Annotated in this window: 58 protein-coding genes and 1 riboswitch (1 of these 59 running past the window's edge); of the genes, 22 read left to right on the top strand and 36 right to left on the bottom strand. The window is 45.9% G+C overall.

What is annotated here, in order from left to right:
* Nucleotides 1–10 precede the first annotated feature (10 nt).
* Nucleotides 11–1,225, top strand: coding sequence for a phospholipase D-like domain-containing protein (locus tag ABWW58_RS07635; RefSeq protein ID WP_353868554.1), 1,215 nt, complete (start codon nt 11–13; stop codon nt 1,223–1,225).
* Nucleotides 1,226–1,307: 82 nt separating this feature from the next.
* Here the strand turns inward: ABWW58_RS07635 and argS are convergent, their stop codons facing one another.
* Both argS and ABWW58_RS07625 read right to left on the bottom strand, forming a co-directional pair.
* Nucleotides 1,308–2,978 carry an arginine--tRNA ligase gene (gene argS, locus ABWW58_RS07630; protein ID WP_353868553.1) on the bottom strand — a complete coding sequence of 557 codons (1,671 nt, stop codon included), beginning with the start codon at nt 2,976–2,978 and terminating at the stop codon, nt 1,308–1,310.
* Between the two features lie 91 nt (nt 2,979–3,069).
* Nucleotides 3,070–3,498, bottom strand: coding sequence for a YwiB family protein (locus tag ABWW58_RS07625; protein ID WP_353868552.1), 429 nt, complete (start codon nt 3,496–3,498; stop codon nt 3,070–3,072).
* Nucleotides 3,499–3,749: 251 nt separating this feature from the next.
* On the opposite strand from ABWW58_RS07625, the gene ABWW58_RS07620 reads away from it, so the two are divergent.
* The 3 genes from ABWW58_RS07620 (at nt 3,750) to ABWW58_RS07610 (ending at nt 6,925) form a co-directional block, all read left to right on the top strand.
* Nucleotides 3,750–5,792, top strand: a complete 2,043-nt coding sequence (locus tag ABWW58_RS07620) for a transglycosylase domain-containing protein (protein ID WP_353868551.1) — start codon at nt 3,750–3,752, stop codon at nt 5,790–5,792.
* 194 nt (nt 5,793–5,986) lie between these two features.
* On the top strand, nt 5,987–6,433 hold the full coding sequence (locus ABWW58_RS07615) for a DMT family transporter (RefSeq protein ID WP_353868685.1): 447 nt from the start codon (nt 5,987–5,989) through the stop codon (nt 6,431–6,433).
* Nucleotides 6,434–6,457: 24 nt separating this feature from the next.
* Nucleotides 6,458–6,925 (top strand): DMT family transporter, encoded by a 468-nt coding sequence (locus ABWW58_RS07610; protein ID WP_353868550.1) that lies wholly within the window; start codon nt 6,458–6,460, stop codon nt 6,923–6,925.
* A 16-nt stretch (nt 6,926–6,941) separates the two neighbouring features.
* Here the strand turns inward: ABWW58_RS07610 and ABWW58_RS07605 are convergent, their stop codons facing one another.
* Complete coding sequence (locus ABWW58_RS07605; protein ID WP_353868684.1) at nt 6,942–7,472, bottom strand: YwhD family protein; 531 nt, start codon at nt 7,470–7,472, stop codon at nt 6,942–6,944.
* 294 nt (nt 7,473–7,766) lie between these two features.
* Here ABWW58_RS07605 and ABWW58_RS07600 point away from each other — a divergent pair, with 294 nt between their 5' ends.
* From ABWW58_RS07600 to ABWW58_RS07590, 3 genes are all read left to right on the top strand, one after another.
* Nucleotides 7,767–8,966 carry a glutathione synthase gene (locus ABWW58_RS07600; protein ID WP_353868549.1) on the top strand — a complete coding sequence of 400 codons (1,200 nt, stop codon included), beginning with the start codon at nt 7,767–7,769 and terminating at the stop codon, nt 8,964–8,966.
* A gap of 221 nt (nt 8,967–9,187) precedes the next feature.
* Nucleotides 9,188–9,418 carry a hypothetical protein gene (locus tag ABWW58_RS07595; protein ID WP_093670819.1) on the top strand — a complete coding sequence of 77 codons (231 nt, stop codon included), beginning with the start codon at nt 9,188–9,190 and terminating at the stop codon, nt 9,416–9,418.
* Between the two features lie 50 nt (nt 9,419–9,468).
* Nucleotides 9,469–9,696: a YdbC family protein gene (locus ABWW58_RS07590; protein ID WP_093670821.1), complete on the top strand. Its 228-nt coding sequence runs from the start codon at nt 9,469–9,471 to the stop codon at nt 9,694–9,696.
* A 65-nt stretch (nt 9,697–9,761) separates the two neighbouring features.
* Here ABWW58_RS07590 and ABWW58_RS07585 read toward each other — a convergent pair whose 3' ends face one another.
* From ABWW58_RS07585 to ABWW58_RS07570, 4 genes are all read right to left on the bottom strand, one after another.
* The gene (locus tag ABWW58_RS07585; protein WP_353868548.1) at nt 9,762–10,283 is read right to left on the bottom strand and encodes a YwgA family protein; all 522 of its coding nucleotides are present in this window, start codon (nt 10,281–10,283) and stop codon (nt 9,762–9,764) included.
* 66 nt (nt 10,284–10,349) lie between these two features.
* Entirely contained in the window at nt 10,350–11,642 is a 1,293-nt protein-coding gene (locus ABWW58_RS07580) for an HD domain-containing protein (protein WP_353868683.1), read from the bottom strand.
* Nucleotides 11,643–11,757: 115 nt separating this feature from the next.
* Complete coding sequence (locus ABWW58_RS07575) at nt 11,758–12,549, bottom strand: PHP domain-containing protein (protein ID WP_353868547.1); 792 nt, start codon at nt 12,547–12,549, stop codon at nt 11,758–11,760.
* Nucleotides 12,539–13,213, bottom strand: coding sequence for a YczE/YyaS/YitT family protein (locus ABWW58_RS07570; RefSeq protein ID WP_510770842.1), 675 nt, complete (start codon nt 13,211–13,213; stop codon nt 12,539–12,541). The genes ABWW58_RS07575 and ABWW58_RS07570 overlap by 11 nt, the downstream gene beginning before the upstream one ends.
* A gap of 426 nt (nt 13,214–13,639) precedes the next feature.
* On the opposite strand from ABWW58_RS07570, the gene ilvD reads away from it, so the two are divergent.
* The 3 genes from ilvD to ABWW58_RS07555 all read left to right on the top strand — a co-directional run bounded on the left by ilvD (nt 13,640) and on the right by ABWW58_RS07555 (nt 17,820).
* Nucleotides 13,640–15,364 carry a dihydroxy-acid dehydratase gene (gene ilvD / locus ABWW58_RS07565; protein ID WP_353868545.1) on the top strand — a complete coding sequence of 575 codons (1,725 nt, stop codon included), beginning with the start codon at nt 13,640–13,642 and terminating at the stop codon, nt 15,362–15,364.
* A gap of 93 nt (nt 15,365–15,457) precedes the next feature.
* Nucleotides 15,458–16,435, top strand: a complete 978-nt coding sequence (locus tag ABWW58_RS07560) for a bile acid:sodium symporter family protein (RefSeq protein ID WP_353868544.1) — start codon at nt 15,458–15,460, stop codon at nt 16,433–16,435.
* A gap of 413 nt (nt 16,436–16,848) precedes the next feature.
* Nucleotides 16,849–17,820, top strand: a complete 972-nt coding sequence (locus ABWW58_RS07555) for a bile acid:sodium symporter family protein (protein WP_353868543.1) — start codon at nt 16,849–16,851, stop codon at nt 17,818–17,820.
* Nucleotides 17,821–17,892: 72 nt separating this feature from the next.
* Here ABWW58_RS07555 and ABWW58_RS07550 read toward each other — a convergent pair whose 3' ends face one another.
* The 9 genes from ABWW58_RS07550 to ABWW58_RS07510 form a co-directional block, all read right to left on the bottom strand.
* The gene (locus ABWW58_RS07550) at nt 17,893–19,884 is read right to left on the bottom strand and encodes a beta-glucoside-specific PTS transporter subunit IIABC (protein WP_353868542.1); all 1,992 of its coding nucleotides are present in this window, start codon (nt 19,882–19,884) and stop codon (nt 17,893–17,895) included.
* A 307-nt stretch (nt 19,885–20,191) separates the two neighbouring features.
* Entirely contained in the window at nt 20,192–20,440 is a 249-nt protein-coding gene (locus ABWW58_RS07545; protein WP_353868541.1) for a hypothetical protein, read from the bottom strand.
* Between the two features lie 236 nt (nt 20,441–20,676).
* Nucleotides 20,677–21,057: a GNAT family N-acetyltransferase gene (locus ABWW58_RS07540; RefSeq protein WP_353868540.1), complete on the bottom strand. Its 381-nt coding sequence runs from the start codon at nt 21,055–21,057 to the stop codon at nt 20,677–20,679.
* A 78-nt stretch (nt 21,058–21,135) separates the two neighbouring features.
* Nucleotides 21,136–21,468 carry a hypothetical protein gene (locus ABWW58_RS07535; protein WP_353868539.1) on the bottom strand — a complete coding sequence of 111 codons (333 nt, stop codon included), beginning with the start codon at nt 21,466–21,468 and terminating at the stop codon, nt 21,136–21,138.
* A gap of 266 nt (nt 21,469–21,734) precedes the next feature.
* A complete protein-coding gene (gene queC, locus ABWW58_RS07530) occupies nt 21,735–22,424 on the bottom strand; it encodes a 7-cyano-7-deazaguanine synthase QueC (RefSeq protein WP_353868538.1) in 690 nt (229 codons plus the stop codon).
* A 30-nt stretch (nt 22,425–22,454) separates the two neighbouring features.
* Entirely contained in the window at nt 22,455–22,943 is a 489-nt protein-coding gene (queF, locus tag ABWW58_RS07525; protein ID WP_353868537.1) for a preQ(1) synthase, read from the bottom strand.
* Between the two features lie 12 nt (nt 22,944–22,955).
* A complete protein-coding gene (locus ABWW58_RS07520) occupies nt 22,956–23,627 on the bottom strand; it encodes a queuosine precursor transporter (RefSeq protein WP_353868536.1) in 672 nt (223 codons plus the stop codon).
* A gap of 144 nt (nt 23,628–23,771) precedes the next feature.
* The gene (locus ABWW58_RS07515) at nt 23,772–24,395 is read right to left on the bottom strand and encodes an NUDIX hydrolase (RefSeq protein WP_353868535.1); all 624 of its coding nucleotides are present in this window, start codon (nt 24,393–24,395) and stop codon (nt 23,772–23,774) included.
* Entirely contained in the window at nt 24,388–25,098 is a 711-nt protein-coding gene (locus tag ABWW58_RS07510; RefSeq protein ID WP_353868534.1) for an HD domain-containing protein, read from the bottom strand. Before ABWW58_RS07510 ends, ABWW58_RS07515 begins: the two co-directional genes overlap by 8 nt.
* 173 nt (nt 25,099–25,271) lie before the next feature.
* On the opposite strand from ABWW58_RS07510, the gene ABWW58_RS07505 reads away from it, so the two are divergent.
* Both ABWW58_RS07505 and ABWW58_RS07500 read left to right on the top strand, forming a co-directional pair.
* On the top strand, nt 25,272–26,102 hold the full coding sequence (locus ABWW58_RS07505) for a lipoate--protein ligase family protein (protein ID WP_353868533.1): 831 nt from the start codon (nt 25,272–25,274) through the stop codon (nt 26,100–26,102).
* Between the two features lie 71 nt (nt 26,103–26,173).
* Nucleotides 26,174–26,791: a L,D-transpeptidase gene (locus ABWW58_RS07500; RefSeq protein WP_353868532.1), complete on the top strand. Its 618-nt coding sequence runs from the start codon at nt 26,174–26,176 to the stop codon at nt 26,789–26,791.
* Nucleotides 26,792–27,681: 890 nt separating this feature from the next.
* Here the strand turns inward: ABWW58_RS07500 and ABWW58_RS07495 are convergent.
* The 7 genes from ABWW58_RS07495 to ABWW58_RS07465 all read right to left on the bottom strand — a co-directional run bounded on the left by ABWW58_RS07495 (nt 27,682) and on the right by ABWW58_RS07465 (nt 32,941).
* Nucleotides 27,682–27,933, bottom strand: a complete 252-nt coding sequence (locus ABWW58_RS07495) for a hypothetical protein (RefSeq protein ID WP_093670853.1) — start codon at nt 27,931–27,933, stop codon at nt 27,682–27,684.
* Nucleotides 27,934–28,115: 182 nt separating this feature from the next.
* Nucleotides 28,116–29,072 carry an ABC transporter permease gene (locus tag ABWW58_RS07490; protein WP_353868531.1) on the bottom strand — a complete coding sequence of 319 codons (957 nt, stop codon included), beginning with the start codon at nt 29,070–29,072 and terminating at the stop codon, nt 28,116–28,118.
* On the bottom strand, nt 29,065–30,003 hold the full coding sequence (locus tag ABWW58_RS07485) for an ABC transporter ATP-binding protein (protein ID WP_093670857.1): 939 nt from the start codon (nt 30,001–30,003) through the stop codon (nt 29,065–29,067). The genes ABWW58_RS07490 and ABWW58_RS07485 overlap by 8 nt, the downstream gene beginning before the upstream one ends.
* A complete protein-coding gene (locus ABWW58_RS07480; protein WP_093670859.1) occupies nt 29,993–30,685 on the bottom strand; it encodes an ABC transporter ATP-binding protein in 693 nt (230 codons plus the stop codon). Before ABWW58_RS07480 ends, ABWW58_RS07485 begins: the two co-directional genes overlap by 11 nt.
* A complete protein-coding gene (locus ABWW58_RS07475; protein WP_353868530.1) occupies nt 30,682–31,059 on the bottom strand; it encodes a GntR family transcriptional regulator in 378 nt (125 codons plus the stop codon). Before ABWW58_RS07475 ends, ABWW58_RS07480 begins: the two co-directional genes overlap by 4 nt.
* A 43-nt stretch (nt 31,060–31,102) precedes the next feature.
* Nucleotides 31,103–31,894, bottom strand: a complete 792-nt coding sequence (locus ABWW58_RS07470; RefSeq protein ID WP_353868529.1) for a hypothetical protein — start codon at nt 31,892–31,894, stop codon at nt 31,103–31,105.
* 87 nt (nt 31,895–31,981) lie between these two features.
* Nucleotides 31,982–32,941 carry a CPBP family intramembrane glutamic endopeptidase gene (locus ABWW58_RS07465; protein WP_353868528.1) on the bottom strand — a complete coding sequence of 320 codons (960 nt, stop codon included), beginning with the start codon at nt 32,939–32,941 and terminating at the stop codon, nt 31,982–31,984.
* 163 nt (nt 32,942–33,104) lie between these two features.
* Here ABWW58_RS07465 and ABWW58_RS07460 point away from each other — a divergent pair, with 163 nt between their 5' ends.
* From ABWW58_RS07460 to ABWW58_RS07435, 6 genes are all read left to right on the top strand, one after another.
* Entirely contained in the window at nt 33,105–33,581 is a 477-nt protein-coding gene (locus ABWW58_RS07460; RefSeq protein ID WP_445783420.1) for a hypothetical protein, read from the top strand.
* A gap of 311 nt (nt 33,582–33,892) precedes the next feature.
* Nucleotides 33,893–35,359 carry an FTR1 family iron permease gene (locus ABWW58_RS07455; RefSeq protein ID WP_353868527.1) on the top strand — a complete coding sequence of 489 codons (1,467 nt, stop codon included), beginning with the start codon at nt 33,893–33,895 and terminating at the stop codon, nt 35,357–35,359.
* A gap of 8 nt (nt 35,360–35,367) precedes the next feature.
* Nucleotides 35,368–36,525, top strand: coding sequence for an iron uptake system protein EfeO (efeO, locus tag ABWW58_RS07450; RefSeq protein ID WP_353868526.1), 1,158 nt, complete (start codon nt 35,368–35,370; stop codon nt 36,523–36,525).
* Between the two features lie 23 nt (nt 36,526–36,548).
* Nucleotides 36,549–37,790, top strand: coding sequence for an iron uptake transporter deferrochelatase/peroxidase subunit (gene efeB, locus ABWW58_RS07445; RefSeq protein WP_353868525.1), 1,242 nt, complete (start codon nt 36,549–36,551; stop codon nt 37,788–37,790).
* Between the two features lie 253 nt (nt 37,791–38,043).
* Nucleotides 38,044–38,952: a DMT family transporter gene (locus ABWW58_RS07440; RefSeq protein ID WP_353868524.1), complete on the top strand. Its 909-nt coding sequence runs from the start codon at nt 38,044–38,046 to the stop codon at nt 38,950–38,952.
* Nucleotides 38,953–39,550: 598 nt separating this feature from the next.
* On the top strand, nt 39,551–40,432 hold the full coding sequence (locus tag ABWW58_RS07435) for an aminoglycoside 6-adenylyltransferase (protein ID WP_353868523.1): 882 nt from the start codon (nt 39,551–39,553) through the stop codon (nt 40,430–40,432).
* 93 nt (nt 40,433–40,525) lie between these two features.
* Here the strand turns inward: ABWW58_RS07435 and ABWW58_RS07430 are convergent, their stop codons facing one another.
* Together ABWW58_RS07430 and pta are read right to left on the bottom strand one after the other, a co-directional pair.
* Complete coding sequence (locus ABWW58_RS07430; protein WP_353868522.1) at nt 40,526–41,800, bottom strand: MFS transporter; 1,275 nt, start codon at nt 41,798–41,800, stop codon at nt 40,526–40,528.
* Nucleotides 41,801–42,488: 688 nt separating this feature from the next.
* Nucleotides 42,489–43,481, bottom strand: coding sequence for a phosphate acetyltransferase (gene pta / locus ABWW58_RS07425; protein WP_353868521.1), 993 nt, complete (start codon nt 43,479–43,481; stop codon nt 42,489–42,491).
* A gap of 249 nt (nt 43,482–43,730) precedes the next feature.
* On the opposite strand from pta, the gene hemQ reads away from it, so the two are divergent.
* From hemQ to gerQ, 3 genes are all read left to right on the top strand, one after another.
* Entirely contained in the window at nt 43,731–44,477 is a 747-nt protein-coding gene (gene hemQ, locus ABWW58_RS07420) for a hydrogen peroxide-dependent heme synthase (protein WP_353868520.1), read from the top strand.
* 185 nt (nt 44,478–44,662) lie between these two features.
* Nucleotides 44,663–45,085 carry a cell wall hydrolase gene (locus tag ABWW58_RS07415; RefSeq protein WP_353868519.1) on the top strand — a complete coding sequence of 141 codons (423 nt, stop codon included), beginning with the start codon at nt 44,663–44,665 and terminating at the stop codon, nt 45,083–45,085.
* Nucleotides 45,086–45,115: 30 nt separating this feature from the next.
* Complete coding sequence (gene gerQ, locus ABWW58_RS07410; RefSeq protein ID WP_353868518.1) at nt 45,116–45,658, top strand: spore coat protein GerQ; 543 nt, start codon at nt 45,116–45,118, stop codon at nt 45,656–45,658.
* A 78-nt stretch (nt 45,659–45,736) separates the two neighbouring features.
* On the opposite strand, the gene ABWW58_RS07405 is transcribed toward gerQ, so the two are convergent.
* From ABWW58_RS07405 to ABWW58_RS07390, 4 genes are all read right to left on the bottom strand, one after another.
* Entirely contained in the window at nt 45,737–46,192 is a 456-nt protein-coding gene (locus ABWW58_RS07405; RefSeq protein WP_353868517.1) for an HIT family protein, read from the bottom strand.
* A gap of 86 nt (nt 46,193–46,278) precedes the next feature.
* On the bottom strand, nt 46,279–46,653 hold the full coding sequence (locus ABWW58_RS07400; RefSeq protein WP_353868516.1) for a DUF423 domain-containing protein: 375 nt from the start codon (nt 46,651–46,653) through the stop codon (nt 46,279–46,281).
* A gap of 692 nt (nt 46,654–47,345) precedes the next feature.
* Nucleotides 47,346–48,215: an NAD(P)-dependent oxidoreductase gene (locus ABWW58_RS07395; protein WP_353868515.1), complete on the bottom strand. Its 870-nt coding sequence runs from the start codon at nt 48,213–48,215 to the stop codon at nt 47,346–47,348.
* 79 nt (nt 48,216–48,294) lie between these two features.
* Nucleotides 48,295–49,554: a glycosyl hydrolase family 18 protein gene (locus ABWW58_RS07390; RefSeq protein ID WP_353868514.1), complete on the bottom strand. Its 1,260-nt coding sequence runs from the start codon at nt 49,552–49,554 to the stop codon at nt 48,295–48,297.
* A 255-nt stretch (nt 49,555–49,809) separates the two neighbouring features.
* Between ABWW58_RS07390 and ABWW58_RS07385 the strand changes: the two genes are divergently transcribed.
* Nucleotides 49,810–51,003: an aminotransferase class I/II-fold pyridoxal phosphate-dependent enzyme gene (locus ABWW58_RS07385; protein ID WP_353868513.1), complete on the top strand. Its 1,194-nt coding sequence runs from the start codon at nt 49,810–49,812 to the stop codon at nt 51,001–51,003.
* Between the two features lie 52 nt (nt 51,004–51,055).
* Here ABWW58_RS07385 and ABWW58_RS07380 read toward each other — a convergent pair whose 3' ends face one another.
* The 7 genes from ABWW58_RS07380 to recQ form a co-directional block, all read right to left on the bottom strand.
* Nucleotides 51,056–51,382 (bottom strand): DUF1516 family protein, encoded by a 327-nt coding sequence (locus ABWW58_RS07380; RefSeq protein ID WP_353868512.1) that lies wholly within the window; start codon nt 51,380–51,382, stop codon nt 51,056–51,058.
* Nucleotides 51,383–51,524: 142 nt separating this feature from the next.
* The gene (locus tag ABWW58_RS07375; RefSeq protein WP_353868511.1) at nt 51,525–52,970 is read right to left on the bottom strand and encodes an amino acid permease; all 1,446 of its coding nucleotides are present in this window, start codon (nt 52,968–52,970) and stop codon (nt 51,525–51,527) included.
* A gap of 174 nt (nt 52,971–53,144) precedes the next feature.
* Nucleotides 53,145–53,326: riboswitch (Lysine riboswitch) on the bottom strand.
* 91 nt (nt 53,327–53,417) lie between these two features.
* Nucleotides 53,418–54,644: an MFS transporter gene (locus ABWW58_RS07370; RefSeq protein ID WP_353868510.1), complete on the bottom strand. Its 1,227-nt coding sequence runs from the start codon at nt 54,642–54,644 to the stop codon at nt 53,418–53,420.
* An 87-nt stretch (nt 54,645–54,731) separates the two neighbouring features.
* The gene (locus ABWW58_RS07365) at nt 54,732–55,778 is read right to left on the bottom strand and encodes an ArsR/SmtB family transcription factor (RefSeq protein WP_353868509.1); all 1,047 of its coding nucleotides are present in this window, start codon (nt 55,776–55,778) and stop codon (nt 54,732–54,734) included.
* Nucleotides 55,779–55,985: 207 nt separating this feature from the next.
* Nucleotides 55,986–56,219 carry a DUF1653 domain-containing protein gene (locus tag ABWW58_RS07360; protein WP_353868508.1) on the bottom strand — a complete coding sequence of 78 codons (234 nt, stop codon included), beginning with the start codon at nt 56,217–56,219 and terminating at the stop codon, nt 55,986–55,988.
* Between the two features lie 34 nt (nt 56,220–56,253).
* Entirely contained in the window at nt 56,254–56,829 is a 576-nt protein-coding gene (locus tag ABWW58_RS07355) for a histidine phosphatase family protein (protein ID WP_353868507.1), read from the bottom strand.
* A 95-nt stretch (nt 56,830–56,924) separates the two neighbouring features.
* Nucleotides 56,925–57,671 carry the 3' end of a DNA helicase RecQ gene (gene recQ, locus ABWW58_RS07350; protein ID WP_353868506.1) on the bottom strand. It continues 1,041 nt past the right edge of the window, so only the last 747 of its 1,788 coding nucleotides appear in the window; the start codon falls outside the window, past its right edge — the gene reads right to left on this strand; the stop codon is at nt 56,925–56,927.

Here is a 57,671-nt window from a genome sequence, read left to right as displayed (position 1 = left end):
AGGAACGATGATGCACCCATTCGTCCAACTACTCATCATTTTTTTTGCACTCACCATTCTCTTTTTTGCCTTGGTCCTGTTCGACATTCACGCGGGATTAAAATCGAAACGGCCCTTAATTGCCGAGCGCAATCCAATAACCGGACTTAACAATTTCCGCTATTACACAAATGGTCATGCGCTCTTCGAAGAAATGAAGCGAACCATCAGCAATGCCAAGTATCATATTCATCTTTCCTTTTTTATCTTTATCGCAGACGATGTAGGGGAAGAATGGATCAACCTCTTAAAAAGAAAAGCGGCAGACGGCGTCGAAGTCCGATTGCTTGTCGACGCCCTTAGCAGTTTCGCACTAAGAAAAAAAAGAGCAGAACTCGTTAAAGCAGGCGTTCAGCTTGCTTTCTCAGGAAAACCAACTTTTCCATTCACCTTTTATTACCTAAACCATCGCAACCATAGAAAGATGATGATTATCGATGGAAAAATCGGCTATTTCGGAGGCTACAATGTCAGTCGCGACTATATCGGCCGCAACCCGAAAATGGGACCATGGCATGACAACCATTTAAAAATCGAAGGCGAGAGCGTTCCCGAACTTCAGCGTTTGTTCCTTGAAGACTGGAAAAAAGCAACCCACGCAGATCTTCTCAAGAACAGTACCTATTTCCCAGCGGTTGCTAAAGGACCATCACCTCTGACACTGATTGGAACGGACGGCAAACAGCTTGAAACCTGCTTTGTTGATAAATTGAGCAGTGCCCAAACATCCATCGTGATCGGATCTCCTTATTTTGTACCAAGCAAGCGGCTCATGGACGTGCTCGTCAACCGCGTGGAGCACGGAGTTAAGTTGAGCATTCTCTTACCAATGAAAAAGGACCACGCGCTTGTTCAACCGGCTTCATATCAATACCTTGAACCGCTCTTGAAAAAAGGTGCCGAGCTTTTCCATTTTTACCAAGGATTTTATCATTCGAAGGTTTTCATTATTGACCGCAGACTATGTTATCTTGGTACGGCAAATTTTGATCAGCGCAGTCTGTTTTGGAACGATGAGCTATCAGGATTCACTGAGGATCCTGAACTCGTCCACCAAGCACTGGTACAATTGAAAAAGGAAATGAAAGACAAATCCGTCTCCATTCCTTACGACCAATTGGCCCGTCGCTCACCTTGGGCTAAATTAAAAACCAAAGTGTGCGCGTGGTTCAGCTACTTTCTTTAAACAAACGCTCTGCCTCGCTCTGCATACAAAACAGCCTCCTGATAAGGATTGGAGGCTGTTTTTACTTAATCCATTCTTTTGTTCACATTTTTTCCGGTGCGTTAACACCGATCAGTTCCATTCCGTTTTTAAGCGTAATACGAACAGCTTTCATTAGAGCGACTCTCGCCTTGCTAAGCAGCACATTATTTTCGTCAAGCACTTTTTCAGCGTTGTAGAAACTGTGCAGGCAAGCTGCCAGGTCATACAAATAGTTCGGAATATGCTGGATCGCCAACTTCTCCGCGCTGTCCGCGACAACTGCAGGAAAATCACCCAGCTTCTTCAGCAAATCAATTTCCTTATCTCCTGTGAGCAGGTTCAGGTCAAGCTCCGCGGCGTTATCATGTTCAAAAGCCTCCGCCCGTTTCAGCATGCTGGTGATTCGTGCATATGCATATTGAACGTAGTATACCGGGTTTTCATTCGAATGCGAAATCGCCAGGTCCAAGTCAAAATCAAGATGGCTGTCCGAGCTGCGCATGGCGAAGAAATAACGTGCGGCGTCAACACCCACATCCTCCATCAACTCGCGCATCGTGACCGCTTTACCTGTACGCTTGCTCATCTTGACCTTCTCGCCATCCTTGAATAGGTTAACCAGCTGAATGATCTGTACCGTTAATTGGTCAGGATTGTAACCAAGCGATTGAATCGCCGCTTTCAGTCTCGGCACATAACCGTGGTGATCTGCGCCAAGCACGTCAATCAACTGTTCGAACCCGCGATCAAGCTTGTTTTTGTGGTACGCGATATCCGGCGTGAAATAGGTGTAGCTGCCGTCCGATTTAACAAGCACTCGATCCTTGTCGTCGCCATATTCAGATGTCTTCAGCCACAACGCTCCGTCTTTTTCGTAAACCTCGTCTTTATTTTTAAGATACTCAAGAACAGGCTCAATCTTATTATCCTCATAAAGAGAACGTTCGGAGAACCAGTTGTCAAAATGGACACGAAAGTCTCCAAGATCTTTTTTGATTCCGCGCATGAGGTGCTCAACACCAAAATTCCGGAAGAAGCGGCTTCGTTCTTCAGCAGGTTTCGCTGACAGAGCATCACCATAGTTATCAACCAGCTGCTTCGCCAGTTCAATGATATCCTTGCCGTGATAGCCATTTTCCGGAATCTCCGCGCTCCTTCCTAATTGCTGAAGATAACGGGCTTCCAGTGAAACCGCCAAATTGGCAATCTGATTTCCGCCATCGTTGATGTAATATTCCGGTACGGCATCGTAGCCGGCCTTGTTCAGCAGCTTGCACAACGCATCGCCGACCGCCGCACCTCGACCGTGGCCAAGGTGAAGACTGCCGGTTGGATTTGCAGAAACAAATTCGACGAGGACCTTCTTCCCGGCGCCACTGTTTGAAGCACCGTAAGAATCGCCTGCCTCGATAATTGTCGGAATCAAATTCGTTAAATAGTGATTATCTAGGAAGAAGTTGATGAATCCGGGTCCCGCAATCTCGATCTTGCGAATATGACCTTTCTCCTTGTCAAAGCTCGCAATCAATTCTTCGGCGATTTTCCTCGGCGCCTTTTTTGCAATTCTTGCGAGCTGCATCGCCATATTGGCTGCAAAATCGCCGTGCGACTTGTCTTTCGGCGCTTCAAGTACTACATCCGGCACTTGCTCCGGGGTGGCAAGACCCGCCTTGATCACCGCCTCTACAATCTCTTCCTTTAATTGATGCTTGACTTGCTCAACGATCGTCATCTTATATAACCTCCAAAATTGCGTCTGGCGCATATCTCGCATTGTATTCTATGTGGTATCATTTCCGGAAACCGCTGTTCTCAGCTTGGCTTTAACCGATCTTATAGCGGTAATCAAGCAACACTTTGCCCACCGATTGATCCGCAACGCTTAAGTCGTAGACAAGTCGCACCGCCCCTGAATCGCCTGAGGTATCGCTATCAATAATCTCGGCGCTCGCCTTCGTTTCCATATGACCGATTTGCGTGCCGTAAGTGCCGGTCATTGTCTGTCCGATCATGAGCGGCTGCCTCATCGGAGAAGCGCCCTTGCGTATAATAAGTGCTTCTTTGTCGCCGACTCGAATCGTGTAATCGGCAGGCCCGACATCTGCGATTTCAGCGCTAAAAACTAGATACAGACTTGATCCGCTTCTACCGACCCTCCCCTGAAGAACAGCAGTCGTCTTCTGCTGCTTCCTAGACTGTCCGGGATCACAGATTCGGCTTATAAAAACGATTTCAGCATCACGCGTCTTCATTCAGCAGCCTTCTTTCGTAACCGCATGTGTTCATACTTATACTACTATAAAAGATTGACTATCTCTGGGCAAGGTTAACCCGGCTATTTTTCCAAGGATTCTATTTTTTTCTCGTATTTATACCTTAATTCGTCTTTTTCGATTCGCAAGGTTTAGAAAACGGCGGTTTCATCCATAATGAATGGTAAAAACAAAGACACACACGGCGCTGTCATGGCTGCCTGCTTTTCGGATTGAGGGGGTGCTGATCCATGCGTTTCGACATGAGGATCCGAAAAAGGAAGAACGTAATCACGCGATGGGGCGTCCGCATCGCCGCATTTTTTCCTATACTTCTGCTGCTCTGCGTTGCTATACTTCTCTTGTCGGCAAAGATTGCCGGACCGATGGATATTCCGGCATCGCGTCCTGCCGTTATCTATGACAACAGCGGCAAGTTCATTGGAAAATGGGATACGACCAACAGACAATGGGTAAGCAGTGACAACATGGCGCCTTCGATCAAACTGGCAACGCTTGCCATCGAAGATCGCCGCTTCTTCCACCACCATGGGTTTGATTTTCAGCGAATCGCTCAGTCCGCCTTTGTCGATATGCGCAGCTTAAGTAAAGCTCAGGGCGCAAGCACAATCACGATGCAGTATGCGAAAAACCTGTTTTTATCCAACGACAAAACATGGTTGCGCAAATTCTCCGAAATGTTCTACACTGTTCGTCTTGAAATGAATGAATCGAAAAAAGAGATTCTTGAAGGCTACTTAAATACAATCTATTACGGGCATGGTGCATACGGAGTTGAAGCCGCCGCACATGTATATTTCAACAAGCGTGCAGAAGATCTTAGCCTTGCTCAATCCAGCATGCTGGCCGGAATCCCAAACGGCCCCAGCCTTTATTCGCCTTTTCTGAACTACGATTTGGCTAAAAAGCGGCAAAAGGTTGTTTTGAACACGATGGTAAAAAGCGGCTATCTCACAAAAAAGCGTGCTGAAATCGCATACCATTCGCCGCTTCAGCTGGTACGCACGGACAAAAAAGAAGCAGAGAAAGCACCTTATTTTCAAGACGCAGTTAGGCACGAACTGACGGAGCATCTGCACATCAGCCAAAAAGAATTGGCCTCCGGCGGGCTCAAGGTCTACACAACGCTCGATAACGAAACACAAGAAACGGCAGAATTTTGGATCAAGCATACCATACCGGATTCATCAAAAATTCAAACAGCGCTGGTTGCTTTGGATCCGAAAACCGGTGGTGTCGTAGCGATGGTCGGAGGTCGTGACTATCAAAGCAGTTCCTATAACCGGGCAGTAAGCGCAAAGCGCGCGCCGGGTTCTGCGTTTAAACCGTTTCTTTATTATGCGGCTCTACGGAATGGCTTCACACCGGCGACTCGTTTAAAGAGCGCGCCAACGGCATTCACCTTTGACAATGGCCATTCCGACTACGCGCCGAACAATTTCGGCGGCTATTATGCGGACAAACCGATTACCATGGCGCAAGCGCTTGCCCTGTCCGATAATATTTTTGCCGTAAAGACACATTTAGCAATTGGCATGCAGCACTTAGTCCAAGCTGCCCGCCAAGCCGGAATCTCGAGCGCGCTTGCGCCAATTCCCTCTCTGGCTTTAGGTTCAAAGCCGGTAAGCGTTCTTGAGCTCACCCGCGGCTACGCGACCTTCGCCAATGAGGGCGCGCGTGTTCACCCGGCGCTTATTACACGCGTGACTGATCATGCAGGACGAACGCTTTATGAATGGGCGCCAAAGAAAAAGCAAGTGCTGAATCGTCAAACATCCTACGTTCTCTCTCAGATGATGACCGGTATCTTTGATAAACGGCTGAATGGATACACGCGGGTGACGGGTAGCCCGGTAGCAGGATTGCTGACGCACAAAATCGCCGCAAAAACCGGATCGACATCAGCAGACAGTTGGATGGCAGGATTCACACCCGATTTAGTCGCCTCGGTCTGGGTCGGCTATGACAAAGGCGAAACCATCAGTACATATCCGGACACCGGCTATGCGAAAACAATTTGGAGTCATTTTATGGAATCAGCGCTCGAAGGAACACCAAAGAATGCATTCAAACCGCCTAAAGGCGTCGTTAGCGTCAGTATTGACCCGAAGAGCGGCCTTCGCGCTGGCAAAGGATGCACCGGACGACCCACTTATTTTGTAAAAGGAACTGAACCGACCGCGTACTGCGGTCAATCGAAAGCCGAAAAAGCCATCAAAAAGAAAAAGAAGCCACGCAGCATGCTTGACCGCCTGTTCCATTGGTGGAAATAGCAATGATGTGAACGAAGACAACGCCCGCTTTTGAGCTCACTAAAAAGCAACAGGAACTTCCGATATAAAGTTCGGACAAGTTCTGTTGCTTTTTTGAATGCAGATTAAAAGTTCTAGTTGAGGTCATTTTATTTCTCAATCACGATGTTCTTCTCTTATACTTAGATCACCGAGCAAAAAAGAGGTGATCTATGATGATTATTTTATTTTTAATTGGCGGATTGATTGCCGGCGGTATTATTCCTGTACAGACCTCTATTAATTCCAGACTAGGCGTTGAAGTCGGGTCGCCCTTCATGGCTTCGTTTCTGTCATTTTTTACCGGAACACTGACTCTGGTTATCCTATCTCTGGTTATTGATCATAAACTCACCTTCGCTCCGGATAGTTTCCACAATAACCCGTGGTGGATCTGGACCGGTGGCGCGCTCGGGGTTTTCTACCTGACCTCGAACATTCTGCTGCTTCCTCAACTAGGTGCGGCGCTGACCGTTGTAATCACACTTATCGGTCAAATGATCATGGCCATTGCAATTGATCAGTTCGGCTGGTTCAACGTGCCCATTCATGAACTGAACATTCCGCGCCTGATCGGGATTGTCTGCATGCTCGGCGGCGTTTTTTTGATCAAGAACTATTAAGGAGAACTATTAAGGAGAACCATTATGAAGCGTAAAAAATTCACAGTAACAGTACTATTTCTCATCTGGGGGCTCGCCGCAGGAATGGTATCACCGGTTCAGACATCGATAAACACCCAACTGCGCTATGCCGTCCAGTCGCCTTTTCTTGCGTCACTCATCTCATTCATGACCGGCACATGCATCCTTGTGCTTGTCACGCTGATCATCGACCGCAAAATGACGATGGATCTAAAACTAATTCCGCGCGCGCCAAAGTGGATTTGGATCGGCGGAATGCTCGGCGTCATTTTTGTCACGTCTAACATTTTGCTGCTGCCTGTGCTTGGATCGGCGCTAACTGTTGTTTCGGTACTCTGCGGTCAGATGATCGTCGCCATAGCCGTCGATCACTTCGGTTGGTTTGGCGTCGCGAAGCATAAAATGAATTGGCCACGCGCGGCGGGTCTTGTATTAATGATCGCCGGTATTTTGCTGATTCAACAGTACTAATGCGCCTGTGACCCGTTCATTCAGCCGTGAGCGATGCCTTCAAATCCGGATTAGCTCGTTCCCATTGCTCAGGCGCAACGCTGATCAAAAATTCACGAAGTACCTTTTTTGATTTGGCATCCATATCATCCAGCATCACTTTTCCTTTGAGCGCTTTGTCCATTTTATTAACGTGATCCGCCAGTACCTTATAACCGCGTTTGATCTCCCGATGGATAATCATTTCGGCGGCGCCGGCTCCTGAGTAACGCGGTCCTTCTTTGGTCACTTCCGTATTTACCCAGACAAGCCAATATTTTTTCCCCCCGCCTTGCAGATCGTCCTTATTTGCCGAAAAACGGATTCTGCGTTCAATAGCGCTGCGCGCGTGGAGCGCACCTATGTCAACTTCCGCTTTGCCTTCTTCCACGTCAATGATGACTGGAGATATAGTGTCCAAATTGATCAACCCGGCGCCAAAACCGCCATGGCCTTTTGTCGAATCGCCTTTAATTATATTAAAGCCTGATTTTTTTCCATCCTGATGAAAAATATCCAAATTAGTCACCCTTTCAGACGTGATTAATCTCACTGTTGTTAGTTTATCACATGCGCTCCGGCAACGCCCAATTGACGAGCAGATCATCCCTGCACCATCTGCTCAAATCAAGCATCCTATGCGTCAGATGCCATAAAAACCGTTGTAAATTAGGTTGTGACAAACGCCCTGATCTAATTAATTGATTCAAAGCGCCGCATCCTATAGACTCAATATTAGTGAACGATCTGATCGTCTGTCGTTGCTCACCTCCTATGAGCAACGATGAAGTCAAGTTTTCTAAAAGAATGTGAGGGGAACACCATGCGCAATAAAAAGCCATTCACGATCACTCAAGTATCCGCAGATGGACGCTTTGGTTTGGAACGTGAGAACTTAAGAATCGATCCACGCGGTACGCTGGCGCTGACACCGCACCCCCTTGCGTTCGGTGACAAGCTGACTAATTCTGAAATTACAACTGATTTTTCTGAGAGTCAGATTGAGTTGATCACTCCCGTTGCGCATTCCGTGCAGGAACTGTTTGCGCATGAAAAACGGTTGACCAAGACAATTTATACGGGGATTAACGATGAATTACTATGGCCGCTGAGTACCCCTCCTTCGTTATTACCGGCAGAAGACCAGATTCCGATCGCGGATTTTGGTCGCAAAGGGCAAGATAAAACGGACTACCGCGTCTACCTCTCGAAGAAATACGGGCGCATTAAACAACTCTACTGTGGTATTCATTTTAATTTTTCTTTTCCTGACCATCTATTTCCAAATCAGGATGCATGCAACCGCTTTTATCTGAATCTAGTCGCAAATGCTCTGCGGCATCGCTATTTTCTTGTTCATCTGCTCTCGGCAAGTCCGGAACGAATCGAGTCGATCTCTTATCGTTCCGTACGACTAAGCACGCATGGATACAAAAATCTTGAACCCGTGTATCCAGACTACTCAAGCCCTCAGCATTACATTGACTCGCTTCGCGACGCCGTAGAAAGAGGCGTGATTGAAAGTCCACGCGAACTCTATCAGCTCGTCCGAATTAAAGGAACAGGCTTTGAAGATCTTGTGAACGCACCGAAAGCGGGTAGGATCGAACTGAGGATTGCCGATCTCAATCCACTTTTTCGTGCGGGAATCAATCCAAACGATCTGTATTTGATGCATCTCTACCTGCTCTGGTGTGCACAAAGTGACGCTAGTGAGTTTACAAGAGAAGACCAAAAAGAAGCGAATGCGCGATCAGATGAAGCAGCGTTATGCACGGTCACCGACTCGTTTAGCGTTAAAATGAATGCACTGTTCGATGCTTTAGTTACGTTCACACGCAGCCAAAGCCTCCCTGCCGCTTATGAATCGGCACTAAACGACGCACGAGCACGCTGGATTGATCGTTCAAAAAGTTATGCCGCACGCGTTCATTCCGAGCTCAAGCGCGATCCGTCGGCAGCGATGCATTGGGCAAGACAAATGAAAAATGCGTACCTTTCCCCCTGTCGCTCAGCTCATTAACAAGCATTTAACCGTTTGCCACAATGAGACGAACGCATAGTCAAGATGATTTCCTATATCTCTCCTTTATTCCAGCCATTGCCAAAAATGGAGACAGCCTTTATTCTTAAAGTAGAAATGTCCCAAACGCGCAGAAATTGTTTCTCGTGATGAAATGGCTTCAAGCCTTTACTTACGAAAATTGGACATGGTACTTTTGTTTTGTGGAGGATTCGTAACGTATGGTCCTGATCAGATGCATCAAAAATGTATATGGAGAGACAGTCGAAATCCCTACAGATTTCATGGAATCACGGCTGCTTTTCAAAGTGAACAATTTTTACATGGCTGAACAAGATAATGAAGGGCATTTAGTCACGCAGGATGAAGAAGGCGAGCCGCACATTATCGCCGACAGCAATGAGATCCTAAGTGGCGGCTCTTGGTTCCATGAACATTTTGTGCTCTTGTGAATGCGGTATCATCTGTTTAAATGAATGATCTTTGGGCAGGGGGACAGTAAATGAGCAGTATTCAATTTGAACTCGTGAAGAAGATCGGGACGGTGAATGAGTCACCCAACGGATGGTCGAAGCAGCTGAATATGATCAGTTGGAACGGACGCGCCCCGAAATATGATCTAAGAGATTGGGCGCCTGACGGGGAGAAAATGGGCAAGGGCATTACGCTCAGTGTGGATGAGATGAAAGCTCTGAAACTTTTACTTAATCAGCTTGAAGAATTAAACTGAATCAGGCAGCAAAAGGCGGATGGCAAGTGGCCATCCGCCTTTCCCAATTTTGATGTTTCAGATCTTCAGCGCAGCGCAGGACACTCAGCCGACTGAAGGGAACGAAGCTCGTCAATGAATGCTAACGCATGATCAAAATCCTCGTTCATCGTCCGTTTTTCAAGTGCTTTCACCTTTTCTACTGCTTCAACGCGCGGCAAATAGTCAAAATAAAGGAGTGTAGCGACACATTCAAGAAACCAAGTTTCTTGAGCTACGACGTGTTGTGTAAGACCGTGCATATTGGGCAGAACGTTTTTGTAATGAGACAAGAAATCCAGACCCGCCTCTGAAATGCGATAAGAGCATGTCTCATCTTTATTTTGAGTCTCTTCCCGATCTTCAATCAAAAAGCCAAAATCGCATAATTCCTCAAGTTGTACCGATAATTCTTCAGAATAAGGACCGTTGAAATGAAAATGAAAAATCTGGTGAAATGGAAAGCCGAGTCTCTGAAAAATATAAATGGATTTCTGCAGTTTCTTGCGTCCGGAGTTTCTACCTGACTGTTGAATTAATGCGGCAATTATTGCGTGGTCTTCCAACATGTTTCATTTCCCCCATGTAACATGATCTCAAATACTCGATTAAAAATGCTCCTTTTATGCTGTTTCTTAGATGCCTAAAATGTCTTGAATTGTTTTTCGATACGGTGAATGCTCCGGCAAATCAAGAATTCTGTCCTTCGGGTAGTACAGCTTGCAATCTGTTCGACGCATTCCGGTAATCGAACCCACAACATCAGATTCCTGCGAGAGTTCATGCAGTGTTCCATCCGGCATCAGAAGTTGAATCGGCTGCCGCTCCCCTTCCTCGCCCGGCCGATACAGATCATACGGAGAATTTGACGACGAATCCACTTCCAAATAGTAATCCGGATCAATGCCTGCGTCCCTGAACGCTTCCACCAGCCGATCCTTAAAGCCGATCAGTGAAGGTGTGAATTCAACATACTTAAAAAGACGGCGATTCATGAACCGAAAGCATAGATCGCTAAGAATAGCGTCCTCTTCTTCTTGCCAAGCTTGGAAAAAATAAAGGATAACCGATTCGTCTAATTTTAAATAATCTTGAAGCGTCATCTTCCCTTTAAAAATTTTAATCAGCGGATGCGGCGCATATTTGAAGTGGAAGCCTTGTTTATAGAGCACTTTCGCTCTGTGAAGAATTTGCGTAAGAATGACCTCCGCACTCCGCGTGACCGGATGGAAATACACTTGCCAGTACATCTGATAGCGGCTCATGATATAGTCTTCCACCGCATGCATCCCCGATAGTTTAAAAATAATTTGGTCATCCTGAGTGCGCATTACTCGCCAAATACGCTCCATATCAAAATGGCCATAGCTGACGCCGGTAAAATAAGCATCACGAAGAAGATAATCCATACGGTCGGCATCAATTTGACTTGAAATCAGGCTGACAACGAGGCGGTTTGGATACGTTTTACCAATGACATCAGCCACTTTTTCCGCAAACCCCTGACCTTGCTGTTCAAGCAGCCGATGAATTTCCGTATTGCCGAGTATAATCTTTTGCGTATACTCTTCATGATTGGTACCGAACACCTTCTCAAAGGAATGCGAAAACGGTCCATGCCCCACATCGTGGAGCAGCGCGGCGCAGAGTGCGATCATCGTCTCCGAATCATCCCAATGATTTCTATATTTGAAAATATCAATGACTCGTCTGGCAATTTCATAGACACCCAGTGAATGGCCAAAACGACTGTGTTCCGCGCCATGAAAGGTCAGAAAAGTCGTACCGAGCTGCCGAATCCGCCTTAAGCGTTGAAATTCAGGTGTCCCGATCAAGTCCCAGATTAGTCGATCACGGACATGAATATAGCGATGTACCGGATCTTTAAACACCTTTTCTTCATTCAATTTTTGATATGATCGGGTCAATGCCACCACGTCCTATTTGCTCCTTGCTCAGGTCCGTTCCCAGCTCCACAAGTCGCGAGGTTCTGTACTCATTATACCGTTACCGGATTAGATTGAAAGCGGGACATATACCGATTCAATTCATCGGTTCGTCCACAATCCGTTTCCTGTTCTTAAAATAGACCGGTGTCAACTTATATTCTTTTGCCATCGCCGCACCCAGAGGATACTTGACACCAATAGTTTCGGGCCCGTGGTTGTCCCCGCCAATCGTTACATATTGCCCGCCTAATTCGCGATACCGACGCACAATACTTTCAAGGCCTTCCCTAAACCCGTCCTGATCGATCAAGCGCAAATTAATTTCCAGGCAGATATCATTTTCGATCAGTGTGCTGAGAAAATTATCGATCAGCAGCGGGAAATCTTCATACCGAAGCACGTTGTCCGAATAGCTTAGATAACGGCATGGATAGTCAATGTGACCAAATGTATCGATGTACGGATTGCGATGAATCGTGTGCTCCGCATAGATTAAATACTGTGTAAAAAAATCCTGTTTGGTGAGAAAATTTTTCCCGCGATCCGTGTACATGTCATAATCCTGCAAATTATGTACCGAGCCAATAACCATATCAAACGGATGAGCGGCAACAATTTCACGATTGCGTGCGACATAGTCTTGCCTATTATCCAACCCAAGTTCAATACCTAATAAAAGATGCTCGCCACGATAGGCGGAATAGGTCTCAAAATAGTTACTAATCTCAAAGTCAACGGGAGCACCGTCGTCCTGGCGCTCATTTAAATCATAGTGCTCTGTAAGAACCAAATTTAAATGATAGCGCGCCGCTTCCTGAAGCGCTTCTTGAATGTCCATTTCCGCATCGAATGAGAAATGGGTGTGATTATGCGTATCAAAGGCCATGTTGATCCGTTCCTCCAATTACCGATTTACTTTTATTCAAAATTCTGTTGACCATTTGCCGATCCAGATAGACATGACGAACATTCTTCGCGTCAAAGCGGCAAATTTTGAAAACTCCTTGAACAAAAATGCCGATCAGCGATACCATGATCACTGTTCCAATCCCAACAGAGCCTCCTAAAAGCCAGCCAAACACTAGAGCCGCACCTTCGTTCACTGTACGAACCACGCGAACCGACTGTCCGGTCTTACGCGCGAGCACCACCATAAGCCCGTCCCTTGGGCCGGCGCCAAACCCCGCACTCATATACAGATAGGTTCCGAAGCTGATAATGATCAATCCTGCGAAAATCATAAGCAGTTGCGCATAGAAATGGTGCGCAATCGGAACAAGATGATTGAGGAGCAGCAAATCCATAAACAGCCCGATAAAAAGCATATTCGCCAACGTGCCGAATCCAATCTTCTCACCAAAAATTCTGTTCAGGATGACAATACATAAGGCTACCAGAATATTGGCCAAACCAATGGTAATTGGGAATGTTCTTGAGAGGCCTTGATGCAGTACATCCCATGGCTGCAAGCCCAGATTCGCGTTGATGGTGCAGACGGCGCCAAGCGCGAACAAAAAAAGTCCGATAAACAGTTTAGCCAAGTTAACCATGAGTTTCAAAAATGTTCCCCCTGTATCTGCGATAAATCATTCCAACCAATCATGTCATTTAGTGCACCTGTTTTACTTAATATCCTTTCAGTATAAGTTTAATTAGTCATTGAAACAACGCATACAGAAAATTAAATCTCACTTAGATCAGCGACCTACTTTTTCCCATGTTGGGTTGACGGATATCGATACTAGTGTTATATTTTGTCATACCAAATTTTTTATTTATTTGAAAAGGTTGATTATTATGTCTTTCCTATCCTACCTACGAGTCTTGATTATTATCTAGGGCCTTGGCAATCGCTGAAAATTAAACGATTGTCCGGGTCCTCCTTGGCGTAGGTGGGAGTCGGACAGAACTCCCATTCTTTTATGAATGGGAGTTTTTTCGTTCCACAGATTTAAAAACAGAAAGGATGAGAGAATTTGAGAAGTGATGAAATCAAGAAAGGCGTGGATCGCGCACCCGCACGCAGCCTGCTCAGAGCAACAGGCATGATAAAAAATGAGGAGGACATGCATAAGCCGTTTATCGCGGTGTGCAACTCTTATGTAGACATTGTTCCTGGACATGTGCATCTTCGCGAACTTGCCGATGTCGCAAAGAAAGCGATTCGAGAGGCCGGCGGAATTCCGTTTGAATTTAATACAATCGGCGTTGATGACGGCATCGCGATGGGCCACATCGGCATGCGCTATTCGCTCCCAAGTCGTGAGTTGATCGCAGACGCAGCTGAGACGATGATTAACGCCCACTGGTTCGACGGTGTTTTCTATATTCCGAACTGCGACAAAATCACACCGGGCATGATGCTCGCTGCTGTACGAACCAATGTACCCGCAATATTCTGTTCAGGCGGGCCAATGGAGGCGGGATTATCGGCACAAGGCAAGGCATTGACACTATCCTCCGTTTTCGAAGGCGTCGGTGCTTTTAAAGAAGGCCAAATGACCAAAGAGCAATTCCTCGATCTAGAAAAAACAGCTTGCCCGACTTGCGGATCCTGCGCCGGTATGTTCACGGCCAATTCCATGAACTGTCTGATGGAAATGATCGGCGTCGCCCTGCCTGGAAACGGAACGGCTTTAGCAACTTCCGATGAACGCCGCGATCTCATCAGGGAATCCGCTGTTCGATTAATGGATCTTGTAAAAAACAATGTTCGTCCACGCGACATTATCACCTCGGAAGCAATTGATGACGCGTTTGCTCTTGATATGGCTATGGGCGGATCAACCAATACCGTTCTTCACATGCTGGCCATCGCATCAGAAGCCGGTATCGACTATGACCTGAATCGAATCAATAAGGTTGCTGAAAAAGTTCCTTATCTTGCAAAAATCGCACCAAGCTCCTCTTATTCAATGAAAGATGTCCACGATGCAGGCGGTATGTCGGCAATTATCAAAACACTTGTTGATATGGGCAATGTTGTACACCCTGAACGAATCACGGTGACCGGCAAAACGATTCACGAAAATGTTGCAAATGCGAAGATTAAGAATCCGAACGTTATTCATCCGCTAGATCATGCCTACAGCAAAACAGGCGGTCTCTCCATTCTCTTTGGAAACATCGCGCCAAAAGGCTCTGCCATTAAAGCAGGCGGTGTGGATCCTTCCGTCAAGACGTTTACCGGTGAAGCCATCTGCTTTAATTCTCACGATGAAGCCGTTGAAGCCATTGACAATCATACCGTCCGTAAAGGCCATGTTGTTGTCATTCGTTACGAAGGTCCGAAAGGCGGCCCTGGAATGCCGGAGATGCTTGCACCTACTTCATCGATTGTCGGCCGCGGACTCGGCAAAGATGTCGCTCTGCTCACCGATGGACGTTTTTCCGGCGCGACGCGCGGCATCTCAGTCGGCCATGTCTCGCCTGAAGCCGCAGCCGGCGGGCCTATTGCGCTCGTTCAAGACGGAGACACCATCACCATTGATTTGGTCAATCGAACCGTTCATCTCGCCGTATCCGACGCAGAGCTTGCTGAGCGGCGTAAAGAACTAAAGCCATTTGTTCCAAAGGTTCGTTCCGGTTACCTTGCCCGTTACGCGGCACTCGTTACCTCCGCGCACACCGGCGGCGTCATGCGTTTGCCTGAAGCATGGTCAGAGGCTGATACAAAAGAAAAAGAGTCTGTCAGCGACTAAAATTCGGGGTCATTTTTAAAGACAGAGATCATCGCCCCTTATTAATTAAAAAAATAACAAGGATGCACGAAAACAGAAAGGATGTCTTTATTCATGAAAGCGATTGTTGCTACTGGACAGTTTCTAGGAAAATATTTCTCATTATTCGTTTTGGCAGCAGCTGCTGTCGGTTATTTTCAACCAAGCTTCATCACATGGGTCCTTCCCTACATCAACTATTTACTCGGAATTATCATGTTCGGCATGGGAATGACATTGAAAAAAACTGATTTCGCCGATGTGTTCAAACGACCGAAGGATGTCATTGTCGGCGTCTGCGCGCACTATTTGATCATGCCGCTCGTCGCCTTTGTCCTCTGCTATGCATTTAGACTGCCTCCGGCTGTCGCCGTCGGTGTTATTCTCGTCGGCTGCTGCCCGAGCGGTACCGCTTCAAACGTTATGTGTTTTCTCGCAAAAGGAGATGTCGCACTTGGCGTTTCCGTTGGTGCCGTGTCGACTTTAATCGCTCCGGTTATGCTGCCACTGATGCTTTGGCTGCTCGCCGGACACTGGGTGAAGATTCCGACTGCCTCTCTTTTTGTCAGTGTTGTCGAAATTGTTATTGTACCGATTGTTCTTGGCGTTCTTGTGAACACTTTCTTCGGTAAGAAAGTGCACAAGGTCACCCAAGCCCTGCCGCTCGTATCCACCGTTGCAATTATCCTCATCGCCGGCGGTGTAGTTGCCGCTTCAAACAAGAATGGCGATTTGTTAACGGCAAGCACACTGATCATCATACCGGTCGTTATGCTGCATAATCTGCTCGGCTATGCACTCGGATTCCTTTTCAGCCGCCTGCTCGGCATGAATCATCCGAAAAGCCGTGCCATAACTTTCGAAGTCGGCATGCAGAATTCAGCACTTGGTGTCGCGCTCGCCATGGCATTTTTCTCGCCCATGGCTGCGATACCTGCGACGCTGTTCAGCATCTGGCACAACATGTCCGGGTCACTGCTTGCCTCGTTTTGGGCAAGCAAGCAAAAATCCGAAACAAAAGCACCGAATGCCGAAGCAGTTACAACACAGTAAACAGTTGCTTCTCAACAATTAAATCAGCAACTTCGGATCGTCTTTGTCCGGCTGAAAATCATGCATTCAGAAGATGCAGAATTGCGTTGACTTTATTAATCGCGGATGTTATAGTAACGAAACCAAATTTATTCTGCAAGGGGTTTTCATCGTTATGTACCTATTCAGCGCGCGAGTCAATGTCATCTTGATCAGCTAGGACCTAAGGCATCCGTTAAAAAAATAACGTTTGTCCGGGTCCTCATTGACATGAATGGGACCTGGAAAAGCGCCCGTTCACAACTGCGAACGGGCGCTTTTTCTAGTTTTTTAGAAAGGAGTGCCTGTGTGAATGAATTTGGAGAAAACAAGCAATCCTTGGTATGAAAGAAGTTAACAACTACAGTAGACGAAAACAGAAGGGAAGAATTTTCATGAAGCATATCATCACGATCGGGCGCTATTTAAACGCCCACTTTGTATGGTTTGTTCTCGCTGCCGCCACCATTGCCTATTTTCGCCCAAGTCTTGCCACATGGGTCGTTCCTTATGTTCCCTACTTACTTGGTATCGTCATGTTCGGAATGGGTATGACGCTTAAACGTTCGGATTTTTCCGGCGTGTTCAAATCGCCGAAAGAAGTCACCTTGGGAGTCGTCGCCCACTACCTGATTATGCCGCTGCTCTCTGTAGCCGTCTGCGCGCTCTTCCAACTGCCCGACGCAATAGCGGCCGGTGTTATTCTTGTTGGTTGTTGTCCAAGCGGAACAGCGGCTAACGTGATGTGTTATCTTGCAAAAGGCGATGTTGCGCTTGGCGTTTCGATCGGCACGATTACAACATTCCTCGCGCCCATCCTACTACCGATACTGTTGCTCCTATTTGCCGGTCATTGGGTGCATATCCCGACATTGTCATTATTTATAAATATTTTTCAAGTTGTTGTGTTGCCGGTGTTTCTCGGATTGCTTATCAATACGTTTCTGGGCACCAAGGTCAGAAAGGCAACTTCCGCACTTCCACTCGTCTCAACCGTGTCAATTCTGCTCATCATTGGCGGTGTAGTTGCCGCAAACAGCGCAAATCTGTTCGCGGCGGGCATGCTTATTCTGATTCCCATTGTCATGCTCATCAATGTACTCGGATCGGTACTCGCCTTCTTTGTCAGTAAGCTGTTTGGCGTGAGTCATGTAAAAAGCAGGGCAATCACCTTTGAGGTCGCCACACAGAACTCCGCGCTTGGGCTATCCCTTGCGGTGCTCTTTTTCTCGCCGGCAGCCGCGATACCCGGCACGCTGTTCAGTGTCTGGCAAAATATTTCTGGACCGATGCTTGCCTCCCATTGGGCGAAAAAAGAGATGCATGGGGATACTTTGAAAACAGACCAGGCACCTGATCCGATCTAATTTAAACTAAATCACTCCAAAACAAAGTCCGTAAGCTTAATTAGCCCACGGACTTTGTTTTTCTTTTATCCATTATTTTTTGTACGTTTGAATCAACACTGAATCTGCTGAAGCACTTGCGTTAACCTGTGGAACAACGGCATCATAATCATTCGTATTTGTGACGATGACCATCGTCGTTGTATCATAACCTGCTTCCTTGATCTTGTCCGGTTCAAAGAGCGTTAAGATATCGCCTTTTTTCACCTTAGCGCCGGTCTCAACTTTCGGATCAAAATAGCGACCCTTGAGCTCAACCGTATTGATTCCAATGTGAATCAATATCTCCGCCCCTGATTCGGCTTTAATTCCATACGCATGTCCCGTTGGAAAAGCGACGGTGAGTTCCCCATCAACAGGAGAAACACAAGTTCCTGCCGATGGAATGACAGCGGCGCCACTTCCCATCGCTCCGGAACTGAATACCGGATCGTTAACAGACGATAGAGGCACAGACTTGCCTTCAATCGGGCTGTATACAGTATCCGCCAGCGTCAAATTCGTTGTATCTATTTCGGGCTCGGCCGATTCAACAGCAGACGCGGCTTCGTCAACATGGTCTAACCCGAGCTTGGCTGTTTTCTTTTCGGTGATGCTCTTCTTTCCCGAAGTCACTTTTGCAAACAATTTCTCCGTATTGCTTTCGTTAAATCCAAAAATAAGAACAAGCAGGAATGAACTGAGCAGGGCTACAAGAAAGCCGATAAATGCCCACACAATACTCGAATTTTTACCGATGAAAAGTGGCATTTCGAACACATTCATAATTGGCGTGTAATTAAAGCACTTAACACCCGCCGCACTAACAACAGCCCCGCCTAGCGCTCCGCCAACAAGACCGAAAATAAACCCTTTTTTATATTTTAAGTTAATGCCATAAATAGCTGGTTCAGTAATCCCGAAAAATCCGCTGATCGCGGCTGAAACCGCAATCTCTTTGTTTTTCAGTTTCTTTGCTTTAAAAATAGATCCAAATACCGCACCAAATTGTCCGGCTACGGCAACCATCATGACCGCAAGCAACGTATCATAACCATATGTTTGTATATTGATCAGTGAGATTGGCAAAATGCCCCAATGCAAGCCGAAAATAACAAAGATCTGGAAGGTCGCGCCAAGAATACCCCCGGCAATCAACGGGCTTAATTCATATAAAAATTTATAGCCGTACGCGAGTCCCGTACCAAGTGCCGTTCCAAGCGGACCGATGACGAGGAACGTTAGTAGTCCGGCAACAATTAATGTTAGAAATGGGACAAATACAAGCTGTGTCACGGCCGGCAGACGCTTCTTAAACCAGCGTTCAATATGGCTTTCCAGCCAAATGGCAAGAATTGTCGGAATAACTGCGCCACCATACGTTTTAAAATCAACAGCATAACCCCATAAATGAGCGACATCCGGAATTTTAGCGTCTGTGAGCGGATAAATCATCGCAGCTGCAAGCGCAACGGCAATGTACTTGTTCGTATTGAATTTGTCTGCTGCGGTTATCGCAATGAAGATCGGCAAAAGGGTAAATACGCCGCTCGCCAACGTATTGATTATTATATAAATTGGAGCATTTTCTACATGCATGCCAAGGTGTGCAGCAATTGTCGCAATGAGTATTGCGACACCCTTCAGTACACCAACACCTGCCAGCACGGAGATAAATGGAGTGAATATACCAGAAATAACAGCTACAAAGCGTTCAAACCAGTTCTCTGACTTCGCAGCATCACCATCAGATTCAGATTGTGCATCCTGTGACTTGCTGTCTACCGCACTAAAGCCATATTGGTCCATGATCGCTTCATAAACCGGCACAACCTCATCGCCAATAACAACCTGATATTGGCCGCCGGCGCTGACCGCAGTAAGCACATTCGGTAATTCTTCAAGGACTTCCTTATTAGCCTTGCTTTGATCGTTAAGCCTGAAACGCAGCCGCGTCGCGCAATGGATCAATGATTTGACATTTTCCCTGCCTCCGACATTAGTGACAATATCATTCGCTAATTGGCTATAATCCTTATTACCCATTCAATAACCTCCTATTAACCGTTTTCACTAATGAACGACAATAAATGATTCGCTCAAATCAAAAAAAAATTTTTGAAACAAAATGCTTGTATCTTTTTTTTCCAATAATAAAGGAGGTCATTAATCCACTAAAGATTGTGTTAATCTGTTAACCATCACTTATTGAGCAAATTTAGTGTAAAATAAAAACGCTTTCTTGTCAAATTAATTTTCATAAAATTATATTTTATATCAGCCTATTTTTCACACATCGATAAACTGAAATTTTTAACTAAGAAAAACCGGATATAAAGCGCCCGGTCCTTTATCACCAGCCATGTGTCATGGGTTCGTGTCTTTTCGGTACTGAATCGGCGATTCGGTTGCTCGCTTGCCGCGGGCAGTCCAGGAGCCTCCTCAGACAGGCTGTAATCTGCGGGGTCTCCTTTGGCCTGCGCTCCCACAGGCGTCTCGCACCTCCGCTCTGATTCTCAGCTAAGACACTGATGACTTTCGCTAAATGCGGTTTTGAATCATCAAGCTTGTCTTGAACAAACAGTTCTAGTTCATGAATCATTTTGATCCTTGATTAAGTAACGTGGCCGGAATAAAATAAGCGGAAAGTTTCCGGTTATATGCATTATGGCGCTTGTTTCACAGGTATATAAGGGTAATTTTTCCGGTTATGCACAGAAAAATTCATCATTTTCACGTTTTTCGATTCGATAAGCGGAATTTCTCCGTCTATTTAAGCGATTTTTTCATGCATTTTCTAATTAAGCGGAATTTTTCCGCTTAATTATCAGATTTTTATTAATATTTAACCATCATCCATTTTTCAATCGGCACAAAGCCCAGCTTTTCATAAATTCGTCCTGCTGCCGGGTTGTCGTAAAATAAGCACGGCTGTTTATGTTCTGCAGTAAGTGCACCGATCGTTTTGATCAGACAGCTTGTGGCAAAGCCTTGATGTTCGTACTCCTTTTTTGTACAGACACCAACGATCATCGCGGCACCTGCTGTCTCGGCCACCGTTGAGACACTGCTGACCGGTTCATTATTTCTTTCAATATAATAAGTTCGTGAACTACCCTTGTCCATATTCTTCTGCAGCATTGATGGGGTTTCGGTATAATTAGTAAATAGTGAATTTCGCAGCGCAACGACTTTCTCCGCTTCTTCCGGGAAAAGCATCTTCACATCTTTGCGAACGAGCGTCTGATCAATCGGAAGCCGGATATCCCGTTTCGCATAGTGGCATAACTGTTTTTTTTAAATCGGTACATCAATATGCGGAATAATCTTTTCCACCAAATTCTGCAGTCCGGAAAAATGCTTCAACTTGCCACTCTCCAGCATCACTTTTGCCCACGCATGACCATCCAAAAGGTCGGGATCGCGCGCATAAGGGATGAAATTACCTAAATAACGAAGCAAAATACTAAGCAGTTCACCTTGTTCATTAAAATCTCCCCACAAAGTGATCGTGTCGCCTTCCATACCAAAAGCTTCAATGTCTCCTAGAATAAATAGATTTTCTGCCGGCCGGTCACCGGCAAATGTAAGGACTAGATCTCTGTCTTTTTTTGTGAGCATCCGAATCATATGCGCGAGCCCCTCTCTGTTCTCAGTTTTCTGAATGAAAGATACAACACGATTCCGAGGATAACTTATGTCAATGATTATACGAAACCGCCGTCTGGATTAATGTTTGATTTACATTTTAGTTCATTTATAAGCAATTCGTTGTGACAGTCCGCACACTATTATCGATAGGATTTTTTGAACTAACGTGCGTCATTTTGGTACGGTCGGGTCTGTTCATGAAAAAAGAGCAGAATCCGCTTCTGCTCTTCGCCTTTTATTTTTAGTTAGTTCGTCCAGTCAACTGCAATTTGATAGGGAATCGGATCAATCAATCCTGCATCTTTAAAGCCCTTGATCCGCAATCGGCAGCTATCGCAGGTCCCACACGCTTTCTCCCCGCCATTGTAACAAGAAGTAGTCAATTGATAGGGTGCATCAAGCTTCATGCCTAAGCGAACAGTTTCCGCTTTGGTCAAGTGCATCAATGGCGTTTTAATCGTCAAGTGATGGGCACTGACACCGATCTTTGTCGCCAGATTAATCGTCTGATTCATACTTCGGATAAATTCAGGCCGGCAATCCGGATAGCCGCTGTAGTCAACCGAGGAGACACCGGTTAAAATTGTTTCCGCGCCAATAACCTCTGCGTAGGCAGTCGCAAGTGAAAGGAAAATCATGTTGCGTGCAGGGACATAGGTCACCGGTATTCCCTCTTCCGCCCCGTCCTCAGGAACATGTATCGAAGCATCGGTCAGCGCGCTTCCACCGAGCTGTTTGAAAAAATCGAGGTCTACAATACGGTGGTGCACGACCTCATAGAACGCAGCAATTTTCTTCGCCTGCTCAACTTCACGCTGATGACGCTGACCATAACAGAACGTGATCGGGCAGAGTTCATAGCCTTCATTTTTAGCAATACTCATACAGGTTGTGCTGTCGAGTCCGCCGCTGAGTACAATAACTGCTTTTTTCACAATTGATCGCTCCTCTATATTAAGCTGTCCTTAGCGATTATCAATAGGTTCCGGATACAGATCATGCTTGCTCAGCCTGTCAAAAGCGACTTGTTCCCAGCGCGTGCCTTTTTTTCCGTAATTGACGTACGGATCAATACTGATGCCGCCGCGAGGCAGAAATTTTCCCCAGATCTCTAAGTACTTCGGATCCATAAGCTGAATCAAATCATCTGCAATGTTATTCACACAATCCTCGTGAAAATCGCCATGATTGCGAAAGCTGAATAAATAGAGTTTAAGTGATTTGCTCTCAACCATGCGTTCTGCCGGGACATAGCTGATATGCAGCGTTGCGAAATCCGGCTGATGGGTAATGGGACAAAGGCTCGTAAACTCCGGAAAGTTAAATTTAACGAAATAGTCACGCTCCGGATGCTGATTTTGAAAGGTCTCCAGCAGGTTCGGATCATAGTCGAACGTGTAGGTTGTCCCTTTATTCCCAAGCAGGGTTAATCCTTCATTTTTTCGATCGCTCATTACAAACACCTCTCAATCCTGATTTAACACCATTTCCCCCCGAATAGTGTTCCGCACGCGAATCCAATGCACAATCAAATAGATCATCGGTACGCCGACGACCGCATAGGAAAATTTAAGAACATATTCAGTGCCGATCGTTGTCAAAATTGCGCTTACCGGCAGAATCCCGGCAAATCCGACAAACATGAACACGGTCGAATCAGCAAGCTGGCTGATGGCCGTACTCGCCAGACTGCGCAGCCAGAGCATCTTGCCCTTTGTACGTTTCTTTAATCCGACAAACAGAGCAATATCGAGTGTTTGGGATAGGCTGTACCCGCAAAGTGAGGCAGCAACGATACGCGGCATCGCGCCAAGCGTTCCGGCAAAAGCCTCCTGCCCCTTCCAAAATGGCGCGGCAGGTAAATGAATCGCCGCCTGAAGCAGCAGGGTAAACAGAACATTGGCGAGCAGACCGATCCATACGATCTTTTGGGCGACCGGTTTGCCCCAGCATTCCGTAATACTGTCGAGTACAAGAAAAGTGAGCGGATAAATGATAATGCCCGACGTCATGGAGTAGCCGCCGATGGAGAAAAGCTTTGACGCGACTAAGTTCGCGGCAATGAGGCAGGTCATAAAGACCATTGATAAAATAATGAGTTTGAAAGGAATGTTCACTTTCAATTGCTGTTGATCCATTTCTGATCACTCCCGTAGTTTTTTTGGTACGGCAGAGGAGGGTTTCGAACTCTGCCAAGCATGCAACTTCTTGATTATAGATTTGCTTTGCCGGATTGACAAGAAGATTAAGCATCTTTTTCTGCGAACTACTGGCAAATCTCACTAAAAAAGGGGAAGCTGAGCCAGCTTACCAATCAGACGAATATAATAGTTTGGACTGTGCGGCACGCACTGCTTCCGATCTACGGTTCGCTTCTGCCAAACACGCTCTCCGTTCGATTCGTCAAATCCTGCGAGCTCCAACTCCTGTTTTGCGCCCCGGACAAGAGCTGCAAAATCCGGATAAGCGGCTTTATAAATTCCGGAAACCTCTTCCTTTTGAAGCTTGAACGCATTCATTTTATAGTGATTGACGCATAGAAAGACATGACAGCGTTCGCGGTCAATGAAATCGCCTTGCACGATTTCATCCCGGATCACGCCAAGCGGCAGCAGCTCCTCCATTTGAACCGGCACGCCAAGTTCTTCATGAATCTCGCGAATGGCATCCGAAATCGTTTCATCCGCCTTAATATGACCGGCTGCCGTGATGTCGTATAAGTCTGGAAAATCTTTTTTCGCATGACAACGCTGCTGCATGAAAATGAAGCTGCCGGCTGCCGTTTGTTCCACAAACCAGCAATGAAACGTCTCATGCCAGCAGCCCTTCTTATGAGCCTCATCGCGCGTTTTTATCCCAATTGGTGTTCCCTGTTCGTTGAAAATTCGAATCTGCTCCTCATTCATCGGTACTTCCTCCATTATCAACCCTTGTTTGAAGCATTTGCGCGTGCTTAGAATTCGTTTCATGGGACTCTTCAAAAAAACGAGTCAGGAAGCTGATCATAAAATGATGGCGCTGCTCCGCAAGTTTTTTTCCGGTCTCCGTGTTCATACGATCCCGAAGGAGCAGTAATTTTTCATAGAAATGGTTTACCGTTGTTGACTGCTGCGCTTTATAGTGTTCCGCCGTTTGATGCGAGACCGGCAGAACATTCGGATCAAACAGCTCTCTCTTTTTATAGCCGCCGTAGGCAAAAGCCCGAGCGATACCGACGGCTCCAATCGCGTCGAGCCGGTCGGCGTCCTGTACAATCTTACCTTCCATGCTCGACATCGGCGTCTGCACGCCGGCGCCCTTAAATGAAAGCTCGCGAATAATGGTACACACGTCTTCGATGGCGCGGGCATCAGCATTTTGCGATTCGAGCCAGTCCGCTGCTGCACGTGGACCCGCCTCATCGTCACCGCCGTTGAACTTCCAATCAGCGATGTCATGTAAAAGCGCCGCGAGCGCGACGATATCCTTTTTAATGCTCTTCGACTCTTCGTGTGCCATAATCTGCATGCTCGTCTCATAAACACGATGGATATGCCACCAGTCATGCCCACTGCCTTCTCCATAAAATTTTTCTTGGACATAATTCGCCGTGCGCGTGACAAGATCCATTTCATTCATCCTCTTTCCGTTCATTTTTTTATTATACCTTACAGAATAAAGCTTCATATCGACGAACGCCACAACCTGATCCCTATCACCGGTGACACTTCTTGGCCCACGATTTACACAATGCCTGCTATAATAGACACTAGATACTGCATTAATCGAAGGAGGTCCTCCGTGTGTCGCTACTTGACCAGCCGCTCTGGCGTGTGATCGACCAGTCAACGCTTGGCAGCGGGTTCGACGGTAAGCAGTCGTTTGCTATCGATGACGCGATTTGTCAATCCGTAGGTGCCGGCCAATCGCCAAACACCGTTAGGCTGTGGGTGCACCACAAAACGGTGATGCTCGGCATTCAGGACACGAAGCTTCCACATTTTCAAGCTGGTTTGGACGTGCTGCGAGAGAACGGCTTCAATTATGTCGTACGTAATTCCGGCGGTCTGGCTGTTGTGCTTGACGAAGGTGTTCTTAATGTTTCCCTGATCTTTTCTGAAAAGGAACACCCGATTTCTATCGATGACGCATTTCAAGCCATGGTTGATTTTATTCGAGAAACACTTGCTCCATTTGGGATACAATTCACGAGTGGAGAAATCACTCGATCCTACTGTCCCGGAAGATATGACCTCAGTTGTGATGGCCGCAAATTTGCCGGCATCTCTCAGCGCCGTGTCAAACAAGGTGTTGCCGTGCAGGTCTATCTCTGCGTTTCAGGAAGCGGATCAGAACGCGCGCGCCTGATCCGCGATTTTTACCAAAGCGGATTGCAAAGTCAGCAAACACGGTTCGCCTATCCGGATATTGACCCACATGTCATGGCCTCATTAGAGGAACTTAGCGGAAAACAATTTGAAACACAACGTATGGTCCACGCCTGTCTCCAAACCCTGCAATCTCAAGGACCGATCTTCTCAACAGCCGCGCTGACCGGTGAGGAAACGCGAAACTTCGGGCTATACTATGACCGTATGATTCACAGAAACGAAAAAGCATTTGGCCTGAATTGACACCAATCAAAACTATGACACGAAAACTATACTAATTGAAGCATCTGTATTAGGGAGGAACTGGCTCCACCATGAGACTTATGTACAAAAGCTGCGGCATCATCGCCGCTTTATTTCTATCACTGACATTGGCCGCCTATTTGCCTCCTTTTCAAGCAAGTATTACAGCAAAACACACTAATAAACTAAGTACTGTAGAGGCGCCATCTGCAGCCAACACCAAGTCATCAGAACAGAAGACGGTTCCGGTCAGCTGGGACAAGCCTTCCGGCGGCAGCTATCCGGTTATAACGAAAAATGAGCCGATTTGGATTGATGTTTCGATCAAAGATCAAAAAGTGTACATAAAAGAAGACGATCGCACTCTGTATACCATGATCGCCTCAACCGGCCTTGATGCGAGTCCTGATACGACAACGCCGACCGGTACCTATTATATTCAAGCCGAGCGTGGGAAATGGTTCTATGCGCCAAAATACAAAGAAGGCGCGAAATATTGGGTTTCTTGGAAAAACCATGGTGAATTTCTCTTCCACAGTGTGCCTATGGATAAGAATCAGCATATTCTCTCAGCAGACGCAGAAAAATTAGGTGAAAAAGATTCGCATGGATGCATTCATCTTACCGTTCCCGACGCGAAATGGGTTTACGAGCATATTCCTTACGATACCAAAGTTGTGATTCATTAACTAATTGAAACAAGCAGCCGAAGGCCCCTCACGAAGGACCTGGCTGCTTGTTTTTTTAACACGGATAAGAATGTACAAAAAATAAAAGATTTAAGGAATTGAGTGTACGAGTGACGGCGGCTTTGCCTTGCTGGTACGACGATAAGGTCATTAGAATCGATTGGATGTGATCAGGTTAGCGCCCAATCTGAGAAATAAACGGAAAAATTCCGCTTATTTAGAAAACAAATGAAAAAGTCGCTTAAATAGACGGAGAAATTCCGCTTATCGGATCGAAAAACGTGAAAAGGGAGGGTTTTTCTATGAATAGGCGGAAAAATTACCCTTATTTACCTGTGAAACAAGCGCCAGGATGCATATAACCGGAAAATCTCCGCTTATTTTATTCCGGCCGCAATACTGAATTAAGGATCAAAATGATTTATTAGAAAACTTGGCTTCGCCAAGCCTCTGGTGAAGGCGAAGACTTAGTTGCGACGGCCATGGACGGCATAGTGCCCGGTGAGCCGCAGGACGCGGCGTTTTTTCGGACCGCTTACACTCGTTTCCTTTAAATGTTTTCTTATACTTTCCTACCAGTGTGAAACAGAAATGCCTGTTCACGCATAAGGTTGATGATTCAAAACGTTAGTTGATGATTCAAAACGGTATTTGGAGCAAAGGATCTTTCGTATGTAAGGAACTTTCGCTAATTACGCATACGTCCTGTATGCAACGCGAAAGTCATCACATCCTGTGAAAGTACGTCCTGCAAGCAACGCGAAAGCCATCACATCCTGTGAAAGTACGTCCTGCAAGCAACGCGAAAGTCATCACATCCTGTGAAAGTACGTCCTGCAAGCAACGCGAAAGCCACCGCATTCTGCGGAAGTACGGACCGGGCTTTGCAGTTAGGAAAATGCGAACGATTTACTAAGCTGACCGACCTTATTTCCTTTCACAACAACCAGACACTCGTCTCCACGAGACAAATTTTCAATCAAAACGGTCAGCCAATCCGACCGCTTGTGTATTTGTTTCACTTGATTTTTTCCGTAGATATAAACATCCTGACCTAGTTTTTCGCAGTATCGATAAAAGCGGATCATCTGTTTCACTCGAAATGCGGAAGCGTAGACTTTGAAAGAAAATATAGTCTTCATGATTCTTTCTCCTCCTTGAAACTTGCGCAAACCTTCTTGGGATACGTACAGCTTACATTAGAATTATGAACTTTATCTTAATTCAAGACGGGACATTGAAAGAATTTAAGCAACCATCAAAAATTTTCCATAAAAGCAAAGAGCCGGGGTGTCCGCCCGGCTCTTTGCTTTTGCCTAGTTTCTTACGCTTTGATGTCGCGCCGCGTATAGAACGCCCAGCCGACAAACACAAAGATTACATAGTAAACAGCGAGCACTGCAAGTGAGAATCCCAATGTCATTTCATCACGCAGCGGTGTTCCGGTTGTATATTGTGTTAAATCTGTATTGGCGAACAACACATATTTTACCCAATCATAACCTTGCAAGAGATTAACAACAATAGACGAAGCCATCAAGGTGAAAATGGATAGACCAATTGCGAGACCGCCGTTACGGAAAGCTGAAGCAATGAGCCCGGCGAACGTGACCATCATAAAGAGCGACACACAATTCAGTAAATAGCCCTTCCAAACCTCAAGCGTCCAGCTGGACTGATAAACAGCTCCGTTGGCATAACCGATATAGACGTCGCCTGCTCCGCCGAACCCGAACAGAATGCCGCCAAGCAGCCATGAAGCAATAAAAAGCGTAATCAGACAAACAACGGTAAACAAAAGTGCCGAAATGTATTTTGACAGCAGTATTTCCGTACGATAGATCGGCCGGATCAGAAGCAGTTTAATCGTCCCGGTATCAAACTCGCTGGCAATTGATGTGGACACAACGATGATCGTGAAAATGCTGATGACCAGCACCATATTTGCTGCAGCACCTTCAACAAACGTCCACAAGGTTTCTCCATGCTGCGGTTTGAGATTATGATCAATGCGGTAGTCATTAATGGCGATCGTTTTCTTGAAATAATCGGTCGCCTGTTTGTTCCCTTTGACCGAATCCATTTGCTTATTCAAATCTTTATTTTCTTGAATTAAACTCTGTTTCCAATGTGGATCGTCTTTCGGCTGATCACCGGAATATTTGATAATCAATCCTGCAGCAAGAATCAGCCCAAGCAGAATAATAATCATGACCTTTGCGGAACTTCTGCGGTAGATTTTCATATTTTCATTTTGCAGCAAACCAAAGAAATTACTCAACGCTCTTCCCCCCTGTTACTTCCAGGAATCTGTCTTCCAGTGATTTGGCAGCGGTTGCGACACTGTAAATCTTAATTTTCGACAGGACCAATGTGTCGACAACAACCGGTATCTTTTCATGTTCAATCGGCAGTTCAATGGTTGTCTCATCCGGGAGAATCGCGTCGATCGCTAGTTTTTCCTTAACCGCCTGTGCGGCTATCCGCGCGTCGTCGACCTCGATTCGAACTTTCGCCGTTCCCTTTTCGATAAAATCATCCACAGTCTCTACACCAATTAACTTGCCTTTTTGCAGAATCCCGATACGGTCGCACATCAGCTGCATTTCCGATAACAAATGGCTTGAAACAATGACTGCTACGCCTTCTTCTCTAGAAAGTTTGTGCAAATAGGTGCGCAGGTCATGGATTCCTTGAGGATCAAGACCATTGGTCGGTTCATCGAGGATCAAGACCGATGGGTGGTGCAGCAGCGCCTGAGCAACGCCGAGCCTTTGGCGCATGCCTAGAGAATAACGTTTCACTTTTTCATGGATTCGGTCCTGAAGTTCAACCAGCTTCACGACTTCCATGATCCGCTCCTTGCTGATCCCTGGGATCATGCGTGCGTAATGTACTAGGTTTTGGTAGCCGGTGAGAAACTTGTACATTTCCGGATTCTCGACAATCGCCCCTACTTGAGCGATCGCTTTTTTAAACTCGCCCCTGATGCTGTGTCCTTGTATGTAAATGTTACCATGGGACATCCGCATTAGGCCGACGATCATCCGAATCGTCGTTGTTTTCCCGGCTCCGTTTGGTCCGAGAAAACCGAAGACTTCTCCTCCGTAAATGTCAAAGCTCAAATCATCAATAATTGTCTTGCGGCCAATCCGCTTGCTGACATGTTCCAGCTTTACCGCCGGCTTTGATGCTTCGGCATTAGTGCTCATACTTTTCCACCATCCAATCTACTAAACTTAAATTTTCATTGCAACGAATGTCTTCAACACTCTTCTGATCGAGGATGACTCCGTTTTTAATTAGGATAACCGTGTCAAGCAACGGTTCGATTTCCTGCAATTCATGTGTGGTAATGATTACTGTCTGTTTTTCCAAATCAATAAATGAAATCAGACCTTTGATGATTGAACTGCGCACCATCGGATCCAACCCGGAAAGCGGCTCATCCATTAAAATAAACGGCACTTCACGGGCGAGCGTTACAACGATTTTAAGACGACCCCGGTTTCCTTTGGACAGATGCTTCACTTTCTGAGATTGATCAAGTTTCATAAATTCAAGCATTTCTTCTGCTTTTTCACGGTTAAAATCACTGAAAGTCTGCGCATAGAAATCGACGGTCTGCTTCACCGTGAAAAATGAGTAATAGGCATCTAACTCAGACAAGTAGGCAACCTTCCGGCAAATCCTGCGGCCCGCGGTTTCCCCGTCGATGAGTACAGTGCCTTTCGTCGGTTGAAGCAATCCGGAAATCAGTTTCAACGTCGTTGATTTCCCGCTCCCATTCGAGCCGATCAGCCCAATAATATGCCCCGGCTCAATTTGAAGGCTGACGTCATCCAGAGCTTTCTTTGTCAGATACCGTTTGCTAACACCTTCTAACTGAATCATTCATTCTCCTCCTTTTTAGCTAAATAGTCGTTCAATCCATCGAGCATTTCCGTTTCCGAATAACCCATTTCACGCATTTCGGTCACAAAAAGCTTGATATGACTGATTTTCAGATCCTCACGCATGCGGCGAATAACGACCGAATCTTCTGTTACAAACGTGCCTTGGCCCCTCTTTTTTTCTACAATCCCGCTTTCCTCTAGTTCATGATATGTTCTTTGTACTGTGTTCGGATTCACTCCTGAGTCAATGGCCAAATCGCGAACGGACGGCAAACGCGCGCCCATTCCAAGTTCTCCTCGGACAATCTTATTCTTGATGCGCTCGCACAATTGCAGGTATATAGGAACAGACGGATTGAATGGTTGTGCCATAGTCGCTAGCCCCCTCGAAGTCGATCTCAATAATCCTGTTCACTTATGATGCCTCCAACTCATGATCCGTAAGCCAAGCCGTAATTGAAAAAACAATAACCGTAATTAGAAGATCAAACACTAAGCTGCCAACATAAAGCGAGCTTGAATCAACTATGACGTCACTAAATACTCCCGGAGTTCCCGTGCTCTTCGGCGTCACAAAGTTAATTAATGAAGAATCCGGAATTTGCCCCCAGTTCGTGAGAAAATCAACGACACCTGATTGCGTCAACTTGGTATCGATATAAAGATAAATGCCGATACCGACAATCAGCACAAGCCAAGACCATTTTCCGATCCGTGAACGCATGGTGCGCTGCACGGTCCAGAGAAAAAGAAAAGTCACACCGCCGCCGATCCCGCACCAGAGCAAGATCAATACCGCAAGAACAGCTATGCGCGATAGAGACAGTTCCTGTGGAAAGTCATTCAGTCTGAGAAGGCTGACCCATGTGTAGGAGCCAACAACTATACTTGTAACGACCAAGTACACTATTGCTCCCGACAATTTCGCCAGCAGTACAGACCATGCAGGCAGCGGATTCTGTAGCCAAAGATGAAAGGTTTTACGCTCTTGTATCGTGTTAAAGAGCAGATAGACCGGAACATAAAACAGCAGACAGACGGTCAGCATCACACTGATAACCGCAGGTGGTGTGCCTGCGCCGCCATCGAAACGCATATCCATAAAAATACCAATCCCCATCATTAAAAGCTGTAAAACAAGAAAAATTATGAATGCCATCCAACCAAGGCGTAATTCTTTTTTAAATAAAGCAAACCAAATCGACATAGTTCTATCCCCCGATTTTATATCGCTGTATTAGTAATATAGTACACTAGATTAACAATATCGTCAAGGATTCTCCCGGCATCGTTCTTACAGTTTCTCAATACCGAGAATGACGACCACACTATCGGAAAGAAGCAGTAAGATCATGGGAATCGACGTGAAGAAATAGATCCATAAACGTTTTTCAGGCAATTTTCTGCGTACGCTGCTTAGCCATTCTTTTATGTTGTGCTTTTTTTTATAAAGGAAGACACTGACTGTACTAATTAAAATTGCTGTTATAATTACGTCAAAAATGGTTGACCAAAACGTTGAAGGCAGCGCGCTGTACCCTTCGCTAAGCAAGTTATTTGCGCAATGTATCAGTATAGTCAGCCAAATGGTGTAGGTTTTGGCCAAATAACCAAGGACAAGTCCTATCGCGAAGGCAATGGGCAACTGGATGATATTCCCGTGCATCATACTGAATAACAGCGCGGAAATCGTAATGGCAAAAACAGAGCCGAACCGCTCCAAGCTGCGCATCACCACGCCTCTATAGATAAATTCCTCAATGATTGGCCCGATGAGGCATGTGTACACAAACATGCTTGTTGTCTTGGAGCCTTCCAAGATCTCTCTTGAAGGGTCGGCCGTATATCCGATAAGATTGAGCAGCCACTCCACAGGATACATCACAGGCGTAATAATGACGTTTAACCCGATCGCCACAATCAGCCCAAGAATAAATACCTTGATGGTCACCTTGTGCTTAACAGTTCTCAGATCATAAGTGAAGAATTTCTTTTTTCGATAAATCAATAGTGGAATAAAGGCAACCAGAACCGCCACAATCATCGGCCACCCACTGTCAACGAGAGACGTTGTCACCTGCGCTTCAAATTGATGCTCCGTCAAATTGGGATGAAGAAACAGCGTTTGCACGGTTAAAACGATCAAATAAACACCAACAACACCCCACAACAGCCCCGCCTGAAAAAGCATCGTGATCCCTAAATGCCTAAAGTGCCGTTTTATTTTTTTTCGTTCTTCCTTGCGCTCATTCATCCTGCAATCCTCCAATTGTCATATTGTATTAGTTATATAGTACATTAGGATACATATTTATGTCAATAAACGCTAGAAACAAGGTTTCGATCACATTACCCATACAGGTTGGGATATGCTATAATGAACCGATTAAACTGAGATGATGGAGCTGAAGAAATCGTTGTTACTTGACTACAACCAAAAACTGGCGATTATCGAATCGTTTTCTGAATTAGAGCGAAAAGATGTTTCACTTGGTCGTGTGAATTTTCAATATACAGGAAGCGCGGCAGACAAGAAAAATGTTGTGTACCATCTTCACCCCAATGGCAATGGCTATGTATTCGCAAAAGGCATTGACGGCTATGAAGCCGATCCGAAGGGCTTGGTCAACATTCGTGATTTTTCCGAAGAGGAGCTTCGCACACTGCTGAAAAAAGCGATTTTCGCTCTATCACCGGAAGGCGTCTATGAGCAGGAAACAGCAGACGGAAATGATCACGAACTATGGGTGACACCAAGCGGCAGACAAACACTTGAAATCATCTATGATAACGAACTTTGGAATGTTTATGCAGGCGAACAGCTTGACGGAACATTCCGCACATATAAGGAAGCAACCGAATATCTAACCGAAGAAGGATTCATTCGGAAATAAGGCGTCGCGATTTTGCGGCGCTTTTTACATTTACAGCAATCCTAACGTTTCACCCCACGTTTTAAATGACTGTATCCACTTTGGAGTACTTATCCCTTTCACGTGTTTTTTCAGTGTATCAATCTGCTTTCTTTTTTCCCCTTCACACCTTTTCACAAGTGTATATAAACGATATATTTCATTTTCTATAACATATATCACATTTATCATTATTTTTTCTTAAATTATATTGACACTACGCTTGTATCCTACTAAACTTATACTTGTTTAATTGAAAATGATTATCATTACCGTTATGGGGGTGCTTCACTATGAAATTCGGTCGGTGCATCGGAGCATTGATTATAATTTCCTTCTTAATCATTTCGATGTATCCGTTACCAGCGCATGCGGAAACAGCTGTCGATGTGTCACCTGCGCTTAATGATCTGAATCACGCGATCACCGCGTTGCAAAATGGCAAATCTGCCGACACTGATTTTTCTGCTTTTAAAAAGTGGTGGCAGCATCATAAAACGGCGATCTCCAAGAGCTCACTCGATGTCTCGATTCAGTTGAGTCAGGATATCAGTTCCGCTTCTCTAGATCTACTTAACGGAGACAATAAAGAGGCAATAAAAAGTGTTGGCGCGCTTCAACAAACACTGCAAGACTACCAAAGCGGATTGTATGGCGGGGGCGGAAAATCTGGGCATCACTCACTAACTTCCTACATAACCGAGCTCAGAAACACCAAGCAGTCCATGGACAAAAAGGATTGGGTTACCGCCGCGTCTCAGGTGAAACAGCTTCAGCAAGATTGGTTGTCTGTCGAAGGCGACGTTGTCAGCCAATCGCAAAACATCTATACCGAATCCGAGAAGAATTTGGTCATGATGGACGCATATCTAGCAAATCCAAGCACGCGTTCGAAGGCACTGCCGCTCGTTGACGAAATGATTACCAGTCTGAAACCACTTGCGTCAGCAAATTACGGAATGTGGGATGCGGCGCTGATTCCGCTTCGAGAAGGACTCGAAGCGTTACTGGTTATCGGCGCACTGTTGACCTTCGCCCGAAAAGCAAACTCGAAGCCGGCAAAGCTTTGGATCTGGAGCGGGACCAGCTTAGCTATTATTGTTTGTCTCACAGTCGGCGCGCTCGTCTCATTTTTATTATCGGTCGCCGCTTTTGGCAACAACAATTCTTTAATTAACGGTTGGTCCGGCGTGATTGCCAGCCTCATGCTACTCTATGTAGGCTACTGGCTGCATCGCAATGCCGACATCAAACGATGGAACGCTTTTATCCAATCCAAGACCAGCGAGGCAATCAGCAAGCGTAAAATGGTTTCCTTTGCCCTGCTCGCTTTTATCGCTGTTTTGCGCGAAGGCATGGAGACTGTTATTTTTCTGATTGGCATGGCCGGGCGAATGCCTGCGTCGAAACTGATTATGGGTATCGGCGTCGGATTTGGGATTCTGACCGTTATCGGTTTTCTCATGTTGAAACTCGGCGTCTTGCTCCCGCTCCGTCCGTTTTTCATGATTTCGAGTTTTGTCGTCTTTTACCTGTGTTTCAAATTTATGGGATCGGGCATCCACAGCCTGCAAATGGCCGGCGTTCTTCCTTCGTCGGTTTCAGATGCTCTGCCATCGATCAATAGTCTAAGTATATTCCCATCATGGTACAGCATTATTCCGCAAGCCGCGTGCTTGCTGATCTTTAGTGTCATCATTCTTAAGAAACTGCCCACAGCGGCATCAAATAAAAATTCAAAACACGCCAAGGAGGCTTAACCTTTCCTATGAAGCATCAAAAGAAAATCGTCTTTCTACTATTAATGACTTTATTACTCTTGCCCGTCATCACCGCATGTGGAAGTGCACAAAAATCCGGAAGTACAAAAACATCGCAGACAACGAGCGACCCGGTAAAGCAAGGGACAACAAAAATGAAACAACTGAACAACAAGCTGCAAGCTGCCTTGAAGAAAAATGATGTCGCAGCAATTAAAAAATACGGGAAACAAATAAACACACAATGGCTTTCCTATGAAAACGGTGTGCGTGATCGTTTCCCGCTTCAATACGCAAAAATCGAACGCTACCAGCAACCCATCTATGCACAATCTAATCTCGCAAATCCCAACATCGCACAAATGAAGGAAAATAGTGACGCATTAACCGGACAATTAAGTGATTTGCTAACTGCTAAAGAGACAAAATCAAAACCATCCAAGCAAATGGACCAAGCTGTTGATGACTACCTCAGCTATGCTGATGAACAAATCGACATGCTCGTGAAAACAACGAAACCGTTCGTTAAAGCTGTTAAAGAAGGCGATGTTGAAAAGGCTAAATCGCTCTATACACTGCCGCGTATCTACTACGAACGTGCCGAACCAATTGCCGAGAGTTTTGGAGATCTAGACCCTGCCATCGATGCCCGTATTAACGATGTCGATGATGTGTCCAAGTGGACCGGCTTCCATGAAATCGAACGCGCCCTCTGGGAAAAGAACAGTCTCAAAGGTCAAGGAAAATATGCTGATAAATTAATGGCTGACGTTCTGAGTCTGCAAAAAGAGGCACAGTCATTCAAGCTGACGCCGAAGGCAATGGTTGCCGGCGCGATGGAACTGCTTGAAGAAGCAGCGACGAGCAAGATTACCGGTGAAGAAGAACGCTACTCACACACGGATTTAGTTGATCTTCAAGCAAATGTCGATGGGTCTAAAGCGGTCTACCAAGCAGCGATCCCCGCACTCAATAATGGTCACAAGGATCTCGCGAATGCCATTGACAAGCAATTCCAAGCCTTTGACAAGCAGATGTTAAAATATAAGAAATCCGACACCAACTATGAAGACTATACAAAGTTGAGTAAAGAACAAATTCGGGAGATCAGCAACGAGCTAAGCAAACTTTCGAAGCTCATGGCCCAAACCGCAAAAATTTTCTAATAAGATAAGAAAGGATGACCCAAATGGACAGGGACGATCTCAGCACCTCAGAGCAGAAAAAGGGATATTCCAGACGGGAAATGCTGAAAATGACAGCTCTTGCCGGGGGTGGTATTGCTCTTGGCGCCAGCGGTCTCGGAACCGCACTCGAATTGTTCGGCAATACGGGCGCGGCCAATGCAGCGAAGACAGCAACAGTTCCCTTTTTCGGCAGTCACCAGGCAGGCATTACGACCGCGCATCAGAGCTACGGTTATCTGGCCGCCTTTGACATCGATCCGTCGATTCACGATGTCGCGAAAATTATGGCCCTGTTCATCTCATGGACGCGTCTTTCCGCGACATTGACACAAGGCAAACGTGAAGCAAACAGCAGCAACAAGGAATTGCCGCCTAACGACACAAATGAAGCGCGCGACCTTGGCGCCGCTAATCTAACCATCACCTTCGGCCTTGGGCACTCCTTTTTTATCAAAGGTGGAAAAGATCGGTTCGGTCTAGCGAATCAAATGCCGAAACAACTGACAGCGATGCCGAAAATTGCGCATGAAACGCTTGATCCCGCTATCTCGAATGGCGACATCTGCGTTCAGGTGTGTGCAGACATCCAGCAAGTCGCTTTCCATGCCTTACGTAATCTGATTAAGGAAGCGCTTGGTACGGCTAATATCCGCTGGATGGAATCGGGATTTCTAAATGGTCCGAAGGGCAAGACGCCGAGGAATCTGTTTGGATTTAAAGATGGAACCGCTAATGTCACCGATCCTGAAAGTCAAAATGAAGTCGTTTGGACCGGCAGTGATGAGCCGAAATGGATGCGCGGCGGATCCTATCTCGGCTACCGTAAAATTAAGATGATTATTGAGACCTGGGACCGTGATTCGTATAGTGATCAGGAACAAGTCTTTGGAAGAAAAAAGGATTCCGGCGCAGCCTTTGGCAGAAAACATGAACACGAACCGGTCATTATGAGCAAGCAGCCGGCAGACTCCCATGTCCGGCTTGCTCACGGAACAGGAAAGAAAATCTTTCGACGCGCCTACTCGTACACAAATGGTATTCAAGCAGCAACAGGCAGCCTTGACGCCGGACTGCTCTTTATCGCATACCAAAATAAGCCGCAGGATAGCTTTATTCCGATGCTTCGCGTACTCGGAAAGAGCGACGCGCTCAATGAGTACACCGACCATGTGGCGACCGGACTTTTCGCCGTCCCAGCCGGAATTAAGAAGAACGACTATTTTGCTCAGCACTTATTTGAATAACCCAATTATGACCGCCCTCATGCAAAAATCTTGCTTGAGGGCTTATTTTTTTTACCTATCAAGACCACTTTCGTCTATAATAGTTCTAAAAGTCGGTTGAGGAGGTTTTTACATTGCGCTATTACTACGATATCTTTGAAAACGATCAACCTGCCCTTCATTCCTAAGAAAGGGTACGGATGAATCCTATTTTTCCGATCCCTTCCTTGGGTATACGCATCGTAAAATCCCATAGAGAGAAGGGTCTTAACTCATGAAATCATCAATTATCGGAGCCATTTACTTGGCGCTCGCCGCAGCGATTTGGGGCGGTATGTACGTTGTGAGCAAATATATCCTACAATTCATTGCACCGCTCGCGCTTGTCTGGCTCAGATACCTGCTCGCTTCGTTTCTTCTGTTTACCTTATTGTGGTTACAGCAACGGAGAACGCATCATCACCTGAAGTTGGGCAAAAAACAATGGCTGATGCTCCTTTGGATCGGATTCATTGGTTATTTTGTCTCGATTGCTTGCCAATTTATCGGTACGAAGCTTTCCGATGCGCACACCGGCGCCATGATTACGTCCGCGACACCGGCCTTTGTTGTCGTGTTCGCGCGCTTTGTATTGAAGGAAGCCTTCACTTTGCGGAAAATCATGTCGTTGATCGTAGCGACGAGCGGCGTGGTCCTGACCATTGGATTACCCGATCAATTCGGCGATTATTTTTGGGGCTGCATCGCTTTAGTCGTCGCTGCAATCACCTGGGCGCTGCTTTCCGTTTATGTTAAAAAAACGGCGGATGAACTCCCAGCGCTTTTGATTACAACCTACGCGATTTTCTTTGCGCTGATTTTCACCACACCATTCATGGTTCACGACTGGTCGACAGGAGCTGTTCATCTTGCCGACGGACGCGTAATCACCGGCGTCCTTTATCTGGGCATTGTTGCGACAGCCGGAGCATTTTTTCTATGGAATAAAGGGCTGACCATGATCGACGCGGGAGCAGGATCACTCTTTCTATTTTTTCAGCCGATTGTCGGCACACTGCTCGGCTGGCTCATTCTTGGCGAAAAGCTGTCCTTCAATTTCGCTGCCGGCAGCATACTCATTTTAGTCGGCGTGGCACTTGCCACCTTTGAGCGAAAGGCAAACAACAAATCAGTGAAGCTGTAACCATTCATTAAACTTGTAACTAAGTCATGTAATCTTGTAGCCAATCCAAAGAAAGTCGTAGCCAATTCATCAAAAGTTGTAGCCAATCATCGAACTCGTAACTAAGTCATGTAAACTTGTAGCCAATCTAAAGAAAGTCGTAACCAATTCATCAAAAGTTGTAGCCAATCATCGAACTCGTAACTAAGTCATGTAATCTTGTAGCCAATCTAAAGAAAGTCGTAACCAATTCATCAAAAGTTGTAGCCAATCATCAAACTCGTAACTAAGTCACGTAAACTTGTAACCAATCCAAAGAAAGTTGTAACTAATTCATCAAAAGTTGTAGCCAATCATCGAACTCGTAACTAATTAAACAAAAGTTGTAGCTAATCCAGAAAAAGTCGTAACTAATTCATCAAAAGTTGTAGCCAATCATCGAACTCGTAACTAAGTCATGTAATCTTGTAGCCAATCCAGAAATAGTTGTTACCAAATGCATAGAAAACGAGGAATGTCTCATGAAAAAGCGATTGAATTGACTTTAGAATTATGCGCGACCGCCTCCAGCCTTTCCTGTTTTTTGGGATTACATCACGTATAATTGGAGGCTTCAGCAATGAGAAATGAACAAGAAATGAAGAACTTAATCTTGGATCTGCCACAAAAAGATGAACGCATTCGTGCTGTGATCATGAATGGATCACGTACAAACGCAGACGCACCGCGCGACTGCTTTCAAGACTACGATATTGTCTATGTGGTCCGTGACGTTACTTCATTTACAGCAGACCATCATTGGGTCGATCGATTCGGCAAGCGGATCATCATGCAGATGCCTGACTTGATGGATATTGGAATTGGATCCGACCGTGTTGCCGAAGATGAATTCGCTTATCTGATGCTGTTCGAGGACGGAAATCGAATTGACTTGACACTCATGACATTGGAAAAAGCTAAGGCATGGGTGGATGGCGACAGCTTGAGCATTATTCTGCTTGATAAAGATGAACAATTTTTATCAGTGCCGCCCTCAGATGATCGTAATTATCGAATCATTCCGCCTAGCGCGAAACAGTTCGCTGATTGCTGCAACGAATTCCGGTGGGTGTCACCTTATGTCGCCAAAGGTTTGTGGCGCGGAGAAATTCCGTATGCAAAGACAATGCTTGAGCACTACGTCCGCGATATGATGCTGAAAATGCTTTCCTGGCACGCAGGGACACGCACCGGCTTTACGGTCAGTGCCGGAAAATGCGGCAAGTACTTGCCCCGTTATGTCGAGAAATCGGTGTGGCAAAACTACCTGCTCACCTATCCGGATGCTGAACCGGAGCATATCTGGCAGTCGTTGTTTCAAATGGGCGAGCTGTTTCGTACTTTGGCGAAGCAGGTAGCCGAACATTTCGGTTACACCTATGCGGAGGCTGAGGATCAACGCGTCTCAAATTATCTGAAGCATGTGCATGACCTGCCTGCTGATGCCAAGAACATCTTTTAACAAAGAAAAGGACGCTGACGCGCCCTTTTCTTTGTTGTTAAGCGATATATTTTTGCCGATACATCAATCCGGTCGACTCAATTTCAGGAATAATCATCCCTCAAATTTTTCTTCTTGGATTGCCACTTTGCCGCCCACCGTCCACGCGAAAATACCAATACCGAGAATACCAATGAACGAGCCGACAATAACAGCAATTGCCGATACATATTGAAACAGGACGCCATAGATGAACATCCCTAAAGGCTGCAAAGAGGTTGAGCCGACCATCAGAATCGTGAAAACGCGCCCCTGATAACTGGTGGGGATCGTTTTCTGCATATAGGTCGTTAACGGTACATTAACAAATACAAGTATAAGTGCCAAGACAAAGTTGACCATTCCAAAAATGGTTGTCGACACCCACGAATTCAGCTGTACGAGGAGCGGAATGATCACGAAAATGAGCGGAAGACCTTCAAACATTAACGACTTGCTGACCATGCCAATTGGATTGCTGTCAACAGTGAGCTTCGCCGCAAACAAACCACCTGCGACCATGCCCAAAGAGAACAGGGCTTCCGACAGGCTGTACTGGATATTCTGCATATGCAGCACATGAATCATCAAATAGGGGAAACCGACATTGAACACGCCGCACAGGAAATTAAGTACAGAGGCAACAAGAATCATCGAAAGAATCAATGGCCGCTTTTTCACATAGATCAGCCCTTGCTTCATCGATGACCACATCGATTCCGACTTTGCATTCGCTTGCTCTGCGACTTCAATCAAGTGAAAATTCATGGTTAGAACGATTAAGACAACGGCTATTTCAGCCACGATTTCGAAGTAAATGAACGCTTGGAACGGAACAAAAGCGAATACAACTCCGGCGGCAATCGGACCGACAATCATCGCAAGCGCATTTGCCGACTGTTCTAATGAGTTGAGTTGCTGGATGAATGGTTTGTCGACGAGTCGCGAAACGGCTGACAGATAGGTAACGCTGAAAATCCGCGCATTCAATCCAAGCGTCGCAACCATGATCAATACCATGAGATAGTGCCAGCTTCCTAGAATGGGAAAAAGGGAACTGTAGATGATAAGCAGCACGATACAACCGATTTGCGTCGTAATCATGACCCGCTTGTGATCATAATGGTCGGCGAGATAGCCGATCAGTGGCGAAAACACGATACCGATCAGAGGAACGATCAATAAAGTCGTGCCGAAATTCATCGCCGAACCTGTTAATTTCAATATGTACAGACTAATCGCAAAGTTGAAGAGCGAGCTGCTGAAGTTGCCGATAAAATCGCTGGTCACCGCTTTTTTAATCTGCAAACGTGATGCCCGCGCCAAGAAAGATTCTTGCTCCGTTTCCATCTTCTCATCTCCGGAAATGATTCATTAATTTCCAATTATAGACTTCACAAGTACATTTGGAAATAAATTTCCAAACATACAAAAAAAAGCCGGGCAAAAAGCACCTGGTCCTGACTTCCGCAGGATGCGGTGGCTTTCGCGTTGCATACAGGACGTATGCGTGCTTAGCGAAAGTTCCTTTTCCCTTACATTTTTAGCGAAAGCTCCTTACATACGAAAGCTCCTTTGCTCCAAATGCAGTTTTGAATCATTAACCTTGTGCTTAAACAGACATTTCTTAAATCATTTTGATCCTTAATTAAGTAACGCGGCCGGAATAAAATAAGCGGAGATTTTCCGGTTATTTGCATCCTGGCGCTTGTTTCACAGGTGCATAAGGGTAATTTTTCCGCTTATGCACAGAAAAACCCTCCATTTTCACGTTTTTCGATTTGATAAGCGGAATTTCTCCGTCTATTTAAGCGATTTTTTCATGCATTTTCTATTTAAACGGAATTTTTCCGCTTATTTCTAAGATTGGGCACTAACCTGATCGTCCAACCAAATCTTATGACCTTATCGTCGTAAATAGGGCATTTTATATTTTCATTCAAGCGGTGTCCCGTGCCCCTCAAGCGGGTCATGAATGTCTCTTACCCGTACAAAAAAGAGTGCGTTTTACTACCCGCACTCCTTGTTCCTATTCTCGTTACGCGTTCTGAGGCTGCGCCGCGCTCAATGCTTGTTTTGCGGTAATCAGTGCCAACTTATAGACATCATCTGCCGTGCATCCTCGTGAAAGGTCATTAACAGGTTTGTTCAATCCTTGCAGAATCGGTCCGATCGCAGTATAACCGCCGAGACGCTGCACCATTTTGTAGCCTATGTTGCCGGCATCAATATTCGGGAAAACAAACACGTTCGCCTTGCCGGCTATTGGAGAATCCGGTGCTTTCTTCGCCGCAACTTCCGGCACATAAGCCGCATCGAATTGCAGTTCGCCATCAATGAGCAAGTTAGGTTCCCTTTCCTTCACAATTCTCACCGCTTCGGTTACTTTATCTATAGAATAATCCTTTGCTGATCCCTTCGTAGAGAAGCTAAGCATGGCAATTCTCGGGTCAATACCAAACAATGTCGCCGTTTCCGCAGATTCCACAGCGATTTCCGCCAAGGTTTCGCTATCCGGTGATATATTAATACCGCAGTCGGCAAATACGAATTCTTTTTCTCCCTTAACAAGAATGAAGGAGCCCGATATACGTTTTTTTCCTGGCTGAGCTTTGATGATTTGCAGCGCCGGACGTACAGTTTCCGCCGTTGAATGGACTGCTCCGCTCACCAATCCGTCCGCTTTGCCCAAGTAAACAAGCATCGTTCCATAGTAGCATGGATCTTTTAACCACTCCGCAGCCTTCGCCTCATCGATCTTGCCCTTTCTGCGCGCAACAAGTGCGTCGATCATCGACTGCAGATCATCATCCGTGTCAGGATGCATGAATACAACCTTTTTCTCGTCGGCAAGCTTTTTCAACACATCGGACGCATCCTTAACTTTACCGATGAGAATCGGCACGATCAGTTCCTCTTCCGCTAAGGTTTGTACCGCTTCAACAATCCGTTCATCAGCACTTTCAGGAAAAATGATCGACGGTTTGCCCTTTTTTATTTCCGGCTTCAGTCTTTCGAACAAATCTGCCATTGTTCGATTCGCCCCCTCATTAAATTTAATCTATACTAAGTATAAACCAAAACAACCTGTCCTACATTTGGAAAGTTAATTTCATCCTCCGCTCCTAATGTATATCTATGCTATATGTAGTAAAGTAAGAATGAAGAAAAAATTAGCGAACGTTCTTGTGATATTGTCAACGTCTTTTTTTCATGGCTTTATACGAAACACCGCTAATCGTTACGATTTTATCATTTGTATATAAAAGAGGTGTTTAGAATGTCTGAAGCAGCTCAGACACTAGACGGATGGTACTGTCTTCATGATTTTCGAACCATTGACTGGTCGGAATGGAAATCGCAGTCCGAGTGGGAAAGGCAGCAGGCTTTGATGGAATTTAATCAGTTTTTCACCCAATCGGAATTAAATGAAGAGGAACGTGGCGGCAGCTTTGCGATGTATTCTGTCCTCGGTCAAAAAGCGGATTTTGTGATGATCTCACTTCGCCCTACCATGGACGAGCTTGGCGAATTGGAGACTCAGTTTGATAAATCATTGCTCGGTCAAGTCACCAGCCCCGCCTATTCATTCGTTTCAGTGGTAGAATTAAGCAATTATCTTGGCAAAGATGGCGGCGACCCGTACGCGAATCCGCGCGTGCAGCAACGCTTGAAACCGACTTTGCCGAAAACCGACTACTTTTGCTTCTATCCGATGGATAAAAAGCGAGAGCACGGTGACAATTGGTACATGCTCCCGATGGAAGATCGGAAAGAAATGATGAAGAGTCACGGGCAAATCGGCCGGAAGTATGCCGGGAAGATCCACCAAATCATCACCGGTTCTGTCGGTTTCGACGATTGGGAATGGGGCGTCACACTTTTTTCAAATGATCCCCTGCAGTTCAAAAAAATTGTCTACGAGATGCGTTTTGATGAAGCCAGCGCTCGCTTCGGCGAATTCGGGCCATTCTTCGTCGGCACGCAGCTGACCCAAGAACTGTTTAATCAGAGATTTTCTCTATAACTTAATTTATCAAGACCAGGGCCTGGAAACAGGTCCTTTTATTATGCAATTTGAGCCCGCTTTCCCGCTTTCCATGTCATGATTTGCCTTGCAACGCATAGGCTTTAAGTGTACGAAAATCGGAGAGCCCATACCTACCTGAAAATATGTTTCATTTTCCTTTCAAAAAGGAGGTGTTTACGGCTATGGCCGTGGTTCAACACACGTCAAATGATATTTCGCTGCTTGCCCGGCTGATGCGTGCGGAGGCTGAGGGCGACGGACAACTCGGGATGCTGATGGTCGGCAATGTCGGCGTGAACCGTGTGCTCGGGAACTGTCTTGATTTTGAAGGATTAAGAACGATCCAGCAAATGGTTTTCCAAAGTCCCGGCGGATTTGAAGCGACTCAAAAAGGTTATTTTTATCAAGCGGCGCGTTCGCAGGACAAACGTCTTGCCGAACGTACGCTTAAAGGTGAACGCTTTCATCCGGCATCGAACGCGCTTTGGTTTTTCCAACCTTCGGGTGCCTGCCCCGCCCAATGGTACAATCAGTGGAACACCGGACGCTTTAAAGCCCATTGCTTCTTCTCTCCCACTGAGTCGACTTGTCCAAACGTTTATTAATCATTTTATTGCTAAGGAGTGACTTTACTTATGGGTGTTCAATTTCCGCCAGACAGCTGGCCGTATGGTGCGTCATTCAGTCCCGATCCGGGTGCGCAGCCGGGCTGGGATGCTTCAAGACAGCAAACGGCGCCGCTACAGCCGAGCGGTACTTTTCCATTCCAAGGTCAATTGACCCAGCCGGCAGGCGTGCAGCAGCCCGTGGCCCAAACACTACCCTATCCCTATCCTGCGTACACAACCCCGGTTCCACAAACCGGTCAGCCGATCGTTCCTGGGGTACCGCAAGTTTTGCCGCTGCCCTTTGTTGAACAGTCGTATATTGAAAATATATTGAGACTGAATCTCGGCAAGACGGCCACTGTTTACTGCACGTTTGAAGGCAACAGCCAGTGGAACGCGAAGACATTTACCGGCACGGTCGAAGCGGCCGGACGCGACCATGTGATCATTGAGGATGAAGAAACCCGAGTACGCTATCTCATCCCAATGGTCTTCGTGAATTACTTCGAATTTACCGGACCGCTCAGCTATGAGTATCCTTATGGTCCGCAATCTCCGACCGGAAGATAACATTCTAGCAAAACGGAGCACTCCGCCTATGGCAGTGCTTCGTTTTTGTGTTTAGGTGTTACCAGCTATTTGCTCTTATCATTTTCCGTATACACGGTTCAAATCATTTGCCAGTTCATCTTTTAGTTTCCCGTGCTTTTTTTCATTAAACTGCTTGGCCTCATCATACCAATTAGATGAGTCATACAACCAAACAGGACCCTTTCTTCTCTCCTTTTTTTCCCATTCATATCTTGGAAAAATATGTGCATGTAAGAAAGCATCTGTATTTCCTAGAATATCATAGTTGATTCTAAGAGGATGGCAAACATGCATAATCGCGTCTCCTACTAGACTCATATCCGTTAGAAACTGCGAACGCTCATCAATTGTCAGATCGTTAAGGCTAAATACCGCTTTATTGGGAAGCAGTACACAATAACCGGGCAAAAACTGCGTATCTCCGATAACTGCAAAGCCGCTTTTCATTTTTGCTAGAACCATTGGGTTGGTCCCATTTTGAGCAGAATCAATCCTATTGTCTCTCCAATCCATGACACAGCCCTCCGCATCGTCCATTTACATCTCAGGATGAATTTCAAAAAAAGGAGCATGTCCGCTCTCTCCATATTATGTGGCAATCATGCACGCAAAGCAGCAATCACAATAAGCAGCCAGCTTGCGAGAAAAGCAACGCCGCCAATTGGTGTTATGGCTCCAAGCACGCGAACACCGCTCAGCGTCAGCACATACAAGCTGCCGGAAAAAAGAAGAATGCCGACTGTCATCAGCCATCCGGACCAAGAAAGCAACGTGCTCTGTCCGCTGAATACGGTTAATGCGAGGATGCCGATCACAATCAGTCCCAGCGCATGGTACATCTGATAATGAACTCCCGTTTGAAACACCGCCAAATCTTGTTCGGTGAGCCGCGTCTTCAATACATGCGCCCCGAATGCACCAAACGCGACAGACAGGAAAGCTAAAACAGCGCCAATGATGATAAAAACTTTCATGAGCTCAGTCCTCTCAAAAATGATTCTTTTTTCATTCTAGCATCTATCTAATGGTCCGTCGCATGTGCGGCTCGGAGAAGCGCTCATAGATTAGCAGTATTCAAGATTTTATCGGGCGCTTTGGTCGATTTATCGAGCGTTTCCCGGTTTTTATCGAGCGCTTTGAAAACTTTATCGAGCGTTTCAAAAATTTTATCGAGCGCTTTCCCTTTTTATTGTGGTTTTTCGCATCTTAACTTTTTGAAACCAAGCTACTGTACACATTCCCTGCTGACAAAAAAACTACGTTAGATACCTTCATAAAAAAATAATCCCCATTTATCTCACTTCTTTTTCATTAAGCATCCTGGTCCTTCATTAAAATAAACGGAGATTTTCCGGTTAGTTGCATCATGGCGCTTGTTTCGCGGGTAAATAAGGGTAATTTTTCCGTTTATTCAAAGAAAAGCCCTCTATTTTCACGTTTTTCGATTCAATAAGCGGAATTTATCCGTCTATTTAAGCTATTTTTTCGTTTATTTTCTAAATAAGCGGAATTTTTGCACTTATTTATTAGATTGGGTGCTTACCTGGTCGTCAAAACGTATCTTATGATCTTATCGTCGTTACCAGCAGGACAATATGCTGAACTTTCTTTACTTGAAAAAAAAGCTGCGCGCACTTCAGCCGCAGCCTTTCCTCTCACTATTTATTTATCTATCCCAATATTTTTTGTAGATCGCTTGTGTACCACTGTTTTCTTCGCCTTTTTCAGCCAGCTCATCATAGATCTTCTTGGACAATGCAAGTCCCGGTGTGTTCAGACCCATCGCTTCAGCAGATTCGAGCGCGATTCGCTCATCTTTAATCAAATGCTTGATATAAAAACCAGGTTCGAAGTCGCCTTTCAGCATACGCGGGCCGAGATTGGTCAACGACCAACTTCCGGCCGCGCCTGTCTCGATGCTCTCCATCACTTTATCGGTATCAAGTCCGGCGTGCTTCGCGTAACTGAGTGCTTCGGCGACGCCGATCATGTTTGAGGCGATGGCAATCTGGTTTGCCATTTTGGTATGCTGACCCGAGCCGGCTTTTCCCTGGTAGACAATTTTCTGTCCCATGGCTTGAAAGACAGGTGCCAAGTCCTCAGCATCTTTCGGATCGCCGCCGATCATGATCGACAAGGTACCGTTTTGTGCGCCGACATCGCCGCCGGAAACCGGAGCATCGAGCGCGTGCAGTCCTTTTTCAGCAGCCGCTTGATGAATTTTTTCCGCAAGCTGTGGTGATGAGGTTGTCATATCGATCAGATAGGTGCCCTTTGCAGCATGGTCAATAATCCCGTCATCAAAATAGACGGAAGCAACATCCTTGGGGTAGCCAACCATTGTGATAACGGCACCCGCTCCTTCGGCAGCTTCCGCAGGACTGGATTTCCAAACAGCACCTTCTTCAATGAGGTCATCCGCCTTGCTTTTCGTTCGATTGTACACATGCAGCGTGAAACCAGCTTTCATCAGATTACGGATCATGCCCTTGCCCATGACCCCGGTTCCAATAAATCCAATCGTCTTTACCGTCATTCAGCTCACTCGCTTTCCTATCAACTCTAGGTTAACGATAGCATGAACAGTACCTGTTTTCACGTTATATGCAAGACACTCAAACTTTTTGAATCTGGAAAAAGTGGGTAAATACCCATGGATATTGCGGCATCGCGAAATTAAGCTGCCAAGTACCGATACCGCCGATCCGTGAATTATAGACAATCTGCGCCTTTTCAAACAGACTGCGCACATCCTCAAACCAGACGACACGGTTCTGCCCGTTGTCGTCTGTATAATAGAAGTAAGCGGATTGATCCGCCGTCGAATAGTTGATCGGCACTTGTTCACTCATAGCGAGATTAATCGCTGCCTGATACGTAATTGCCCGGCCGGGATTCTGACTGGAAAAAGGGATCGGCCAATCATAACCGTAAAAAGGCGTGCCCATGATGATCTTACTGCGATCCATAACGCTTGCCGCATAATTTACCGTAGCGATGACATCTTGGACAGGCGCGGTCGGACCGGGTTCGCTGCCCACATAGTGCCAGTCATAAGCCATAATGAAAAATTGATCGACAATCGCTCCGATTGCTGCATAATCATAGCCGCGCACCCATGGCACCGTATCGTCCGTCTTGGCAGGGACTGCGATACTAAGATTAAGTCCGGCCGCCTGTGTGCGCTGCTGCAATGCCTGCAGGAACATAACAAAAGCGTTCCGATCTGCAGGTAGCACACCTTCAAAGTCAACATTGATTCCGCCATACCCATTTGACGTTGCAAAATTGATCATATTGTCGATTAAACGTTGCTGCACATCCGGCGTGTTCAGCACACGCTGAACGAGGGCTGAATTAAATCCCGTCTCGGTCAGATTCGTTACGGTAATCACCGGCGTGACCCGTCCGCGCCATGACGCAAGTACGGCCGCATTGTCATTGAGCGGGCTCAAATCACCATTCCAATTAAAATGCGTCTCGAAAATGCCAATATACGTAAGGTATGGTGCATTGTCCGAAATAACCGACTGATCAAGTGCCGGCGTGCGTAGCTGTGTATAACTGAAGTGTGTGGCCACACGCCGTTCAATCTCCGGGATGTTAATTTTTTGACCGGGACTTAAACGCTCAGGATTGATCCCTGGATTCGCTTGGCGCAGCGCACTTAACGGGACATACGCCATGCGCGAGATTGTCCAAAGACTGTCGCCCGGCTGTACTGTATAAACATCACTCGTCACGAGCAGCGCCTGACCGGTCACGATGTTGGTCGCGGTCAGTCCATTTGCCGCTCTTAGTGTATTTACAGGAATATCAAATTTCTGGCTGATTCCAAATAGTGAATCTCCAGCCCTCACTGTATAAACAAACATAGTTCCACCCTTCCCGCACCCGTCATTTGCGGGCGTCCTCATGCCGCAGATGCATAGGCATTTCACACTAGTTTATTCAGTGCATGCGAAACGGTTCCGAAAGAGGCTATAGATTCGAATTAAAAAAAAGGTTATCATTAAATTTGCCGCGAGAATTATTTATTGAAGCGGCAACACTTACTGCACGCCAAAATGAACGAACCTAGGCTGTAGTTCATAGTCTATAGAAAGTACGGAAAGAAATGAGGGTTATTTATGGCTGAATTCATCCCATCACGGCAGGTTCAATCGCTGCCTGCCAATTATTTTACGAGTATGGATCACCGTATCGATTCGGTAGTCAAGCAAGGCATCGATGTCATTCATCTTCATACCGGCAGTCCGGATCAGCCGACTCCCAAACCAATTATCCAAGCAATGAATCAAGCGGCACAGCTTCATGAAAATCAAGGCTATCCTCCGGCTGGCGGCAAACTGTCGCTTAAGAAGGCAATCAGTGAATTTTATATGCGTGAATACGGTGTTTCCGTTGATCCTGAGACGGAAGTCACGGTCTTCGACGGCGCAACCGTAGCCATCTCGGCACTGCCTCAAGCGATGCTTAATCCTGGCGACGTCATGCTGACGACTGATCCCGGCTATCCGCTCTATTTTGTTTGCCCGGGGCTGGCCGGCGCTGAAACCTACGGAATCCCGTTTCGCGCTGAAGATGATTTTTTACCCGATTATAAAACCATTCCTGAAAAGGTATTGAAAAAATCTCATCTATTAATGTTGAACTATCCAAACAACCCGACCGGAGCAATTGCGACCAAAGATTTTTTTGCGGATACCGTTCGTTTTTCTAAGGAGCATCATATTCCGGTCGTTCACGACTTTGCCTACGCCGCCTTTGGCTTCGATAGCAATCGCCCGCTCAGTTTTCTGCAAACTCCGGGTGCAAAGGAACAAGGCATCGAAGTTTACACGTTATCGAAAACGTATAATATGGCCGGATTCCGAGTCGGCTTTGCTGTCGGCAACGCATCGATCATTCGCGCGCTCAGCCAATTCCATGATATCGATCATTCAGATGTGCCGAGCGCGATTCAAGATGGCGTTGCCGCGGCGCTTCTCGGCCCGCAGCAATCGGTTCAAGAGTTATGCGCGCTCTATGAACGACGCCGAAATATCCTCGTCTCAAGTTTCCGCGCCATTGGCTGGGATGTGCGGGCGCCGAAAGGCTCGTTTTTCTGCTGGTTCAAGGTTCCGGAAGGCTATACGTCCGAAACCTTTGCCGATGCCCTGCTCGAACGCGCGCATGTCGCGGTGGCACCAGGCGCAGGATTTGGCGCCCACGGCGATCAATTTGTTCGCGCCGGATTGCTCGAATCCGAGGAACGCCTGAAGGAAGCTGCGGAACGGATCAAGGCTTCCGGAATTCTCGATGAGACACCTGTACAAAATTAACAGATTAATCAAAAGAACTTTTCCCAGCATTCATTGGGAAAAGTTCTTTTGATTAAATAACGTGGTAACCCATCAGCACAATGACAATCAGCAAAACTGCGATTAGAACAAGAAAGAGCCATGATGATTCTTTCTTCTTACGCTTACCCATCGCCACTTCCATAAGTCCGATTAAAGCAAAGGAAAGCACGCCTTTAATGGTCGGCATCAGTGGAAAATGAATGATAAACAGCATGACCACTCCGGTTATGATCATAACTAAGTAAGCTGTCCGCAGGATCATACTCCACACTTTTTGCGCCGTGAAAAGATAGCTTAAGATAAAAAAGATGACTACAAGACCCCAGACAAGGCCATGGATTAGCAACAAGGTATGCATGTCATTTCCTCTTTTCAGTTTATAAATCAATCACTAGACTTGTCTCTATTTTATCATGATGACACATTTTTCCCAGTTTTTACATGATCGCAACAAAAAAAACACGAGTGTCACGCACTCGTGTTTTTTATCATTCGACCTCTTAATCCTTGTGACGCGACAGATCACATTGGTCAAGCGGAATCAATTTTGACTTCATCTTCCATTTGGCGATCAGCCAGACAGCAAGGAAAATCGGAATGCCGATATAGGCTGCAATGATGCCGCCCCAATCAATATGACCACCGGAAAAGGCACCGAAACTCTGCCCGATCACAACCACCATACATACCGCAAACGCAAACAACGGACCAAACGGGAACCACTTCGCCCGATAAGGCAAGTCGCTGAGTTTACCGCCTTGAGCTACATAGGCGCGGCGGAACCGATAGTGGCTGATTGCGATGCCGAGCCAAGCGATAAAGCCGCACATTCCCGAAGCACTCAGCAGCCAGTTGTAAACAATGCCGTCGCCGAATCCTGAGGCAAAGAATGCGAGCAGCCCGAATGCCGCAGTGACAACAAGCGACCAAATTGGAATTCCGTTCCGTGTGACATAACCGAGGAACCTTGGTGCCTTTCCTTCCTTAGCCAAAGCGTAGAGCATACGCGTCGAGGCGTAAAGTCCGGAATTTCCTGCAGACAGCACCGCCGTTAAAATAACGGCATTCATCACCGATGCGGCAATGGCAAGCCCTGCTCTTTGAAACACAAGTGTAAAAGGACTGACCATCACCGAATCCGATGCGGACAGATTATGACTCGTGTAGGGAATGATCATTGCAATAACAAAGATGGCTAAAATATAAAACAGTAAGATGCGCCAGAAAATTGTGTTCATTGCTTTCGGGACACTTTTTTCCGGGTGTTCGCTTTCCCCGGCACTTACACCAAGCAGCTCCGTCCCCTGAAAGGAGTAGCCGGCCGCAAGGAACACACCAAATGCTGCCAGAAAGCCGCCGTGGAAAGGTGCATCACCAACTGTGAAATTTTGAAATCCAGGAACGCCTCCTCCAAGCACGCGAAAAATCATTAACAATCCGAGAATTATAAAAATGATGACGGTAGCCACTTTTATGAATGCGAACCAGTACTCCGACTCACCATATCCTTTTACGGTCAGTGCATTCAGCAGGAAGATGATGAGCAGGAAGATACCGTTCCAAAGAATAGATGGGCTGTTCGGAAACCAAAATTTCATGATCAGCGTAGCCGCTGACAGCTCACTTGCGATCGTAATCGCCCAGTTGTACCAATAGTTCCAACCAAGCGCGAAACCAAACGACGGATCGACAAAACGCGTTGCGTAGGTGCTGAATGAGCCGCTGGTGGGCATGTACGTCGCAAGCTCGCCAAGGCTGGTCATGAGAAAATAGACCATGATCCCTGTTAATCCATACGCGAGCAGCGCGCCGCCCGGACCGGCCGTATAGATTGCGTTTCCGCTGGCGAGGAATAGCCCTGTTCCGATCGCGCCGCCAAGCGCGATCATCGTCAAATGACGCGACTTCAATCCCCGTCTTAATTGATTATTTCTCTTCTGTTGCATTTTTCTCTCTCCCTCTCTGTATTTCGGGGAGATATGTGAAGAATAGAGTTATGGTTACTAAAAACGCCCGTCAAGGCAAACTAATGCCTTCGGCGGACGAGAAACTTTTATAGTAAAAATGAATAAGATCTGCATCATTACAGGCTTATTGATCCATTTACTCCTCGCACATCTTCCGCCGATAGCACACCACATGCCTAAAACGCATGTGACAGTCCCGTCCCTTTCGGAAACGGACCCAGCGCACTCGGGCAAGAGAATCCGAATGCACTTCGGCAGCAGTTCCTTACACGTATCGTCCGGCGTCTCTTCGCCTCGGATGCACTTATCTTAACTGCCGCGCCTCTACCCCCTCGTGATCTTGTGAGGAGATGTTGTTTTTCAACAACAGGTTCTATTCTACCTTTATTGAAAATGATTATCAACCGGAAATGATCTCCTGTTCCTTTAAAAATTACTTTTAAAAAATTTCACAACTTGGTTGATCTGAAGTTCCTCTCTAAAAGGCACATATAGAAGCGTCACCGCACCAGCAATGACTATGCCAAAAAGTAAGAAGATCCATTGAAGGGGCAGATATCCGGTTAAGAATGAGCCGAATAATGTACCTAGAGGAACTGTACAAGAACTGAGCATTGAACCGAAGCTGTTCACTCGTCCTCGTTTATCGTCGTCCGTAATTAATTGAAAAGTCGTTCCAATGCCGATGCTGGCAAAACTGATTCCGAGCCCCAATAGTCCGAAAAAAAGAATAAACAGAATTAATCCTGGAAAAATCCCTGACAAAATAAGCGATACACCCTCAAAGATAAGCCCTGCAACGGCGAGCCTAATCTGACTACGAATGTGTCCGAAAAGAATCACTATGCTGCCTAATAAAGCCCCGACAGAAATCGATGCCTCAATCCAGCCCACCCCTGTTGATCCAAAGTTTAGCTGTTTACTTGTAAAAATAATCAAAACATCAAGCGGTGCGAGAAAGAAATTAATGATCACACCGCCCACTAACGTAAGAAATAAAAGTCGTTTCATATGAATCGTATAGACAAGCCCTTCCTTAAATTTGAATACGAACGATTCATGCTGCTTCGCTTGAGTCACTCTAGGAATTTTTAAGAACAGAGAAAAAATAAATGAAACAAGAAAGGAAAGACCATTTAGAGCAAACACTGAACCAATGGAAAGAAATGTAATGAGAAAGCCACCGACCACCGGACCGAGTATCGCCGATATACGCCGAATAAACTCAAAAATTGCATTTCCTTTTGATAAACCAGCCTTATCCAAAATGAGTGGAACTGTGGCGGATAGAGCAGGATTAAAGAAAGCATCCATGACTGAGATGATGACAAGACATAGATTAATGATCACCAGTGAAAAATAGCCTTCAAAGGTGAGTAATGCAACAAGAAACATGATGCATGCGCGCACCGCATCTGAAATCATCACCATCTGTTTTTTTATATTTCGGTCAGCGAGCACGCCCGCGAAGGGCATAACAAGAATGGCCGGAAGCGTCATGCAGATCACACTCATCCCAAGTGACATCGCGGAACCTGTTTGTTTCATAATCGTCCACATCAGACCAACGTAATAAATTTGATCGCCAAATATAGAAATACCCTGCCCTGTTAGTAGAATTAAAAATTGACGGTTGCGTACCCAGAGACTCATGATCGACACCTCTTATTTTGATATTAATAAAATAACTAATTTCATCACAATCGAATATGTAATTAAAAAAAGGCAAAAGGACGCTGCCTAATCTTTAATTAGTGATTGAAGCATTTGATCCATCAGCTTTTTTATTTGGTCATTTCTTACCTCGTAGTATACTCGATTTTCACTCCGCACCGGCCTGACTAAATCATAAGATGCCAGTAAGGATAGATGGTGTGAAATGGTCGAATTGGATAAATTCAACCGCTTGCCCAATTCATAACCGTACAAAGGACTTCGATTAAGTAAGCGGATAATGCTCAAACGCTTTTCGTCAGCAAGCACTTTAAATGCTTGATCCACCTTATCTTTATCTGCCGAATATGCTGGCTCTTCGAAAGGAAGCTGCCTAGTGCCAAAAAGAAACAGGCAAAAGCTGTCTGTGCTGGTGGTAAAGGACCATTGATCATAGAATACGGACGGCGCCAAAACGACTTCATCCATTTGATCAACAGGCATTTGATATTTTTTTGACACCCGCGTCAAAAAAGAAGATTTCCCATGCGATTCAGCAAAATTTTTGACACGGTTGAGTACTGCTTGTTGCGTTTCTAAAAACTCCTCGAATTCATCGTTCATTAAATCATAGAACTTCCGCAAAAGCTGAATCATTCGCTGTTTCGTTTCTTCTTTGTGCACGTATAAATAAAGCAGCTTCCACTTTTCCTGCTCCGGTAAGTTACTTTGATCAATTGCTATTGTTGTTGTGCTTAAATGATCAGGATCAACGCTGTCCCCCGATCCATAACCCGTATGAAGAAAATAAGCAAACCATTCATGAGCATCAAGCTTTGCCAGTGCTTGTAAAAAGAGGTCCACATCGTGATAAGCCTTTGCTTCCCAGGCATAACGAATGAGGGTCAGGCCAAGATAACTCTCGTAACTAAAAAACACTTCTAATTCGTCTTTTACGTTAGAAGGTAGAAGCAATCGCCTCTGATCGACCCATTGCTTTAATTGAATCGCTTTGCCTTTGATCATTACAACATCATCCGACTGAATCTGATCCGGTGTTGCGACGCGAAACATCGCTGCAAGCAATTCAAATACCGGAGAGGTTACATAATGAACTTCAGGTTTTTTTTCCATTTCATCGCCTCAATCACAATAAATTGAACTTATTTTCGATAAATATAAAATATGATATTTCATGATAATCGAATTATAACATAAATTTATACTGCCCTTTCAAAGAATTTAATTTTAAGGGTTAAATTTGTGTATTCATAACTTACGATCCGCAATGAGCGGACATGGTTTAAAATCACAGCAAACATTTAAAAGTGGCCTCTTCAATTATCGCCCTTGATAAACTTCAAATCGGTAGTGCTGTCCGGTTGGATTCGCTTTTCCCGCATCGACCGCCGATAAGAATAGTTCTTTCGGCCGGACCCATAGTTTCCGCTCGCCATACATGGCTCGGTAAACAACCATTTCTCTTTCCGTTTCCGAGTCGATTGCGACAGCCTCGACATAATAGAGTTTCCCTTTAAAATGACGGTAAAGTGTATGTACCTGAATAGCTCTCATATGGTGAATGCACTCCTATCGAAAATGCCTAGGGTCAATGATTCGGCCATAGCCTACTTACATTCATTAGTTTCAGTCCGTCAAAGTCCAATCGGTACAGATCGGGTTTAGACGTCTGAAGTAAAAAATTCAAGTCGTACGAATAATCAAAGTAACCCATCATTAACGTCATAACTGCGCCGTGTGTCCCAATGGCGATTTTCTTTCCTTGGTATGTGTTTATCAGGTTTAAAAGCACTCGAACCGCTCTCCGCTGGCACGCTTCGCTCGACTCTCCTCCGAGCAAGGTGTACTTAGGATCGTGAAATGATCTTATTAACAAATCAGATAGTTCATCTTTAGATAAAGGGCGGTTATCCGAAGTAAACATCCGTTCCTTAAGATCTTCAAACCTAATGATCTTTTTCCCTAATGACCGCGCCAGTTCTTGCATCGTTAGAAGTGCTCGTTCATATGGACTTGAAACAAAAACGTCAATCGCCTCATTCTTTAACAAAAGCGTAACTTGATGTGCATCAAGCATTCCTTGAGCAGTTAGTCCTCTTGTTCGTTCATTCCGATCATTTTTCGGTGATTCGCCATGCCGAACCATATAAACAACTGTTTTCATCTTATCCTCACATTTTGGGTTTGGTATCATTCATTAATAATCGAAAGCAATTCTGAGAGGTTCTTGATATAATAATCCGCATCGGCTGCCAATCGTTATTTCACCGGCTCTTCCTGATCGGCTTGATACGCGGCAATTGCTTCCATAAACGCTCGTCCGTATTTCTCCAGCTTCTGCTGACCGACACCCTTGATCATTAGGAAGTCATGATCGGTTGCCGGAAGCCGCGCACTCATTTCTCGCAGCGATTGATCGGAGAAGATAATATACGGCGGAACAAATTCTTTTTGCGCCAGCTCTTTGCGCACCTGCTTGAGTACATCAAAGAGTGCGTCATCCACGGCGAGTCGTTCCGCACGGACGCGTCCTTTTTTCAGGACCTTCTCTTCTCCTTTGAGTACCGGCAGCGACCGGTCACTTAAAGCGAGCACCGGAAAAGCGCCGCCTTGCTGCATAAGGTATTGCTCAGCGGTTAGAAAATCAATAAATTCGCTGATCTGCTTTTGCGTTCGGTCCTTCATAATGCCGTATGTCGGCAGCCGGTCAAGCCGAAAAGAGAGCAGTTTTTGATCCGATGCTCCGGCAAGCACTTTAGCGACCATCGTCTTTCCATAGCGCTCGCGCAGGCGCTTGACGCAGGATAATACCTTCTGCGCATCGATCGTTACATCTGATTTTTCGCGTATATCGAGACAGTTGCCGCAATGGCTGCACGGCTCGGGATTCCGCTCACCAAAATAGCGCAGGATATAGCCTTGAAGACAGGTTTCCGTATGGCAGTAACCGATCATTTGATCCAATTTATGGTACTCTGCCTTCTTCAGTGCGTCATCCATTTCAGA

Origin of the sequence: Sporolactobacillus caesalpiniae, from assembly GCF_040513385.1 — a bacterium.
GTDB lineage: Bacteria > Bacillota > Bacilli > Bacillales > Sporolactobacillaceae > Sporolactobacillus.
Note: the sequence above shows the minus strand (reverse complement) of the source record. Positions and strands in the feature narration are given on the sequence as shown.

Bases quoted from the DNA above. Each gene is read 5' to 3' on its own strand.
- ABWW58_RS07635 (WP_353868554.1), top strand. From the start codon at position 11: ATGCACCCATTCGTCCAACTACTCATCATTTTTTTTGCACTCACCATT.
- argS (WP_353868553.1), bottom strand. From the start codon at position 2,978: ATGACGATCGTTGAGCAAGTCAAGCATCAATTAAAGGAAGAGATTGTA.
- ABWW58_RS07625 (WP_353868552.1), bottom strand. From the start codon at position 3,498: ATGAAGACGCGTGATGCTGAAATCGTTTTTATAAGCCGAATCTGTGAT.
- ABWW58_RS07620 (WP_353868551.1), top strand. From the start codon at position 3,750: ATGCGTTTCGACATGAGGATCCGAAAAAGGAAGAACGTAATCACGCGA.
- ABWW58_RS07615 (WP_353868685.1), top strand. From the start codon at position 5,987: ATGATTATTTTATTTTTAATTGGCGGATTGATTGCCGGCGGTATTATT.
- ABWW58_RS07610 (WP_353868550.1), top strand. From the start codon at position 6,458: ATGAAGCGTAAAAAATTCACAGTAACAGTACTATTTCTCATCTGGGGG.
- ABWW58_RS07600 (WP_353868549.1), top strand. From the start codon at position 7,767: ATGCGCAATAAAAAGCCATTCACGATCACTCAAGTATCCGCAGATGGA.
- ABWW58_RS07595 (WP_093670819.1), top strand. From the start codon at position 9,188: ATGGTCCTGATCAGATGCATCAAAAATGTATATGGAGAGACAGTCGAA.
- ABWW58_RS07590 (WP_093670821.1), top strand. From the start codon at position 9,469: ATGAGCAGTATTCAATTTGAACTCGTGAAGAAGATCGGGACGGTGAAT.
- ABWW58_RS07585 (WP_353868548.1), bottom strand. From the start codon at position 10,283: ATGTTGGAAGACCACGCAATAATTGCCGCATTAATTCAACAGTCAGGT.
- ABWW58_RS07575 (WP_353868547.1), bottom strand. From the start codon at position 12,549: ATGGCCTTTGATACGCATAATCACACCCATTTCTCATTCGATGCGGAA.
- ABWW58_RS07570 (WP_510770842.1), bottom strand. From the start codon at position 13,213: ATGGTTAACTTGGCTAAACTGTTTATCGGACTTTTTTTGTTCGCGCTT.
- ABWW58_RS07560 (WP_353868544.1), top strand. From the start codon at position 15,458: ATGAAAGCGATTGTTGCTACTGGACAGTTTCTAGGAAAATATTTCTCA.
- ABWW58_RS07555 (WP_353868543.1), top strand. From the start codon at position 16,849: ATGAAGCATATCATCACGATCGGGCGCTATTTAAACGCCCACTTTGTA.
- ABWW58_RS07550 (WP_353868542.1), bottom strand. From the start codon at position 19,884: ATGGGTAATAAGGATTATAGCCAATTAGCGAATGATATTGTCACTAAT.
- ABWW58_RS07545 (WP_353868541.1), bottom strand. From the start codon at position 20,440: ATGATTCATGAACTAGAACTGTTTGTTCAAGACAAGCTTGATGATTCA.
- ABWW58_RS07540 (WP_353868540.1), bottom strand. From the start codon at position 21,057: ATGCTTTTCCCGGAAGAAGCGGAGAAAGTCGTTGCGCTGCGAAATTCA.
- ABWW58_RS07535 (WP_353868539.1), bottom strand. From the start codon at position 21,468: ATGATTCGGATGCTCACAAAAAAAGACAGAGATCTAGTCCTTACATTT.
- queF (WP_353868537.1), bottom strand. From the start codon at position 22,943: ATGAGCGATCGAAAAAATGAAGGATTAACCCTGCTTGGGAATAAAGGG.
- ABWW58_RS07520 (WP_353868536.1), bottom strand. From the start codon at position 23,627: ATGGATCAACAGCAATTGAAAGTGAACATTCCTTTCAAACTCATTATT.
- ABWW58_RS07515 (WP_353868535.1), bottom strand. From the start codon at position 24,395: ATGAATGAGGAGCAGATTCGAATTTTCAACGAACAGGGAACACCAATT.
- ABWW58_RS07510 (WP_353868534.1), bottom strand. From the start codon at position 25,098: ATGGATCTTGTCACGCGCACGGCGAATTATGTCCAAGAAAAATTTTAT.
- ABWW58_RS07500 (WP_353868532.1), top strand. From the start codon at position 26,174: ATGAGACTTATGTACAAAAGCTGCGGCATCATCGCCGCTTTATTTCTA.
- ABWW58_RS07495 (WP_093670853.1), bottom strand. From the start codon at position 27,933: ATGAAGACTATATTTTCTTTCAAAGTCTACGCTTCCGCATTTCGAGTG.
- ABWW58_RS07485 (WP_093670857.1), bottom strand. From the start codon at position 30,003: ATGAGCACTAATGCCGAAGCATCAAAGCCGGCGGTAAAGCTGGAACAT.
- ABWW58_RS07480 (WP_093670859.1), bottom strand. From the start codon at position 30,685: ATGATTCAGTTAGAAGGTGTTAGCAAACGGTATCTGACAAAGAAAGCT.
- ABWW58_RS07475 (WP_353868530.1), bottom strand. From the start codon at position 31,059: ATGGCACAACCATTCAATCCGTCTGTTCCTATATACCTGCAATTGTGC.
- ABWW58_RS07470 (WP_353868529.1), bottom strand. From the start codon at position 31,894: ATGTCGATTTGGTTTGCTTTATTTAAAAAAGAATTACGCCTTGGTTGG.
- ABWW58_RS07465 (WP_353868528.1), bottom strand. From the start codon at position 32,941: ATGAATGAGCGCAAGGAAGAACGAAAAAAAATAAAACGGCACTTTAGG.
- ABWW58_RS07455 (WP_353868527.1), top strand. From the start codon at position 33,893: ATGAAATTCGGTCGGTGCATCGGAGCATTGATTATAATTTCCTTCTTA.
- efeO (WP_353868526.1), top strand. From the start codon at position 35,368: ATGAAGCATCAAAAGAAAATCGTCTTTCTACTATTAATGACTTTATTA.
- efeB (WP_353868525.1), top strand. From the start codon at position 36,549: ATGGACAGGGACGATCTCAGCACCTCAGAGCAGAAAAAGGGATATTCC.
- ABWW58_RS07440 (WP_353868524.1), top strand. From the start codon at position 38,044: ATGAAATCATCAATTATCGGAGCCATTTACTTGGCGCTCGCCGCAGCG.
- ABWW58_RS07435 (WP_353868523.1), top strand. From the start codon at position 39,551: ATGAGAAATGAACAAGAAATGAAGAACTTAATCTTGGATCTGCCACAA.
- ABWW58_RS07430 (WP_353868522.1), bottom strand. From the start codon at position 41,800: ATGGAAACGGAGCAAGAATCTTTCTTGGCGCGGGCATCACGTTTGCAG.
- pta (WP_353868521.1), bottom strand. From the start codon at position 43,481: ATGGCAGATTTGTTCGAAAGACTGAAGCCGGAAATAAAAAAGGGCAAA.
- hemQ (WP_353868520.1), top strand. From the start codon at position 43,731: ATGTCTGAAGCAGCTCAGACACTAGACGGATGGTACTGTCTTCATGAT.
- ABWW58_RS07415 (WP_353868519.1), top strand. From the start codon at position 44,663: ATGGCCGTGGTTCAACACACGTCAAATGATATTTCGCTGCTTGCCCGG.
- gerQ (WP_353868518.1), top strand. From the start codon at position 45,116: ATGGGTGTTCAATTTCCGCCAGACAGCTGGCCGTATGGTGCGTCATTC.
- ABWW58_RS07405 (WP_353868517.1), bottom strand. From the start codon at position 46,192: ATGGATTGGAGAGACAATAGGATTGATTCTGCTCAAAATGGGACCAAC.
- ABWW58_RS07400 (WP_353868516.1), bottom strand. From the start codon at position 46,653: ATGAAAGTTTTTATCATCATTGGCGCTGTTTTAGCTTTCCTGTCTGTC.
- ABWW58_RS07395 (WP_353868515.1), bottom strand. From the start codon at position 48,215: ATGACGGTAAAGACGATTGGATTTATTGGAACCGGGGTCATGGGCAAG.
- ABWW58_RS07390 (WP_353868514.1), bottom strand. From the start codon at position 49,554: ATGTTTGTTTATACAGTGAGGGCTGGAGATTCACTATTTGGAATCAGC.
- ABWW58_RS07385 (WP_353868513.1), top strand. From the start codon at position 49,810: ATGGCTGAATTCATCCCATCACGGCAGGTTCAATCGCTGCCTGCCAAT.
- ABWW58_RS07380 (WP_353868512.1), bottom strand. From the start codon at position 51,382: ATGCATACCTTGTTGCTAATCCATGGCCTTGTCTGGGGTCTTGTAGTC.
- ABWW58_RS07375 (WP_353868511.1), bottom strand. From the start codon at position 52,970: ATGCAACAGAAGAGAAATAATCAATTAAGACGGGGATTGAAGTCGCGT.
- ABWW58_RS07370 (WP_353868510.1), bottom strand. From the start codon at position 54,644: ATGAGTCTCTGGGTACGCAACCGTCAATTTTTAATTCTACTAACAGGG.
- ABWW58_RS07365 (WP_353868509.1), bottom strand. From the start codon at position 55,778: ATGGAAAAAAAACCTGAAGTTCATTATGTAACCTCTCCGGTATTTGAA.
- ABWW58_RS07360 (WP_353868508.1), bottom strand. From the start codon at position 56,219: ATGAGAGCTATTCAGGTACATACACTTTACCGTCATTTTAAAGGGAAA.
- ABWW58_RS07355 (WP_353868507.1), bottom strand. From the start codon at position 56,829: ATGAAAACAGTTGTTTATATGGTTCGGCATGGCGAATCACCGAAAAAT.